This window comes from Azospirillum largimobile, assembly GCF_977007025.2.
Genome location: NZ_CDRMUA020000001.1, coordinates 2,594,059 through 2,649,575 on the forward strand (window position 1 = coordinate 2,594,059; position 55,517 = coordinate 2,649,575).

General features: G+C 65.4%; 50 protein-coding genes, 1 tRNA gene and 1 pseudogene. 19 read left to right on the forward strand and 33 right to left on the reverse strand.

Going from position 1 to position 55,517, the window contains the following annotated elements:
* The first annotated feature begins 180 nt into the window (after window positions 1-180).
* Window positions 181-988, forward strand: a pseudogene (locus ACWPKK_RS12260) (IS5 family transposase).
* 134 nt (window positions 989-1,122) lie between these two features.
* Here ACWPKK_RS12260 and ACWPKK_RS12265 read toward each other — a convergent pair.
* The 6 genes from ACWPKK_RS12265 to ACWPKK_RS12290 are packed head-to-tail and all read right to left on the reverse strand — an operon-like array spanning window position 1,123 to window position 11,575.
* Window positions 1,123-4,242: a type III restriction-modification system endonuclease gene (locus tag ACWPKK_RS12265; RefSeq protein ID WP_452004245.1), complete on the reverse strand. Its 3,120-nt coding sequence runs from the start codon at window positions 4,240-4,242 to the stop codon at window positions 1,123-1,125.
* Between the two features lie 8 nt (window positions 4,243-4,250).
* Window positions 4,251-6,134, reverse strand: a complete 1,884-nt coding sequence (locus ACWPKK_RS12270) for a site-specific DNA-methyltransferase (protein ID WP_452004248.1) — start codon at window positions 6,132-6,134, stop codon at window positions 4,251-4,253.
* 39 nt (window positions 6,135-6,173) lie between these two features.
* Window positions 6,174-6,716: a hypothetical protein gene (locus ACWPKK_RS12275; RefSeq protein WP_452004250.1), complete on the reverse strand. Its 543-nt coding sequence runs from the start codon at window positions 6,714-6,716 to the stop codon at window positions 6,174-6,176.
* 11 nt (window positions 6,717-6,727) lie between these two features.
* Window positions 6,728-7,459 (reverse strand): DUF4391 domain-containing protein, encoded by a 732-nt coding sequence (locus tag ACWPKK_RS12280; RefSeq protein ID WP_452004252.1) that lies wholly within the window; start codon window positions 7,457-7,459, stop codon window positions 6,728-6,730.
* Entirely contained in the window at window positions 7,456-10,728 is a 3,273-nt protein-coding gene (locus ACWPKK_RS12285) for a helicase-related protein (protein WP_452004255.1), read from the reverse strand. The genes ACWPKK_RS12280 and ACWPKK_RS12285 overlap by 4 nt, the downstream gene beginning before the upstream one ends.
* A complete protein-coding gene (locus tag ACWPKK_RS12290) occupies window positions 10,712-11,575 on the reverse strand; it encodes a WYL domain-containing protein (RefSeq protein ID WP_452004257.1) in 864 nt (287 codons plus the stop codon). The genes ACWPKK_RS12285 and ACWPKK_RS12290 overlap by 17 nt, the downstream gene beginning before the upstream one ends.
* Before the next feature lie 581 nt (window positions 11,576-12,156).
* Here ACWPKK_RS12290 and ACWPKK_RS12295 point away from each other — a divergent pair.
* From ACWPKK_RS12295 to ACWPKK_RS12305, 3 genes are all read left to right on the forward strand, one after another.
* Window positions 12,157-12,441, forward strand: coding sequence for a hypothetical protein (locus ACWPKK_RS12295; RefSeq protein ID WP_452004260.1), 285 nt, complete (start codon window positions 12,157-12,159; stop codon window positions 12,439-12,441).
* The gene (locus ACWPKK_RS12300; protein ID WP_452004262.1) at window positions 12,438-13,001 is read left to right on the forward strand and encodes a hypothetical protein; all 564 of its coding nucleotides are present in this window, start codon (window positions 12,438-12,440) and stop codon (window positions 12,999-13,001) included. The genes ACWPKK_RS12295 and ACWPKK_RS12300 overlap by 4 nt, the downstream gene beginning before the upstream one ends.
* A gap of 83 nt (window positions 13,002-13,084) precedes the next feature.
* Entirely contained in the window at window positions 13,085-13,759 is a 675-nt protein-coding gene (locus tag ACWPKK_RS12305) for a sensor histidine kinase (protein WP_452004264.1), read from the forward strand.
* Between the two features lie 84 nt (window positions 13,760-13,843).
* Here ACWPKK_RS12305 and ACWPKK_RS12310 read toward each other — a convergent pair whose 3' ends face one another.
* The 5 genes from ACWPKK_RS12310 to ACWPKK_RS12330 all read right to left on the reverse strand — a co-directional run bounded on the left by ACWPKK_RS12310 (window position 13,844) and on the right by ACWPKK_RS12330 (window position 18,383).
* Window positions 13,844-15,583, reverse strand: a complete 1,740-nt coding sequence (locus tag ACWPKK_RS12310) for a DUF927 domain-containing protein (RefSeq protein ID WP_452004267.1) — start codon at window positions 15,581-15,583, stop codon at window positions 13,844-13,846.
* Between the two features lie 200 nt (window positions 15,584-15,783).
* Entirely contained in the window at window positions 15,784-16,698 is a 915-nt protein-coding gene (locus ACWPKK_RS12315) for a hypothetical protein (RefSeq protein WP_452004269.1), read from the reverse strand.
* A 3-nt stretch (window positions 16,699-16,701) separates the two neighbouring features.
* Window positions 16,702-16,998, reverse strand: coding sequence for a hypothetical protein (locus ACWPKK_RS12320; protein ID WP_452004271.1), 297 nt, complete (start codon window positions 16,996-16,998; stop codon window positions 16,702-16,704).
* A 105-nt stretch (window positions 16,999-17,103) separates the two neighbouring features.
* Window positions 17,104-17,877, reverse strand: coding sequence for a hypothetical protein (locus ACWPKK_RS12325; RefSeq protein ID WP_452004273.1), 774 nt, complete (start codon window positions 17,875-17,877; stop codon window positions 17,104-17,106).
* A 41-nt stretch (window positions 17,878-17,918) separates the two neighbouring features.
* On the reverse strand, window positions 17,919-18,383 hold the full coding sequence (locus ACWPKK_RS12330) for an amidohydrolase family protein (RefSeq protein WP_452004276.1): 465 nt from the start codon (window positions 18,381-18,383) through the stop codon (window positions 17,919-17,921).
* 131 nt (window positions 18,384-18,514) lie between these two features.
* On the opposite strand from ACWPKK_RS12330, the gene hisS reads away from it, so the two are divergent.
* The 3 genes from hisS to ACWPKK_RS12345 all read left to right on the forward strand — a co-directional run bounded on the left by hisS (window position 18,515) and on the right by ACWPKK_RS12345 (window position 20,846).
* A complete protein-coding gene (gene hisS, locus ACWPKK_RS12335; protein ID WP_452004278.1) occupies window positions 18,515-19,873 on the forward strand; it encodes a histidine--tRNA ligase in 1,359 nt (452 codons plus the stop codon).
* Between the two features lie 117 nt (window positions 19,874-19,990).
* On the forward strand, window positions 19,991-20,422 hold the full coding sequence (locus ACWPKK_RS12340) for a winged helix-turn-helix domain-containing protein (RefSeq protein WP_452004281.1): 432 nt from the start codon (window positions 19,991-19,993) through the stop codon (window positions 20,420-20,422).
* Window positions 20,322-20,846, forward strand: a complete 525-nt coding sequence (locus tag ACWPKK_RS12345; protein ID WP_452004779.1) for an IS630 family transposase — start codon at window positions 20,322-20,324, stop codon at window positions 20,844-20,846. Before ACWPKK_RS12340 ends, ACWPKK_RS12345 begins: the two co-directional genes overlap by 101 nt.
* Window positions 20,847-21,055: 209 nt before the next feature.
* Here the strand turns inward: ACWPKK_RS12345 and ACWPKK_RS12350 are convergent, their stop codons facing one another.
* The 5 genes from ACWPKK_RS12350 to ACWPKK_RS12370 form a co-directional block, all read right to left on the reverse strand.
* On the reverse strand, window positions 21,056-22,054 hold the full coding sequence (locus tag ACWPKK_RS12350; RefSeq protein ID WP_452004283.1) for a site-specific integrase: 999 nt from the start codon (window positions 22,052-22,054) through the stop codon (window positions 21,056-21,058).
* 103 nt (window positions 22,055-22,157) lie between these two features.
* Window positions 22,158-22,231, reverse strand: a tRNA-Gly gene (locus ACWPKK_RS12355).
* A 47-nt stretch (window positions 22,232-22,278) separates the two neighbouring features.
* A complete protein-coding gene (locus ACWPKK_RS12360; RefSeq protein WP_452004286.1) occupies window positions 22,279-23,181 on the reverse strand; it encodes a lysophospholipid acyltransferase family protein in 903 nt (300 codons plus the stop codon).
* A 7-nt stretch (window positions 23,182-23,188) separates the two neighbouring features.
* Window positions 23,189-24,091, reverse strand: a complete 903-nt coding sequence (locus ACWPKK_RS12365; protein ID WP_452004288.1) for a GNAT family N-acetyltransferase — start codon at window positions 24,089-24,091, stop codon at window positions 23,189-23,191.
* Between the two features lie 401 nt (window positions 24,092-24,492).
* A complete protein-coding gene (locus ACWPKK_RS12370; RefSeq protein WP_014249126.1) occupies window positions 24,493-24,906 on the reverse strand; it encodes a MucR family transcriptional regulator in 414 nt (137 codons plus the stop codon).
* Window positions 24,907-24,995: 89 nt separating this feature from the next.
* Between ACWPKK_RS12370 and ACWPKK_RS12375 the strand changes: the two genes are divergently transcribed.
* The gene (locus ACWPKK_RS12375; RefSeq protein WP_324869225.1) at window positions 24,996-25,250 is read left to right on the forward strand and encodes a sulfurtransferase TusA family protein; all 255 of its coding nucleotides are present in this window, start codon (window positions 24,996-24,998) and stop codon (window positions 25,248-25,250) included.
* 3 nt (window positions 25,251-25,253) lie between these two features.
* Here ACWPKK_RS12375 and ACWPKK_RS12380 read toward each other — a convergent pair whose 3' ends face one another.
* Both ACWPKK_RS12380 and tsaB read right to left on the reverse strand, forming a co-directional pair.
* Window positions 25,254-25,724 (reverse strand): GNAT family N-acetyltransferase, encoded by a 471-nt coding sequence (locus tag ACWPKK_RS12380; protein ID WP_452004293.1) that lies wholly within the window; start codon window positions 25,722-25,724, stop codon window positions 25,254-25,256.
* Window positions 25,721-26,497 carry a tRNA (adenosine(37)-N6)-threonylcarbamoyltransferase complex dimerization subunit type 1 TsaB gene (gene tsaB, locus ACWPKK_RS12385; RefSeq protein ID WP_452004295.1) on the reverse strand — a complete coding sequence of 259 codons (777 nt, stop codon included), beginning with the start codon at window positions 26,495-26,497 and terminating at the stop codon, window positions 25,721-25,723. The genes ACWPKK_RS12380 and tsaB overlap by 4 nt, the downstream gene beginning before the upstream one ends.
* A gap of 220 nt (window positions 26,498-26,717) precedes the next feature.
* On the opposite strand from tsaB, the gene ddpX reads away from it, so the two are divergent.
* The 3 genes from ddpX to ACWPKK_RS12400 all read left to right on the forward strand — a co-directional run bounded on the left by ddpX (window position 26,718) and on the right by ACWPKK_RS12400 (window position 29,196).
* The gene (ddpX, locus tag ACWPKK_RS12390) at window positions 26,718-27,266 is read left to right on the forward strand and encodes a D-alanyl-D-alanine dipeptidase (protein WP_452004298.1); all 549 of its coding nucleotides are present in this window, start codon (window positions 26,718-26,720) and stop codon (window positions 27,264-27,266) included.
* Between the two features lie 195 nt (window positions 27,267-27,461).
* Window positions 27,462-28,514 (forward strand): polysaccharide deacetylase family protein, encoded by a 1,053-nt coding sequence (locus ACWPKK_RS12395; RefSeq protein WP_452004300.1) that lies wholly within the window; start codon window positions 27,462-27,464, stop codon window positions 28,512-28,514.
* Between the two features lie 136 nt (window positions 28,515-28,650).
* Window positions 28,651-29,196, forward strand: a complete 546-nt coding sequence (locus ACWPKK_RS12400; RefSeq protein ID WP_452004302.1) for a hypothetical protein — start codon at window positions 28,651-28,653, stop codon at window positions 29,194-29,196.
* Between the two features lie 54 nt (window positions 29,197-29,250).
* On the opposite strand, the gene ACWPKK_RS12405 is transcribed toward ACWPKK_RS12400, so the two are convergent.
* Complete coding sequence (locus ACWPKK_RS12405; RefSeq protein WP_324869219.1) at window positions 29,251-29,454, reverse strand: hypothetical protein; 204 nt, start codon at window positions 29,452-29,454, stop codon at window positions 29,251-29,253.
* A gap of 622 nt (window positions 29,455-30,076) precedes the next feature.
* On the opposite strand from ACWPKK_RS12405, the gene dnaK reads away from it, so the two are divergent.
* The 3 genes from dnaK to ACWPKK_RS12420 all read left to right on the forward strand — a co-directional run bounded on the left by dnaK (window position 30,077) and on the right by ACWPKK_RS12420 (window position 34,712).
* The gene (gene dnaK, locus ACWPKK_RS12410) at window positions 30,077-31,993 is read left to right on the forward strand and encodes a molecular chaperone DnaK (RefSeq protein WP_149223776.1); all 1,917 of its coding nucleotides are present in this window, start codon (window positions 30,077-30,079) and stop codon (window positions 31,991-31,993) included.
* Window positions 31,994-32,154: 161 nt separating this feature from the next.
* Entirely contained in the window at window positions 32,155-33,306 is a 1,152-nt protein-coding gene (gene dnaJ, locus ACWPKK_RS12415) for a molecular chaperone DnaJ (RefSeq protein ID WP_324867626.1), read from the forward strand.
* A 215-nt stretch (window positions 33,307-33,521) separates the two neighbouring features.
* Window positions 33,522-34,712: a diguanylate cyclase gene (locus ACWPKK_RS12420; RefSeq protein ID WP_452004307.1), complete on the forward strand. Its 1,191-nt coding sequence runs from the start codon at window positions 33,522-33,524 to the stop codon at window positions 34,710-34,712.
* Here ACWPKK_RS12420 and thpR read toward each other — a convergent pair.
* From thpR to ACWPKK_RS12440, 4 genes are all read right to left on the reverse strand, one after another.
* Window positions 34,709-35,251, reverse strand: a complete 543-nt coding sequence (gene thpR, locus ACWPKK_RS12425; protein WP_452004310.1) for an RNA 2',3'-cyclic phosphodiesterase — start codon at window positions 35,249-35,251, stop codon at window positions 34,709-34,711. The genes ACWPKK_RS12420 and thpR overlap by 4 nt on opposite strands.
* 175 nt (window positions 35,252-35,426) lie before the next feature.
* Complete coding sequence (locus tag ACWPKK_RS12430; protein ID WP_452004312.1) at window positions 35,427-36,470, reverse strand: NADP(H)-dependent aldo-keto reductase; 1,044 nt, start codon at window positions 36,468-36,470, stop codon at window positions 35,427-35,429.
* 28 nt (window positions 36,471-36,498) lie between these two features.
* Window positions 36,499-37,650 (reverse strand): FIST signal transduction protein, encoded by a 1,152-nt coding sequence (locus ACWPKK_RS12435; protein WP_452004315.1) that lies wholly within the window; start codon window positions 37,648-37,650, stop codon window positions 36,499-36,501.
* A gap of 6 nt (window positions 37,651-37,656) precedes the next feature.
* Window positions 37,657-38,277, reverse strand: a complete 621-nt coding sequence (locus tag ACWPKK_RS12440) for an arylesterase (RefSeq protein ID WP_452004317.1) — start codon at window positions 38,275-38,277, stop codon at window positions 37,657-37,659.
* 112 nt (window positions 38,278-38,389) lie between these two features.
* On the opposite strand from ACWPKK_RS12440, the gene ACWPKK_RS12445 reads away from it, so the two are divergent.
* From ACWPKK_RS12445 to ACWPKK_RS12455, 3 genes are all read left to right on the forward strand, one after another.
* Window positions 38,390-39,157, forward strand: a complete 768-nt coding sequence (locus ACWPKK_RS12445; protein ID WP_452004319.1) for an ABC transporter ATP-binding protein — start codon at window positions 38,390-38,392, stop codon at window positions 39,155-39,157.
* A 199-nt stretch (window positions 39,158-39,356) separates the two neighbouring features.
* Complete coding sequence (locus ACWPKK_RS12450) at window positions 39,357-41,882, forward strand: ABC transporter permease (RefSeq protein ID WP_452004321.1); 2,526 nt, start codon at window positions 39,357-39,359, stop codon at window positions 41,880-41,882.
* Between the two features lie 145 nt (window positions 41,883-42,027).
* Complete coding sequence (locus tag ACWPKK_RS12455; protein WP_222531732.1) at window positions 42,028-42,753, forward strand: Bax inhibitor-1/YccA family protein; 726 nt, start codon at window positions 42,028-42,030, stop codon at window positions 42,751-42,753.
* A 92-nt stretch (window positions 42,754-42,845) separates the two neighbouring features.
* On the opposite strand, the gene ACWPKK_RS12460 is transcribed toward ACWPKK_RS12455, so the two are convergent.
* From ACWPKK_RS12460 to ACWPKK_RS12490, 7 genes are all read right to left on the reverse strand, one after another.
* Entirely contained in the window at window positions 42,846-43,574 is a 729-nt protein-coding gene (locus ACWPKK_RS12460) for an SAM hydrolase/SAM-dependent halogenase family protein (RefSeq protein ID WP_452004324.1), read from the reverse strand.
* Between the two features lie 147 nt (window positions 43,575-43,721).
* Window positions 43,722-44,426 (reverse strand): phosphate regulon transcriptional regulator PhoB, encoded by a 705-nt coding sequence (gene phoB, locus ACWPKK_RS12465; RefSeq protein ID WP_324867647.1) that lies wholly within the window; start codon window positions 44,424-44,426, stop codon window positions 43,722-43,724.
* 106 nt (window positions 44,427-44,532) lie between these two features.
* Window positions 44,533-45,279 (reverse strand): phosphate ABC transporter ATP-binding protein PstB, encoded by a 747-nt coding sequence (gene pstB / locus ACWPKK_RS12470; RefSeq protein ID WP_324867719.1) that lies wholly within the window; start codon window positions 45,277-45,279, stop codon window positions 44,533-44,535.
* A gap of 139 nt (window positions 45,280-45,418) precedes the next feature.
* Window positions 45,419-46,735 carry a phosphate ABC transporter permease PstA gene (gene pstA / locus ACWPKK_RS12475; protein ID WP_452004326.1) on the reverse strand — a complete coding sequence of 439 codons (1,317 nt, stop codon included), beginning with the start codon at window positions 46,733-46,735 and terminating at the stop codon, window positions 45,419-45,421.
* Window positions 46,728-48,110 (reverse strand): phosphate ABC transporter permease subunit PstC, encoded by a 1,383-nt coding sequence (gene pstC / locus ACWPKK_RS12480; protein WP_452004329.1) that lies wholly within the window; start codon window positions 48,108-48,110, stop codon window positions 46,728-46,730. The genes pstA and pstC overlap by 8 nt, the downstream gene beginning before the upstream one ends.
* Window positions 48,111-48,138: 28 nt before the next feature.
* Window positions 48,139-49,194, reverse strand: a complete 1,056-nt coding sequence (locus ACWPKK_RS12485; protein ID WP_452004332.1) for a PstS family phosphate ABC transporter substrate-binding protein — start codon at window positions 49,192-49,194, stop codon at window positions 48,139-48,141.
* Window positions 49,195-49,314: 120 nt separating this feature from the next.
* Window positions 49,315-50,961 (reverse strand): ATP-binding protein, encoded by a 1,647-nt coding sequence (locus tag ACWPKK_RS12490; RefSeq protein WP_452004334.1) that lies wholly within the window; start codon window positions 50,959-50,961, stop codon window positions 49,315-49,317.
* A 159-nt stretch (window positions 50,962-51,120) separates the two neighbouring features.
* Here ACWPKK_RS12490 and ACWPKK_RS12495 point away from each other — a divergent pair, with 159 nt between their 5' ends.
* Entirely contained in the window at window positions 51,121-51,726 is a 606-nt protein-coding gene (locus ACWPKK_RS12495) for a helix-turn-helix domain-containing protein (RefSeq protein ID WP_452004337.1), read from the forward strand.
* Between the two features lie 11 nt (window positions 51,727-51,737).
* On the forward strand, window positions 51,738-52,307 hold the full coding sequence (locus ACWPKK_RS12500; RefSeq protein ID WP_452004339.1) for an N-acetyltransferase family protein: 570 nt from the start codon (window positions 51,738-51,740) through the stop codon (window positions 52,305-52,307).
* Window positions 52,308-52,322: 15 nt separating this feature from the next.
* Here ACWPKK_RS12500 and ACWPKK_RS12505 read toward each other — a convergent pair whose 3' ends face one another.
* From ACWPKK_RS12505 to ACWPKK_RS12515, 3 genes are all read right to left on the reverse strand, one after another.
* Window positions 52,323-52,778 carry a PIN domain-containing protein gene (locus tag ACWPKK_RS12505; protein WP_452004342.1) on the reverse strand — a complete coding sequence of 152 codons (456 nt, stop codon included), beginning with the start codon at window positions 52,776-52,778 and terminating at the stop codon, window positions 52,323-52,325.
* Entirely contained in the window at window positions 52,775-53,023 is a 249-nt protein-coding gene (locus ACWPKK_RS12510; RefSeq protein ID WP_452004344.1) for a type II toxin-antitoxin system Phd/YefM family antitoxin, read from the reverse strand. Before ACWPKK_RS12510 ends, ACWPKK_RS12505 begins: the two co-directional genes overlap by 4 nt.
* A gap of 102 nt (window positions 53,024-53,125) precedes the next feature.
* Window positions 53,126-55,390: an NADP-dependent malic enzyme gene (locus ACWPKK_RS12515; RefSeq protein ID WP_452004347.1), complete on the reverse strand. Its 2,265-nt coding sequence runs from the start codon at window positions 55,388-55,390 to the stop codon at window positions 53,126-53,128.
* Window positions 55,391-55,517: the final 127 nt, after the last annotated feature.

The window sequence follows — 55,517 nt, forward strand, 5'->3', positions numbered from 1 at the left end:
TCCGGGATCCTCTGAAATCCTCCCCCTTCCCACCCCGCACTGTCCCAAATCTGTCCCAAACCCATCGGGCTGTGGTGGGCCCCGGCTGCCGGTCACGCTGCGGGGTCGATCACCCCCTTCGGGCGGTGGTCTCCCTATCAGAGCACCTAACGAAACCCTGATTGGGCTGTTGAGAGGGGCATGGCAGCCCCTCTTGTCCCCGACGCCCTGTGGGCGATCATCGAACCGTTGATTCCTCCCGAACCGCTCAAGCTGAAGGGCGGGCGTCCCCGGCTGGATGACCGTGCCGCGCTGACCGGCATCCTGTTCGTGCTGCGCAGAGCGGCATCCCCTGGGAACTGCTGCCGATGGAGATGGGCTGCGGCTCCGGCATGACGTGCTGGCGCCGCCTTCATGAGTGGCATCAAGCCGGTGTCTGGGAACGGCTGCACCGCGTGCTGCTCGACCGGCTCGGCTATGCCAATGCCATCAACTGGGATCGGGCGGCGGTGGACAGCGCCAGCGTTCCGGCAAAAAGGGGGGCGAGGAGACCGGCCCGAACCCGACGGACCGCGGCAAACCGGGCTCCAAGCGCCACATCCTTGTGGACGCCAACGGCATCCCGCTCGCCTTGAGGATCTCGCCGGCCAACCGCCACGACAGCAAGCTGCTGGAGGCGCTGGTCGATGCTGTGCCGGCGATCCGCCAGTGTGCTGGGCGGCCGCGACGCCGACCGGCCAAGCTGCACGCCGACAAGGGCTATGATTTCGCCCACTGCCGACGGGCGCTGCGCCGGCGGGCGATCATTCCACGGATCGCCCGGCGCGGCGTTGAAAGCAGCGAGCGCCTGGGCCGGCATAGATGGGTGGTCGAGCGTACGCTCGCCTGGTTCGCCCGATTCCGGCGCATCACCGTCCGCTACGAGCGCCGCGCCGACATCTTCACCGCCTTCCACCATATCGCCGCTAGCCTCATCTGCTGGCGCTTCGTCCAGAGATGGTTCTGTTAGGCACTCTCAGCCCCATGATCCCTTGAACAGCGGTTCCAGGCCGGCGATTTTCGCCGGAAGGGATGGACCTTCTTCATGCCCGTCATGTGGGTGACAAGGGGCACTGGAGGCTTCCACGGGGTGGTGCTCGGTGCCTAAGCGGCGGCTGGCGCATGTCCGACAATGTCCATCAGCTTTGCATAGTCGGTAACGACGTCATACTTCACCTGATCGTCGGTAATGCGCTTGCCCAGTTCGTCGAAGAACCGGCGGGCGCACTCGATCTTGGTCTTCTCAATTTCGCGCAGCTTGAGGGTACTCATGGTCCCCTTGGTTTCCGCGACGAAATAGACGTGTTTGACAGTACCCGCTTTGAAGGCGATGGCCCAGTCTGGATTGTAGTCCCCAACGGGGGTGGGAATCAGGAAACCCCGCGGAAGCTTGGCATAGACGACGATCTCCTTGCTGGTATCCAGCTCTTCGACAAACCGCCTCTCCACATCGGAGTCGGTGATGGCATAGTCGTACACGTGGTTCTTCAGCTTGGCGGTGGCCCTCGAAAAATCCTGCCCCGTCTGATTGGCCGTGAAGATGCCGACGTCGTAACGCTCGGTCACCGTGTCGTAATTCAGGCGCTCGATGACCATCGTCGCCTTCTGCTCAGAGATGATCCGAGCGGTCTCCGCGATGAAATGCTCCGGATTCTGCTTGAACTGCGCAAAGACGGCGGGTGCCATGCCACTCAGAATGGCGGCCGTCGTGTTCCGGGTCAGGTGAACCTTATCCGCGACCTTTCCGACCAGGTCATAGGTGACCAGGGAATGTACGGACCCGCCCTGTTGCGTTGAGGTGGCCGTCATTGTGAAGCCGGCGCCGGATCTCAGCTGGGCATCCGTTAGCGCATCGGCCTGAACACCCTCCTGTACTGTGTACTGCAACGGCGTGACGCGAAGTTGAGAGTCGAGCGTACTGATGCACTTGCTCACGAGCTCTGCCGAGTCGAATTCGACGCGGTAGACCGCCTTATGGTTGAGCCGCGCCCAGAGCTCCTGGAACTCCTTCCTGTCAAAGTTGGCGTTCAGCGGGTTCGTCTTTGGCTTCCTGCCATCCTCGACCTTGGGTAGTTGCGTGTTGCTGAAGACGCTGTCGATCAGCTGGAAAATGCCATCAGCGAAGGGTTTTAGCTCATCCGGCAGATTCGCCAATTGCCCTGCCGCCTTGGCATCATGGTAGGCTGGGGATATCTGATCGGTTGTGTCCGTATAGTCGTGCTTCACCAGATATCGGTAGATCTGCTTTGCGATCGCGGCGGTAACCTCGACCAGACCAGATTCGGTGTTGATGACCTTCCCGGTGAAGTACGCCTCCGTGGCTCGCCGTGGACGGGCGGACAGGGTCTCTGCGATTTCCTGCTGTAGGCCGGCCACGAAGTCCCGATAACTCTCACTTGCGATGACCGTCAGCACGTTGATGTCGTGCACGATGGCGGGATGGTCCACGCGGTCTCCGTGCTGATCGACACACAGCCGCAGCCCACGCCCTACCTCCTGTCGGCGGGAGATGGTGTTGTCGCTGTGCTTCAGCATGCACATGACGAAGACGTTCGGGTTATCCCACCCCTCACGCAGCGCCGAGTGCGAGAAGATGAAGCGGGTTGGCTCGGCGAAGGACAGCAGGCGCTCCTTGTCCTTCAGGATCAGGTCGTAAGCATCGACATCATCGGAATCGACCGCCCTAGCGCCGACGTCCGGGTCCTTCAGGCGGCTGGTCTTCTTGTCGATCGAGAAATAACCGTTGTGGGTCTTGGTGGGATCAATTTTGGCCAGATGCTTCCGGTATGCCTCATTGTCGAGTTCAAGCTCAGACAGGTACTCGGCCTTTAGCAGATCGTACTCTTCCTCGAAGATCCGGGCATACTCGCCTTTTTCGTCGGCCCGATCGTAGTCGCGGTATTTCACCACCTCATCGATGAAGAACAGGGACAGCACCTTGATGCCCTGCGAGAAGAGCTGCTTCTCCTTATCCAGATGCGCCTTGATCGTTTCGCGGATCTGGATGCGGCGGATGTCGCGCTCGGACACCTCGCCATTGGCCTCGCCAGCCCTCAGAACCACGCCATTTGTCAACTCGACCGTGTCCTGTACCGCGTCGATCTCGTTGATCGTGAAGCCTCGGTACTGGTCCAGCTCGCCCGACACCACAAACAGGTCGTCACCGAATTCCAGCCGCCGCAGCTGTCGTTTGATCTCGCCAGATTTCAGCTTCACCTCCATCTCGATCCGCGCCACGGGGGCCTTCTTCGAGATGTCGATGCCTTCCAGGTAGAGGTAGGCGTTCGTACCGGCCAAGCCACGGGTGTGAATGCCGCGCACCGCGATCTTCTTGACCAGCTTTTGGTTGTAGGCGTCCAGCGCGTCCAGCCGGTGAACGCGGTTGTGCTGGGTGCGGTGCGTGGCCGAGTAGCGCAGGATGAAGAGCGGCTTGAACTTCGGCAGCGCCTCCATGGTCGCAGCGCCTTCCATCTTCTGCGGTTCGTCCAGGATCAGGATCGGCCGGTTCGAGGCGATCACGTCGATGGGCTTGCGCGACTGGAAGTCGTCCAGCTCCTCGTAGATGCGCCGGTTGTCGGCACCGCGCGCGTTGAACGCCTGGATGTTGATCACCATGACGTTGATCCCGGCGTCAGACGAAAAGCTCTCCAGCTCGTGCAGACGCTTGGAGTTATAGATGAAGAACCGCGCCTTCTTCCCGTAGCTTTCGGTGAAGTGGTCCGCCGTGATCTGCAGAGATTTGTAGACCCCTTCGCGGATGGCGATCGACGGGGCCATGATGATGAACTTCGACCAGCCATACCGCTTGTTCATCTCGAAGATGGTCTTGATGTAGCAGTAAGTCTTGCCCGTGCCGGTTTCCATTTCTACGTCGAGGTGAACGCGGGTTGCAGCCAGGGCGTCCCGCTTGTAGGTCGCGGCAACGGGCCCGCGCGCGCCTTGGCCGTTGAAGGTCGTGAAGTCCGTCAGCGACAGCGAGACGGGCAGGTTCTGCCGCCGCTGGACCTTCTGGATGTTCTCCAGGATCTGCGCGTCGGTCAGGGCCAGGTCGGCGTTTCTGAAGCCCTCATACTCCGCCTCGGGGCGCATTTGCTGACCCTTCATTAGGACGCCGGGGTCGATGCGGTAAGTCAGACCAAGGGTCATGGGCTGACCGGCGAAGCAGTCCAACACGTCATTGACAGCGTTGGTCTGATAGGGCTGGACCTTAAATTTGAGCTTCATGGCCAGCCTCAGATTGCCTTGACTTCAGTGGTTGGCGAGAGCTGGCGGAAGATCTGTTCGACATTGATCTTCACCGCGTCCGAGACGAAGCTGGTGTCGCGGAAGACGACACGCAAGGGCGCGTGGCGCGCCAGTTCCTTCACAAGATCCTCGGTCACGCCGCGGTCGAAGCAGGCGACAAGCGCGTTGCTGTCGACGAAAAACACGGTCTTACCCTGCACCGTCTCGCGGCGGATGGGCAGTGTCAGGTCGACGCCCCAATTGACTAGCACTTGGAACAGCAGGTCTTCCGCCGTGCGGCCCTCCTTCACGTTTTCCACCATGTCGAGCAAATCGGACTGCTTGAGCTCGTCGGGGCGGTAGTAAATGTCCTTCATGTTCGAAGTATCTATTTTCAGAACCCTAAAGCCAATATCCTTCTCCCATGTTTCATCACATGGCTCGGATAGCATCTTTGCGCCTACCCGGCGTATGCGCTCTTTACCAATCTCGGCAATGTTTTGAAATCCCGCTTTGTGTGCAGCGCTAAGCCTGTCTATTGGCTCTGGAAGCTGTACCATTATGAAGCGTCGATTACCGCCATCCTCCGAGTTTGCCTTCAAGACAGCATGTGCCGTGCTCGAAGAGCCAGAAAAGAAGTCGAGAACAATGTCACCTGTTTTTGCTTCAGTGGCGATGCCAATCATTCTTTCGATCAACTTCGTCGGCTTTGGGGTATCAAACACCGCAGATCCAAAAATCTCTTTGATTTCCTGTCCCCCCTCGTCGGTCGTCCCCGAACTCTTGTAATCCCAAACGTCAATAGGCACCAAGCCGTTGCTCTGCTCAGAAAGAAATAACTTCAGCCTAGGAAATTCTGCACTCCCATCTTTTCCCCACCACAATCGATTTTCAGCTATATGGAGTGCATTCTCCGCCCTACTGTATTTCCATGCATGCGTTGGATGCTCGACGATCTCGCCTGTGAATGGATTTTCTATGCCGTACACTAGATTTGGCCTCTTCTCCCGTGTCGCGGGATTCACATAAGACGCCGTCATCCACGGGCCGCGAGCGTCGTTGTCCGGGTTCTTGTAATTCGAATCGGCTTTTTCGGTGCGCTTTTCTTTTATGGATTCCAACGCTTCGGATCGCCGATATACAAGAATTGTGTCTTTCAACGAGTAGAAACGCTTTGCATTGTTGCTTCTCGTATACCTCTTCTCCCAAGCAATTTGAGCCACAAAGTTGTTTTCACCGAATATCTCATCACAAATTTTACGCAAATTAGCGACCTCGCCATCATCGATGCTTATAAAAATAAGCCCATGCTCGGATAGCAAATTACGAGCTATTTTCAGGCGCGCAAAAATCATGGACAGCCAGTCTGAGTGGAATCGCCCATTGCTTTCGGTGTTTGCTACTAAGCTAAATCCTGATTGGTCTTTTTGGTTTGATCTCAACAAAAACTCCGAATTGCTAACGGAGAAGTCGTCATTATAAATAAAATCGTTGCCAGTATTATAAGGCGGATCTATGTATATCATTTTAACTTTTCCCAAGTATGTTTCTTTTAAGAGTTTCAGCGCGTCTAAATTATCTCCTTCGATAAAAATGTTTCGCGTCTCGTCGAAATTCACGCTCTCTTCGCGACACGGGCGCAGGCTGCAAGAGATGCTGGCATTTGCGATAAGTAGGGCTTCGCGCTTACCCGGCCAGTTCAAGTGATAGCGCTCCCGAGGCCCTTCAATAATCCTGCCGCTCAACTCTTGACGGAGCTGGTCGAAGTCTACTAGGAGCTTCGTGTTGCCATTCTCATCAAATGCCTCAGTGACGCAGCCAGGAAAAATTGCGCGAACCTTCTCGATGTTTTCTTGCGTGAGGTCGGTAGTCTGCATCATCAGTTTTTTCATGTTGGCGGTCCCTGTAATCTGCTTTAACACAAAAACTGTTCATAAAATGCCAAGCAATTCCCATGTGTCTCCATTTTTGTTATTGTTATAGTTTTTAAACCGCGACTTGAAATCTGAAAAGCTCATAATTTCATCATCAGTGTCAACCCAGCGCCTTATCTCTGAAACAGGCTGGCCATATTGGTTTGTGCGGGCTGCACGGATCACATCGGTCGAATTCTCGTCTACGTTATTGACCTTCATTATTTTTACCTTAGTCCTAGCATCGTCATAGTTCACAAGCAGGAGGTCGACGTGGAAGCCGCCCCTTCTGAGGGCCTTCGCCAGCGCCCATAAGCTCAAGAACTTACGCTTGTTCTTAAACCAGTAGTAATTAGGGTGACTATTCTCCGGGGGAATGGAGTCAGCCTTTAAAAATTCAAAAATCACAAATTTCCACGATCCATCAGAGAGCTTCTCAACGAACAGGGACTCCACGTCGAAGTTTCTTCCTGGAGACCCGTCCAGCAATTCTTTCAATAACCTTGCGGCAGAATCATCCGCTCCCGCAAGAGTTTTGGACTTGTTCTCAAGAGCACTCATCGTTACATCCTTCACTTGGCTAGGTTTGCTTTCAATTCGTTGAGTTGACGTTCGGCGTCACGCAGCTCGGCGTTGATCGCCACGCGCCTGTTAAATTGCTTCTCGCGCGCCAGCCGTGCCTTGATCCGCTCGACTTCGCGCGCCTGAGCCTTGATTGCCTCCGCTTGTGCGATACGCTCTTCCAGCGACACGGGCACGTCCGGTACGGCAGAGGAGACGGCGACCTCCGGTGCTTCACCTGCATCGGGGACCTGCTGAGCCGTCTGCGCCGCCACTAAAGGCTCAAGCAACCTCTCATACAGCGAGCCCATGTTCAGCGCGACCGGAAGCGGCGCGCGCGGCGCTCCCTCTGGCAGCCAGTCACCCTCGAAGTAGTCGCCCACGACCCAGCGGGCGCTGTCGGCCTCGCTTGGCCGCTTGTAGGCCGCTGCCAGCTTGACGCGGCCACCATGGACGACCTCGAAGATCAGCGGAAAGGGAATGGCCTTGTCGATGGCGTGCAGCACGTCGTGGTCCAGCATCGCGGTACGCGCGGTGAGGCGGAACACCTGGATTTCCGCCACCTGTTTGGCGGTCGCCAGATTGACCGTCTCAGGTGCCAGCTTGTGCGACCAGACGATCTGATCGACCTCGCGCACGAAGAGGTCCTTCAGCGCCGCATTCGCCCCGGCGTGTTCGTAGATCTTGTTCTTGGGTATCACGCGCCCAAACGCGGCAGCGCGGGGCCAGTCGTAGAGGGTCATGCACCGCCCCCTTCGATGACCAGGAAGGCGATCAGCTCGAAGTCGTCCAGCCCTCTGATGGTGTGGGTCAGCGCCGTAGTCCGCCCGCCGCTGAAGAGGCTGTCGATGTCCTTCTCGTCTTTCACCTCGATCATGGAGCGGATCGCGCTGGAAAGGAGGTCGGAATAGCGGCCCATATCGCGCCCGTCTGCGGTGCGCTCGTTGAAGATGCGGCAGACGTCGTGGATTGGCTCAATGCGTCCTTTGCAGCTGGTGCGGATCAGGTCGAGCAGGCGCTTGACCTCAGTGTGGTCAGCCACGATCTGCCCGTCGTCGCCGATATAGACCAGGTAAAACGGGTGGAGCCGGTTCTGCTGGTTGATGTTCACACCGTCGTGAATATTCTTCAGCACGAAGATAACGCCGGGTTGGAACCCTAATCCAGGCTGCGCTGGAACGACCGCGTGCATACCGAGGGGCACGCTGTCGAGCTCGCCGTGCTCCTTGACGTAGTTGAGCAGGTCCATGCGGAAGTCGTTCAAGCCCAGGTCGGTGATGGAGATGCCGGCCTTCACATCCTCCAGCTCGATCACCTCGTCCTGAAGCCGCTTGAGCTGTTCCTTGCGGTAGGCGATGTCGCTCGACTTGGCGGTGAGCACGTTGTCGTCGCCCGTGGCGGTGATGTCGGTGATCACCATCCGGTTTTCGACGCGTTCTTTGAGGTTGATGTACTCGTCGAGCGTGATGTCGGGCCAGTAGTTGACCAGCTGGATCTGGCTGTTGGGCGAGCCGATGCGGTCGATCCGCCCGAACCGCTGGATGATGCGGACCGGGTTCCAGTGGATGTCGTAGTTGATCAGGAAGTCGCAGTCCTGGAGGTTCTGGCCCTCCGAGATGCAGTCCGTTCCGATCAGGATGTTCAGCTCGCCCGGCTCATGCGGCAGGACAACAGCCTTCTCCTTCGACCGCGGAGAAAACAGCGTCAGCACCCCCTGGAAATCATAGGGTTTCGCCAGGGTGGTCTTCGGCGCGCCCGAACCGGTGACCTTGCCCACGTTCAGCCCAAGCCCGCGGGCGAACGGCGCAAGGTGGTCGTAGAGGTAGTTGGCCGTGTCGGCGAACGCCGTGAACACCAGCACCTTCCGATTCCCCGGATTGAGCGGGGTCTCCAGTTTCTGCCGGATCACGGACAGCAGGTGCTGGAGCTTGGCGTCGTCCTCCGGCGCGACTTTGTCCATCGACCCGATGAGATCGTTGATCAGCGCAAGGTCCGCTGATAGGTCGTGCTTCCATGAGGGCAGGTCCATGTCCGCAAGGCTGATCAGCACCTTATTGCCGACGGTGAACTCGTCGAGCCCCGATAGGTCCTCATCCTCCGGATCAAACGCGCTCATCTCCGCCAAATGATCGGTCACGCTGTCTGCGCGGCCAGTCTTCTCAAACTCGGCAATCGCACCCAGCGTGCGGGACATATTGCCGGCCAACGACCGCAGCGTCAGCCGGAAGGCCGCTACCGAGCTCTCAAGGCGCTTGAGAAGGTTCGTCGTCATGAGCGCCTGGAGGCTGCGCTCGCGATCGGCCTGGCGCAGCTTCCCACGGTTGCCTTCAACCCGCGTGTCGTAGATTTCTTCGTACTTCCGGAGCCGACTTGGCAGGATGTAGCTGATCGGCGCATACACCGCGAGCTTCAGGATCGCCAGCTGGGCGAAGATGTCGTTGAGGCTCATCACGTCCGGCCGCGTGGTGATCGGACAATGAAAAGAGTGCGGTTTCAGGCGTTGCGGGAACTTCCCAATATCCCTAGTATCGTAGAAGGTCTCGATGTGCTTGCGCGACCGCGCGATCGTCACAGCGTCCAGCAGCTCGAAGAAATCGAAGTCTAGATTCTTCAGGAGAACCTGCGCCGTCCGCTCGTCCGGCGGCAATGCCGTCCAGGCATTGAACGCCCTCTGGGCACGGCGGAACACCTCCTCGACACTGGTGTCACCCTTGAGCTTCCGGCTCAGCGCTTCAGACTGTCCCTCGTAGGCCAGTGCCAGCTGATTGCGCAAATCGGAGAAGCGGTTGTTCACCGGCGTGGCGGAGAGCATTAGAACCTTGGTCTTCACGCCAGCGCGAAGGACCTTGTTCATCAGCTTCTGATACCGGGTCTCCCGGTCCTTGAAGACCTCGTTGTTCCGGAAGTTATGGGACTCGTCAATGACAACCAGATCGTAGTTGCCCCAATTCACCCGGTTCAGGGGAATGCCGAACGACTCCCCCGACGTTCGGGACAGATCGGTGTGGCACAGGACGTCGTAGTTGAACCGATCTTTGGCCAGGATATTGGTTGTCAGATTGGTGTTGTAGTTCCGCCAATTGTCGGCCAGCTTCTTCGGGCACAGCACCAAGACCGAGCGGTTCCGCAGCTCGTAGTATTTGATAACGGCGAGCGCCGTAAAGGTCTTCCCGAGGCCAACACTGTCGGCGAGGATGCAGCCGTTGTAGGTTTCCAGCTTGTTGATAATGCCGGTGGCCGCATCCTTCTGGTAATTGAACAGCTTGTTCCAGATCACGCTGTCCCGATAGCCGGTCAGGTCATTCGGAAGAACGTCTTCATCGATGTCCTCCAGGAAGTCCCGGAAGATGTTGTAGAGCATCATGAAGTAGATGCGCTCCGGCGAGTTCTCCTGGTAAACCGACTCGATGTGGTCACAGATGGCAGCAGTCACGTCCTGGACCTTCTCCGGATCCGTCCAGATCTGGCTGAACAGCTGAAGGTACATCTGCGCATGGTTGGGATCGTCGAAGCGCGTCACGAAGTTTGAGACAGCGTCTCCCTTTTGATAGCCGAGATCGACTGCCGTGAAGCCGGCGATCGGCATGTAGGCCATCCCGCCGTCCGCTCTATCGACGTGGATGAACTGCTGCATCGGCGCCTTGGTCGAGTTGGACCGGAACCTGGCCTTCTTCCGGATCCAATCGGCACATTCACGAGCCACGGCCCGCTGCGTAAGCTTGTTGCGGAGTTGGATTTCGAACTCCGTTCCATAGAGCCCACTTTCCCGTCTGGCTTTGGGAATGAAGAACTCGCGCCGCTCCTTGCGGAGGCGATCAGTCGCGTCCGCTGGGACGAATGTCGGCGCTGTGAAGATGAACTGTAGGCTTTCGACCTTGGACAGCTCTGCCTTCAGCGCCTCGAACGCATAGATCGAGAAGCAGGATGCGGCAATGCGCAGCCGGGCCCCAGGGGTGATCGTACCCCTGAGGTCATCGCCAAAGAGCTGAGAGGTGTTATCGATGAGCTTCATCGACGACCTCGCGATTGAGCAACACGATCTGCTGGTCCTGGGGCCGGCGCGCGGCGGGGGCAGTGTCCAGGCCCAATCGTTTCAGGGCGTAGTAGAGCAGCGCCTTCCGGACCGGAATCCGCCCCTTACCGTTCTGCATCCCGTAGTCGAGCGCGATGACCTTCTGTTGCGTGTCCGAAAGGTCAGGGTGCGGCCCAATCTCCAGGATCACCTCTTCGTTCCATTCAGCATCCGCATATGGTGCAATCTCACCCGACCGGGTCGCACCGGTCTCGATAATCCTGGAAAGTAGGAAATCCTTGTAGCAGCTGTTCTCATGGCAGAAGCTGCGGGCGTGCCAACGGAAGCCGTCGAAGGCGAGGGCATGGGGGGCGATCCAGCGCCAGCGCGGCTCTGGTCGGGAGAGGGACTGGTACTTGACCTCGATCGCCTCCGACCGCCGGATCGCTGCCACCACTGACCGCAGTATCTTGGCGTGGACGCCCCGCACCGGCGTGGGCGTGGCATCATAAGGCGGGAGCTGGCCGATCCAGGCGGCGGCTTGGTCCAGGATGCCGTCGGCGACGGAGCGAAGTTGGGAGAGATAGCGGCTGGCGTCCGGCTTCAAGAACAGGGGGGCGAACCGCGCGCCCCTGACGTAGGTCCGGGCACTCTTGTCGTAAACCATGTTGTCCGGCGCCATGCCGAGGTAGCGGTTCAGGTCGGTGGACGCTTGGTTGATGGAAACGCCGAAGGCGTCCATGAGGTCGCCGCGGTTGACGTGCCCCTCCCAGAACAGGCGGAACTCGATGAACTCGAGACGCCGCTCAACACCCCACCGCAGTTCCGACGCCGTGTCTCGCTCCACGCCGCGCTCTCCCGCTCCCATCCCACGCAAACTGGACACACCCAGTTTCTGGATTGATGCTAGGCTAGCCGAAACCCGGCGGCGCTATCAATCGGTTTTGGCACTGCGTGAGCGCTACAACCTAATTATAGCTGTTTATCTTGCACTAAAAACATGCTATAGTGGTTGTGGGCTTGCGCCATATGGAAGCCATGCCATAGCGCGCAGCGCGCGGCTTCGAGAGCCCAACCCCTCTTGCTGGCACTTTCCCAAGAGCCTCTTCTTGCGGAGTAGGCTCGGCAGCACGGAGTCGTGCCGTCGCCCGTTCGCATCCCTCCCGACGCTGACGCTTTAGTGCTCTGACCTGTAGCCAACGCCATCCGCGTGACGCCAGGATTCACGTTGGCCGCGACTTCACCGCGCATCACGCATCCAAAGATAGGCCACGCGACCGCCCCAGCAACCAGGGGCGGCGTGGTCACGCCCATGCTCCACCACAACAGCCAAGGTTTCAATTGCCCATGAATCCACCAAACTCAACCAGCAATGTGAGTTCAACGGTCCCGACTCCACCAGGAACGACGGTCTGGCTTGTCGCCGGCGTGCTCAACGTCACAGACACCGCATTGCCTGCGGCCCTTCACACCCTGGCCGACCATGCTAACCTGTGCCATCCCGGCCTCGGCGTACCCAACCTGTCGGGCCTGATCCTTCACGGGCCGCTTCGCATCGCCTGGCATGTCAGCGTGCCCACACCCAAGGACCTCTGCTGGCTGGACGCACCACCGGCGGCCCCCTGCCGCCTGCTGCGCTTGACCGTCACCGCCGCCGACGCAGCCCCCGACTCCGGTGCGACAGCCGCTCCCGACAGCGGGGCCAAGCCATGAGCGGCGAGGCCCCGGGCGCCTTCCAGCAGGGGGCGCTGGACGCGCTGTGTGCCTTTTACTGCGTCGTCAACGCCGTGCGCCTCGCCGCCTCCGGCGGCCGCATCCTAAGCCCGCACGCCAGCCGCTCGCTGTTCCGCGCCATGGCCAAGGGCGCCCAGAGGCGCCGCGTGCTGCTGGACATGTTGACCGACGGGGTCTCCCCGGAGGAGCTCCACGACCTGTTAGGCGACGCCGCGCGCTGGCTTCCCCGCGCTGGTCTCACCCTCAAATGGCACCGGCCCTTCGCCGACGTCGAAGCCCTGCCTCTGGACGACTGGCTGGGTGCCGTCACCGGCTACCTAGACCAGCCCGGCCACGCCGCCATCACCTGCATTGGCGGCGAGCTGGCCCACTGGACGGTGATCCGGCGCGTCGGCCAAGGCAGCCTGATCCTGGCCGACAGCGGGGCACGCCGGCAGCTGATGCTGAGCGCGTGCGAGGCCGGGCTTGAGCGCGACGCCGCGCGGTATCACCTCGCACCCTGCACGCTCTTCCTGCTCGCCCTCAGCCCAGCCACCTGACACCTGGCGGAAAGCCAAGCGCCGCCGCCCTCGCTGCTCACTGCGCCAACCTCCCCCGCAAACAACTCAGGGAGCGTTCATCCATGGACACCCAGACCCGATCGCACACGCCCGTCCTGACCCCCACCGCCGCCCCCTTCGCCTACCTGCTGCATGACCTGCAGCAGCCGCTCCAGGCGGCCCGGCTCTTCACCGACCTGCTGACGCGCGCCGAGGACGGCGACCGCGCACGCCTCATCGATGCCTTGCACGCCGCCCTCGCCGCCATGGACGCCATGGTGGGGGGCGCGGTCACGGCGGCGGCCGATCAGGACGTGTATTTGGGCCCGACCCCGCTGGGCCCGGTGCTGGCGCAGGTGGGCAAGCAGTGCGCGTCGATCGCGGCGGCGCACGGGGTGGCGCTGCGGGTGCTGACGACCAAGGCCGTCGTCATCAGCGAGCGGGGGCGGCTGGAGCGCGTGCTGCGTAACCTGGTCGTCAACGCGCTCAGCCACGCCGGTGGTGGATCCGTGCTGGTGGGCGTGCACCGCTGCCGGGGCCTGATCCGCGTAGAGGTGTGCGATCAGGGGCGGGGCATGGAGGCCGCCCGGCTGCACCAGCTGTTCCAAGGCGGTCGGTGCTTCGGTCCCACCGCCGGAACCGGGCTGGGCTTGGCGTCGGTCCGCTGGCTGGCAGCCCAGTTGGATCATCCCGTCGCTGTCAGCTCCGCGCCCGGACGCGGCACCCGCTTCGACATCGTACTGAAGGCGGCTACTTGAGTCGGAACCGCTTGCGGGACAGGATGCTCCTTGGCGGGGAGGAGCCCCGGCTTTCTCCATGTGACGCGCCGGGGCTATCATGCCTTACTCCCGCTCCACGGCCCCCGCACGAATGCAATAGTAGGTCGGGCGTCCCCTGATTCCCAGAAGTTCAACCTGCCGCGTCGGCAGCCCCCGGCTTGTCGTTACCAACAGCTTCTGTTCCCGCATCCACTTGCCCAAGCGGACGCGCAGGCGTTTGTCCCCTACCCAGTGCTCCATCGTCTCGGGAGGGACCAAGAACAGACGCCCGTGATCCTCGTCCATCTTGACGTAATAGGAACCTACCGATGGCGGATGGTCGCCAGGGGTGCTGGCTTTTCGTGCGAGCAATTGCGCGCAAACGTTTTTCCACACCTCGACCATGGCCGCTTGTGCCTGTACCTCACCGTCCTTCGGGACAGCACGCGCCGCTTGGTAGGTGTCCACCAAAGCCTCCAGCGCCTCCTCACGCTGCCAGGGGACGATCTTTGCGGCGATCGCCAAGCAGGCTGCGGCATAGGCCAGCGCGAAGCGGCTGGCGTAGCGCCGCTCCCAGCTGTCCGTCGACACCCCGGCCGCACTCATGAACTCATCGCTGCGCAAGGCGATCCGTTTCAGCACCCGTTCCCGGTCCGCGTGGAGACGCTGCGTCAGGGCCTCCATGAATGCGCGGGCCGCATGGCCATGATGCGTCTGGGCTGCCGCTTCCACGCGCAGCGCTAAGGCTGCGGAACTGGTGCCGCGCGGTACCCGGTGAAACACGCCGGTCTCCTCGTCCATGATGGCCGGGATGTCGATGATGCGCACCTCTTCACCCTCAAGCCGCGCGATCCCCGCCACCGCTGCCATCTCCGTAAACGACTTCTCCCCGCTGCTGAGCCCCATCAGGCGCCAAGACCAGTCGGGCGTCTTGGACGCCGTGGCAAAATGGCGCGAGCGGCGGCGTCCATTTCCACCTACGAGCTTGAATGCAATGTCGTGAGCTGCCTCGACGCCAGCCCGGGGATTGCTGCCGAACAGCAGCCCAGCCTCGTCCAGGACCAAGAGTCGGTCGCAATGAAGGGCGGCGATCTCTTCCAGGGCATTTGGCGTGAGGTTCCAGGAAATCAGTTCCGTTTTCACAGCACGCTGAAACATCGACAGGGCCGCCAGTTGGCAAATCGTCTTGCCTTTGGAGGATAGACCGAAGAGATGGATCAGTGCGGTTTCGACGGTGGTCAGGGCCAGCAGCATGGACGCCAAACCGAAACACAGCGCTGCCAAAAGGCGATGGCTGAACAGCGCCACGGCCGCGATGTCCTTCTGCCATACCTCGAAGTCGCCTTTGATGCCGGCGACGACCGTCCCGCCAGATGAGCCATGGGCCGGCTGATGAGCGATCACCACACCGCTGGCGGTCTTGCCCACCACAGTGCCGTCTGCCATGATGTACGCCCCGTCATACCAGCCGGACCGGCTCAACAGGACAAGCCGGGCCGCTGGGATTACTGTCTGCAGATAGCGCAACAAAAGGGCGCGCTGCTCCCGCTCGATGGGAACTTGGAAGCCGGCATCCAGCAGCTTTTCGATGATCTGTCGGCTGTTGGTGAAGGAATGGCGAGGCAGATCAAGTATGCGAGTGCCCCCGTCGAGGTCGGCGAACTGCAGGCGAACAAGGTAGCGCTGATCGCCCTCCTCCTGCGCAAGGGCGGTCACCTCGATGTAGTCTGACACCCGCTGCCAACCGCCGTCACCTACGCGATACCGCAGACCCCGCTTCAAATTGGTGCTGAACTCGGGCTGTTTGGTCGTCACGTTGCTCATAGATGTGCTCCTGGCAGAACGAGAGCCCTGGGGCGGCAGGACGCGCAGCGTTCACTTCACTGCTCACTGCTCACTGCTCACCGCGCTGCACGCGTATGGCGCGTTGGGCCCATGGGTTTTTGGGAAGGCGGCCCGAGTGGAAGGTGACGAGGGGACACACAATGCAGTGTTGCCCCTCGTCACCTTCCAAATCGGCCCTGTCAGAAGGGATTGCGGCGACGGGGAGTGATTTCGCCGTGTTTGGGTGACGAATCACGCTGACAGGAAGGCTGCTCGGCTTCGGGGACCAAACGGTCTGCACGACGGCGGACGTTCCGCAGGAACAGGCGACCGGTGAAGCCAATGGAATGCAGAAAAAGCCTTAACTCCCGCTGCTGTGCCTCCCGGAGCGGATAGTGACTGGTATTGTCGCGGCCATCGTCGTCGACATACCCGCTTCGATGCTCGAAGGTGGCCTTGTAGCTATATGTCAGCGGCGATAGGGGATGCTTGACCAACGACTTGACCATGACCGGCTTTGGCGCCGTCTCGGTACTCGGAAACAGGTCGCTGAGTATGCCCTTGACCATCTTGCGATCGGCTGCTTGCGGCAAAAGCACGTACAGGTGCGGCTGCCAAAAGGGATCCCAGCGACCGTCTTTATGTCGGTTAAAGGAAAAATCCCACCCGCCCAGCATGATCTGATCCGCCAGGGGAGAACGGCTCAGCTGTTTGCTGATGCGCGCGGACACGCGCTGGATGTCGAAGGTGTGCAGGGAGTCGGCATCGAAGCGGATTGGCGGCACCAACGTCGCCGTGACCCCCATACCCGGACGCCAACGCAGCTGTTGCAGCAACGCTATGCCGGCGCCGCCCCACCACCGTCGCATGCGGCGCAGACAGACCGGACAGGCCGCGCTGCTGCACGGCGCGATCGGGGGATTACAGGTGCTGAGGTGGCCACGCAGAATGGCTGTCGGCCGGTTGCTCCCGCGCAGGATGTCGGAAACAAGCTTCTCCTGGCACTTGTAGACGGCCACCGTGGACTCGAAACCCTCAAGCGAATACTGCGGATCATGCTCCTCGCTGGGCAGTTCGTAGCGCCAGGGATTGAACGGACGGGATGAACGGGTCATGGATCAACCCTCTCCGGTCGACTGGCGGCGATTGGCAAGCTCATAGGCGACCACGTCGGAGAGGCGGTAGCGGACGCAGCGGCCGATGCGCACGAAAGGGCAGCCGATACCTTTGACGCGGTCGGCCTGCAGCTTTTTGGCCGAGGCGAGCTTCCAGCGGTCCTTCAGGTTATCTTCGGTCAGCAGCTCGTCTTGGAAACGGGGGGGCTGCAAAGAGCTCTGGTGGATGCCCTCGGACAAATCGTCGAGCGCCGGACGGGCCGCGCCGCCCTTGAGGTTATGCTTGGTAGAACAACGCATCGGTTTTCACTCCGGTTTCCCTGGCATTCCCACTGATTGCCTCGGGGTGGAGTGAAGGTCGCAGCAGTGTCCCAGCGGGACATTGGGATTAACAATTGCTCCGCATTATCCGAAGGTTTTGCCAGCTCTCTGCTCGATCTCAACAAGGCGGCGCGCAATGGTGTCCACCTTGGGCCGGGCGTTCACCAGCAAATTGGGGTAGGTATTCGCTACCCACTTTTCCAGTTCCTCCGCAAGGGCCCTTCGGCTTTTGATCGGCTCGCCACGCCACACCCGCAACAGAGCTTCCGTAAACAGCGCATCCCAATGTTCAAACTGCTTGCGCCCAGGCTTCTCCGGCGCACTTTCCCCAGCGAGACCTTCGGCGCTGACGAAGCGTTGCCAAGCGTCCCGGCTGAACTTCACCTCGACCTTCCAGCTCGCAGCATTCGCCAGCAGCCCTCGCCATCTGCTGAACTTTTTGATCAAAGCTTCCCAGTCCGCATCCAACATGGGATCTTTAATCAAATCTTCGTCGTTAAGATGTCTGTGATAGCGGCCATCAATAAGCGTAAGGTCCCGGCGGGCTACGGCAGAGGCAACGTTCGATATGGCCTTCAACTCGTCTTGTACCGCAAATGTTGGTTTGATTTCGATCTGTTCGACCTCATCCTCCTTGCCGCGGGCGGGAAAGGCTGGAAGCAAGTCGGAATCATCCATCTCTGACCAAACTTCTTTGGGCACCAGCACTTGGCGCGGCAGGAACGAGGGAAAGTCGATATGAGCTTCTAGACTGCCGTCCTGCAAACACTTCAGGAACGTATCCGCTCCCCCCAAACGGCGCTCCTTGAATTCACGCGCAATCTCCGTCGTGCGGTAGCAATCGCCGACCAACACCATTCCAATCCCCCCTTCTCCAAATTTGCCCTGATGATCTGATGTTAGACGGCCTCGCGGTCGAAATTGTCCACGCCTGGGTCGGTCACCTCGCCGTGGATCAGCAGCGGCAGGCCGATCTCGGCCACGCGCTCCAGAACACCCTCCACCCGCGTCAGGTCGGTGACGCCGTGCGCGCTGTTGGTGGTGGCGTTGGCCGGGTAGAGCTTCTCCGCGGCGAACACGCCCTCCGCCGCCCCGCGCGCGATGTCCCCGGCGTCGGTGGTGTCGGTCAGGTAAGCGGTCATCAGCGGCGTGAAGGCGAACCCGTCCGGCAGCGCGGCCAGGATGCGGTCGCGGTAGGCGCGGGCGTCGGCGGTGGTGACCACCGGCGGCTTCAGGTTCGGCATGACGGTGGCGCGGCCGAACTGGCGCGCCGTGAAGGGCAGCACCGCCTTCAGCATGGCGCCGTCGCGCAGGTGCACGTGCCAGTCGTCGGGGCGGCGCAGGATCAGGCGGTCGGTGGGCATGGCGAACTCCGCAGGCCGGGGACGGGCGTGTTGTAGACGCTCCCCCCGCCTCTCTTCAACGGTTTGAGGGGATGACGCCCGCCGGGAAAGCCGCTAAAAACGGCGACCTCCCGACACCGGAACCGGACACCATGAGCCTGATCACCCCCCGCACCCCGCCCGGCGTGATGGAACTGCTGCCGCGCCAGCAGGTCGCCTTCCAGCGCATGCTGGACACCATCCGCCGCGGCTACGAGCGCTTCGGCTTCGTGCCCGTCGAGACCCCGGTGTTCGAGACGGTGGACACGCTGCTCACCAAGTCCGGCGGCGAGACCGAGAAGCAGGTCTATTTCGTGCAGTCCACCGGCGCCATCGCGCAGGGCCACAAGCCCGAGATGGCGCTGCGCTTCGACCTGACGGTGCCGCTGGCCCGCTATGTGGCGGAGCACGAGCGCGACCTCGCCTTCCCGTTCCGCCGCTACCAGATCCAGCGCGTGTACCGCGGCGAGCGCGCCCAGCGCGGCCGGTTCCGCGAGTTCTACCAGTGCGACATCGACGTGATCGGCAAGGACAGCCTGTCGCTGCACTACGACGCCGAGATGCCGGCGGTGATCTACCACGTGTTCCGCGAGCTGGACTTCGGCGGCTTCACCATCAACGTCAACAACCGCAAGATCCTGCTCGGCCTGCTCGACGGGCTGGGCCTGTCGGACGCCGAGACCCGCGTGCTGGTGCTGCGCGAGTTCGACAAGCTCGATAAGATCGGCCGCGACAAGGTGCGCGCCAACCTGACCGGCGAGGCGCTGAACGTGCCGGGCGGGGTCGCCGACAAGCTCCTCTCCCTGATCGCCGAGGACAAGTCGAACGACGAGACGCTGGCCGCCCTGCGCGCGCTCGGCATTGAGAACGAGACCTTCCTGAAGGGCGTCGACGAGCTGACCACCGTCATCGAGGGGCTGAAGGCCTTCCAGGTGCCGGAGGGCTATGTGCGCATCAACCTCGCCATCGCCCGCGGCCTCGACTACTACACCGGCACGGTCTACGAGACCTTCCTGAACGACCACAAGGGCATCGGCTCGGTCTGCTCGGGCGGGCGCTACGACAATCTGGCGAGCCACTACACCAAGTCCACCCTGCCCGGCGTCGGCATCTCCATCGGCGCCACGCGCCTGTTCTACCAGTTGATGGACGCCGGCCTGATCAAGGAGTCCGGCGCCACGGCCGAGGTGCTGGTCACCCAGATGGACGCAGCGCTCGGCCCGGACTACTTCCGCATGGCCGCCGAGCTGCGCGCCGCCGGGCTCAACACCGAGATCCAGCTGGAAGGCGGCAAGATCGCCAAGCAGATGAAGTACGCCGACAAGGCCGGCATCCCCGTGGTTGTCCTCATGGGCTCCGATGAGAAGGCCCGCGGCACGGCAACCGTGAAGCACCTCGTCAAGGGCGAGCAGGTCGAGGTGCCGCTGAACGAGCTGGCCGAGCGGGTGAAGGCGCTGCTCGGGCGCGGATGAAACGGAATGAAACGCTGTGATACCGGCTCACGGCTGAACTGACTCTCGGACCGTACGGGCTTTCCTAATTATGGCGAGCATGATTCACTGAAGCTCCACCAGGAGTGGGGGGTGACCATGTCGGCAAGCCTCAAGATCGCGGAAGGGATGACGGCGGCGGCCCTGCGGCACTGGGCACGGCGGTGCGGCAACGGCCGAGCGGCGGCGCGGGCTTATGCCATCGCCAACGCTCTGGGTGGGCTGGAGCGTGCGGAGGCGGCGCGCTTGGCGGGCATGGAGCGGCAGGCGTTGTGGGACGCGGTGCGGCGCTACAACACGCAAGGGGGCGCGGGGCTGTTCGAGCGGCCGAAGGGGCACCGGGTGGAGTGGCTGAGCGAGGCGGAGCAGGCGGCCTTGAACACCACGGCGCTGGCAGTGTGGATTGCCACCAAATTCGGCAAAACCTTCCATCCGCACAGGGGCGGGCGGATTTTGGGGCGGTTGGGTCTGTCCCGCCAGAAGGCCCGGCCGGTTCACCCGAAAACCGAGAGCAAAGCGCAGGAGCGCTAAAAAAGGGGGGCTTCGCAGCGCCCCGACGCAGGCCGCCGAGGCCCACCCCGGCCAGCGCCTGCGCGTGTTTTTCCAGGATGAGGCGCGGTTCGGGCAGAAGGGGCGGCTGTGCCATCGCTGGTGGCTGAAGGGCCAGCGTCCGCCCGGCCTGTGCGACCAGAGGTTCGACTGGACTAACCTCTATGCCGCCGTCGAACCCAAGACGGGGGACAGCTTCGCCCTGGTCCTGCCGACGGTGTCCACCGTCGCTATGACCCGCTTCCTCGGCGATTTCGCCGCCACCTTGGCTCCGGACGAGTACGCCGTCATGGTCCTCGACGGCGCCGGTTGGCACGCCAGCAAGAGCTTGGTCATTCCGACCAACCTCACCCTCGCGCCCTTGCCGCCCTATTCGCCCGAGTGCAACCCGGTCGAGCGGATCTAGCTCTTCTTACGCGAGAAGCTGATATCGCTGCGGGTCTTTCCCGATCAGAACGCCATCATCGACGCTTGTTGCGACGCCTGGAACGCGCTCGTCGCCGAAACCGGACGCATCAAATCCCTCTGCTTCCCGCCTTGGCTTCAGAAGGTCATTTCATAAGAGAGTCGGTATTATTGGTTCGGGCAGCCAATACGCCGCCCCCTTGCCTGACTTCACCCTAAACGGTCGGCCAGATCGCCGGCGCGCAAATGCGCATAGCGCTTCAGCATCTCCATGGTCCTATGCCCCGTGATGGACGCGATCTCCACGTCGCGCAGGGTGGTGCGCTCGAACAGCCGGCTGGTGGCCTCATGCCGTAGGTCGTGGAAATGCAGATCCTCCAGGCCGGCGGCTGTGGCCGCCTTGGTGAAGGCGTGCGTCACGGCACGGCCGACCGCGATGGGGAACAGCCGCTCCCCGCCATCCCCGCGCGCCGCCGCCAGCTCGCCCAGCACCGCCAGCGCCGACGTGGATAGCGGCACCGTGCGCGTGGTGCCGTTCTTGGTCTCCCTCAGCGTGATGGTGCGGCGGGTCAGGTCGACGTCGCTCCAGGTGAGCCCCACCAGCTCGCCCTGACGCATGGCGGTGGCCAGCGCCAAGCGCACAATGGGCAGCAGCCATCCGCTCTTGGATACAGCACACGCGTCCAGCAGGCGCTTCTCCTCGCCTGGCATGAGCCGGCGCTCGCGCCCGCCCGGCAAGGCCGGCTTCTGTACCCGGGCCACCGGATTGGCCAAGCTCTCCAGCCCCCAGTCGGTGGCAGCCACATTGTAGAGGTTGGAGAGCAGGTTGAGGTGGTGGACGACGGTCTGCGGCCCCGCCTCCTTCAGCTTCGCGTCCCGCCAAGCGGCGATGTCGGCGCTGCGGATGGCGGCCAAGGGACGGCGGGCTAAGCTTGAGCGCTGCCACGCGCGCGCCAGGCCAGTCGCCTGCTTGACCCCCTTCTTCAGCGGCACGCGCTCCAGAAGGTAGCGCTCCAGCGCCTCCTGCAGCGTGGTGCGCGCCGCCTCTTTCTGGCCCGTTTGAAAGCGCCCCGCGTCGATCTCCGCCTCGACCTGCCGCGCCCACGCTTCCGCGCGCGCCTTGGTCTCGAACGTCTCGCTGAGAGAATGGCCCTTGCGCCGGACCTTAGCCTGCCACTGGCGCTCGCCGCGCTTGGTCAGGGTCGCCATACCACCCCACTGATTCCCCTGCTGTCCCACAGGGCAGTGTCCCAAATTCGTCCCAAACGTGCAAGACGGACGGCGGGGATGGCGGCTAAGGCATTGAAGATATTGGAGCGGGTGAAGGGAATCGAACCCTCGTCGTAAGCTTGGGAAGCTTCTGCTCTACCATTGAGCTACACCCGCGCGCCCGCTGTTTATAGGCGAGCGGCGCGGCGGATACAAGAGCGGAATCAAGCACTCCCGTGCGCAGGATCGCTGATCGCCGGAGCGGAGGCTGGAGTGGGAGAGGCCGCTGGCTGGGGAGCGGCATCCTTGGCCCGGACCGGCGCGTCGGGACGGCCGGAGATGGCGCGGGCGACGCCGTCGGCGACCACGCGCTGGCAATGGTCCGCCAGAGCCTTGCGGCTGGAAAAGCCGTCGATGGTCACCGGCGGGTGGAATTCCACCTCGATCGTCATGCCCCCGAGGCGGAAGGCCTGCCACAGGTGCGGCACCAGATCCATGTCGCCGTACCACGCATAAAAGGGGCGGAAGGCGATGCCCATCGGGATGCCGTCAAGCCGGGTTGCGGCGACGCTGACCGGCTGGACAGTCAGCGGACGGCCGTCGATGCGGCGGGCGGCGACGGCGAACAGCGCGGTCTTGAAGGGAAGGGTGCGGTTGCCGTCGCTGGAGGTGCCTTCCGGAAACAGGATCAGACTGTCGCCGGCATCCAGGCGGCCGCCGATGTCGTCGCGCTGCTTGTCGACCGAGGTGCGCGCCTTGCGCTCTACGAAGACCGTGCGCTGAAGGCGGGCGAGCAGGCCGAAGAAGGGCCAGGTCCCGACCTCCGTCTTGGCGACAAAGGAACCGGGGATCAGCGACCCCAGCACCGAGATGTCCAAGTAGGAGGAATGGTTGGACACGAACAGAACCGGCCCGCCGGCCACCTGTTCGCCGCGCACCACCACGTCCAGCCCCATCAGCCGGGTACAGACGCGGTGGTAGAAGCGCGGCAGGGTGCGGCACAGCCGCCATCCCCGCGCCACGGCCAAAGCCTGGAGCGGAATCAGCAGCAGGGTCCACAGCAGGTACAGGCTCAGGCGCAGGGCCCCGCGGCCGGACGATCCCAGGGCGCGCGCGGTACGGGTCATGATCGCCTCAGCTGCCCTGGCTGTCGCGGCTGCGACGTTCGTAATGCTTGAAATACTTGTCGGTGATCAGGTCGGTCTTCACCACGATGCAGACATCGGTGGTGTTGAACTGATGGTCGATGACCGCACCGTCGCCGATGAACCCGCCCAGGCGCAGATAGCCCTTGATCAGCGGCGGCAGGATGTTCAGCGCCCGTCGGGGATCGATGCGGTCCTTCGGCATGCGGTCCAGCGAAACATGGCGTTCCGGCAGGGCCGTCGCCCGCAGCTCCGGCGGGGCGAGGTGATGGTGGTACAGGTAGGACAGCGGCTCCGCCAAGGCATCGGGGTCGGTACCGGGCAGGCTGGCGCAGCCGAACATCAGGGCGATGTCATGCTGGAAGACATAGGCGGCGATGCCCTGCCACAGCAGCTGCATGCTGCCGCGGCTCCGGTAGCCGGCGTCGACGCAGGACCGACCCAGTTCCAGCACCTCGCCGGGATAGCTGGCGAGCCGGCCGATGTCGTACTCGTCGCTGGAATAGAACCGCCCGACCTTCTCGGCGGCGGGCCGGCGGATCAGGCGATAGGTGCCGACCACCATGTCCGGACCGTTGCCGCGCGCATGGTCGATGACCAGCAGATGGTCGGCCACATCGTCGTAATCGTCGAAGTCGCGGCCCTGGGCCTGCATGGCGGGGGAGGGGATCGCCGCCATCTCCTCGTAGAAGACACGGTAGCGCAGGGCCTGCGCCCAATCGATCTCCTCCGCTGACCGGGCCAGCCGCACCTCCAGCGTGCCCAGGCGGATGCCGTCCATGAGCCTGCCGGAAACCGCCGCATCGGAACCGGCGGCGTCCTGTGCGGAGGCTTCGCCCAGCTCCGGGCTGGTCCGGGTCATGTCCGGCTGGTCCAAGCTTGCATCAGCCATGTCGACGGTCCGCTGCGATGGTTCGGGACGATGCGCCGCGCCGGCTGTCTCCGCAGGGGCCCAGGCGGCCACGTCGGGACGAACAGCGTCGCACGCAACGCAAGGGATAACACGATCAGGCGGTTCCCGGTCAACCGACATCGTATGGCGCCGCCGGCCGGCCGTAACCGGCATCCGCGGTCCTGCAGGCAAGGGCGTCGGGCCTATGGTTTGGGGGCGATCGCCTGGCCACCACGGTTTTCAGGTGAGGTTTTCAGGTCACCGCAAGTGGGACGACCGCGAAAGGGCGGGAGCGGCGGCCCAGGACGCAAGGCGCACCGGAAGAGTATGGACCGGAGGAGGGTGGGCCAGAGCGGGGGCGTCGTGATCGGCGTCCGCCCGCCCTGCGGAAACTCCGATCCTCAGGCGCCGCGGCGGGCGCGGGTGCCGAGGCCGATCTGCTTGGCCAGCGAGCTGCGCTGGCGCGCGTAGTTCGGCGCAACCATCGGGTAGTCGGCCGGCAGGCCCCAGCGGTCGCGGTATTCTTCTGGGGTCATATTGTACGCCGTCTTCAGATGGCGCTTCAGCATCTTCAGCTTTTTGCCGTCTTCCAGGCACACAATATAGTCCGGCGTGACCGACTTCTTGATCGGCACTGCGGGCTGCGGCCGCTCCTCCGCCACCACCGGTTCGGTGCCGACGTTGGCCAGCGACTTGTAGACCTGTTCGATCAGGGTCGGAAGATCGGTCAGTGCGACTGTATTGTTGGAGACATGCGCCGCCACGATCTCCGTGGTCAGAGACAACAGCGCGTTGGAAGGGGACCCGTTGCTCATGTAAGCTTGCTCCGCGGCATTCGTACCTCACCATATAAAGAGGTTTTCTGCGGCGTGCAATATCCATCCTTTGGAACAAAGAGGAATCGGTGACCGAAAAAAGCTCCACAGACTTGTTTCTCGACATCACCTCGCAGGTTTGTCCGTTAACCTTCGTCAAGACCAAGTTGATGGTGGAGCGGATGGACGCGGGGCAGACTCTCGAAGTCCGGCTGAATGCGGGCGAACCCTTGGAAAACGTTCCACGATCCTTGTTGGAGTTGGGTCACAGCATTCTGTCTGTCCACCCCGAACGATTGGATGAACCGGAGGGAGTCCACCGCCTGATCGTGCAGAAAAATTAACCCCTATGCCCCGTCGAGATTGCGGCGCAGGACAAGCGCCGCGACCCGGCCGTCAGGTCGTTTGTAGTATCCGGGACGGCGTCCGACGGAAAAGAAGCCGCAAGCCTTGTATAGAGTCCATGCCGCCTGGTTGTCTTCGGCGACCTCGAGAAACAGCGCAGTCGCTCCCAGGTCACGGGACCCGGCGACCGCCGCCTCGACCAGCAGGCGGCCGACGCCGCCCCGCCGGGCCTGCGGCAGCACGCCGATGGCCAGGATCTCCGCATCCTCCGCCGCGACCCGGGCCATGGCGAAACCGACCGGCTGGTCCTGCACGTCCAGCGCGATGACGGCGAAACCGGCAGGCGGAGCGGTCAGGGTGGCGACCGACGCCTCATCCCAGGGATCCTCGGGGAAGCAGGCCTGCTGCAGGGCGGCGACCACCCCGGACTCCAGCGGGCCGGCAGGGTGAAGGCGGACGGCGGGCGCGGTCACGACCCGTTTCCAGACCCGGCCCCAGGGCCGTCCCCAAGGCCGGCCTTGGCACCGGCCGCCTTCTGCACGGTGGCCGCCTTCGGCAGGGTGACGTCGGGCGGCCGAAGATAGAAGGGTTCGGCCGGCAGGCCGGTCGGACGGGCGGCCCCCAGCGCCGCCACCACCGCGGCATCCGGCAACCCGTCGCCCGCCGCCACCTCCAGCCCGGACCGACCGGCCAGCAGCGGGACCAGCGCCGCCGCCGCGTCGCCGGCCAGCAGCAACGGTCCGGATGGGCACAGCGCGTCGAGCCAGCCGGGGATCGCCGCCGGGTCCGGCATCGCCGGCTCCCCCACCGGCGCCAGCGCGGCATCATAGAGCTGCAGGAAAGGCTCCGCCCGCCGGCTGTCGACGGCGACCAGCAGGGGTCGCCCGGCGCGCTCGGCCTCCGGCACACCATGGGCGATGGCGTCGAAGCTGGTGATGCCCACCACCGGAAGATCCCGTGCGACGGCGATCCCGCGGGCGGCGGCCAGCGCGATGCGCAGCCCGGTGAAGGCCCCCGGCCCGACGGTGACGGCGATGCGGTCGAGGTCGTCGAATGCGGCGCCGGCCTCTGCCAGCACCTCCTGCGCCAGCGGCACCAGCACCTCGGCCTGCCCGCGCGCCATCGGGGCGCTGCGCCGCACGGTCACGCGTGGCGCACCGGTCGGGGCACCCGCCAAGCCGGCCGTCCCCTCCCACAGTGCGGCCGAACAGCCGGACGTCGCCGTATCCAGACCCAGAACCTTCATCGCCCCACCTTCCTTAACCGCCGCCGTATCGGGTTTGCCGCCACGCCGGTCCGTCTTCATACGAGCCTGCCTTCACCATGGATTGCCGGCCGGGCACAATCCCGCACGAGCCTGCATGGCCCGCCGGCCTGGGCATGGCAGACCCGCGACCATGGCAGGCGGCGCCGGCGCCATGCTAGAGGTCGTGCCTCTTCCCAATACGCCGACGATTGCCCTTTCCATGCTGACCGAAATCGCGCCCCCGGCCTTCGACATCGACCTGGAGCTTCTCTACGCCACCGCCGACAACCTGTCGGGCGCGCCGATCTACCGGTCGGCGGTGTGCATGCTGCACCCCGACGCGGCCCGCCGGCTGACCGACGCCATCCGGCTGGCGCGCGGCATCGGCTGCCGGTTGCGGGTGTACGATGCCTTCCGCCCGGCAGAGGCGCAATGGCGGCTTTGGCACGCCTTTTCCGATCCGACCTACATCGCCGACCCCCGGCTGGGCTCCAACCACACCCGCGGCGTGGCGATCGACCTGACGCTTGCCGATGCCGCCGGCGTGCCGCTGGACATGGGCACCGGGTTCGACGCGATGACGGAGCGGTCGCACCATGGCCGCAGCGACCTGAGCGCGGAGCAGCAGCGCAACCGTGCCATGCTGCTGGGCGTGATGGTCGCCGCGGGCTGGGAGCACTACCCCTCCGAATGGTGGCATTACCAGCTGCCGGATGCGGAGCGCTATCCCTTGCTGACCGACGCCGCCGCCGGCGGGCGGCTGATGTAGGCTGCGGGCGCCATCCCGGCGCCCCGGTATCAGGGCGTGTGCTGCGGATCACGCGTTCCATTGTTGCACGCGCGCACCGCATCGCTGCCCTCAGCGGGAAAGTGGCGGTCGACGCTTGTTCGCATGGCGGAGACTATGGCACACCCTTTGCGTCGGGGCGGAGGTCGTCCCGGCCAGCCTATTCCGCAGGGCGCCATGCCGTTCCGTCGTGCCGTCAAGGTTCTCGCTGCCGCCGCGCTGTCCGTCTGGACTGCGCTCGTGCCAGCGTCGCGGCCGGCCATGGCCGACTCCGCTTCCCCGCATGGCGCCAGCGCGGTCGTCTTCGCCTATGACCGCTTCGGCGAGGACCAGAACCCCTCGATCAGCATCCGCATCGACCAGTTCGAAGCCCATCTGGACGAGCTGACGGACGGCGACTACCGCGTGCTGCCGCTGCCGAAGATCCTGGACGCCCTGCGCACCGGGAAGCCGTTGCCCGACCGCACGGTCGCCATCACCATCGACGAAGCCAGCCGCTCCGCCTTCACCGAGGCTTGGCCGCGGCTGAAGGCGGCCAATCTGCCCTTCACGCTGTTCGTCGCGACCGACGCGGTCGACCGCGGCTCTCCCACCCACATGACCTGGGGCGAAATCCGGCAGCTGGCGGCGGCCGGCGTCACCATCGGCGCGCTCGGCACCTCGACACAGTCGATGCTGGCGCGCAGCCCGGACCAGTTGGCCGCCGACCTGCGCCGGATGTCCGACCGCTTCCAGGCGGAGCTGGGACGGCGCCCGACGATCTTCTCCTACCCGCAAGGGGAATATTCGCTGGCGGTGCGGCAGCTGGTGATGGACCAGGGCTTCGCCGCCGCCTTCGGCCAGCAGTCGGGCGTGCTGCACGCCCAGGCCGATCCCTGGGGCCTGCCGCGCTTCGTCATGAACGAGACCTATGGCAGCGCCGACCGGTTCGAGTTGGCGGCCAACGCCCTGCCGCTGCCGGTGTCGGACCTGACGCCCGACGACCCTCTGGTCACCGTCAATCCGCCCCCGCTGGGCTTCACCATCGCCGACGGGGTGGGGGACAGTTCAAAGCTGGCCTGCTTCGCCACCGGCCAGGGCCGCACCGCGCTGGAACGCATCGCGGAAGACCGGGTGGAGGTCCGGATCAAGGATCCATTCCCACCGGGCCGCGCCCGCGTCAACTGTACCCTGCCGACCGCCGACGGCCGCTGGCGCTGGCTGGGCGTGCAGTTCCTGATCCCGGAATGACCGGCTGAAGCGTTCCCCCGGGGATTTCATCAAAGCCCAAGGGCTCCGATAGGGCATTGGCGGCACGGCCTGTGGCGCCTATGGTGCCGGCCCTGGCGCGCCGTTGCGGCGTGCGCGGCAAACCCGGGAGGGAGCGATGGCGCAAGGCCACCAGAAGCAGAACGGACAAGCGACGAATGGACCGGGATCCGACATCGGCTGGGCCGATACGGTGCGGTTCCGCCTTCCGCCGGGCTGGGCGGTCGATGTGGAGGAGCATGAGGGCCAGCCCGTCGGCAGCTTCCGTCCGCCGCCCCCGGCCGCCGGCGTGCTGCGGCTGGTGACCGACCGGGTGACGCCGCGGCCGGAATCCGGCGGCGTGGCCGGCACCCTGCAGGAGATGGCCCTGCGCTTCGTCAGGCCGCAGGATCCACGGGCCGGTGACCGGACGGTGGAAAGCCGTGCCGACGGCGCGGTGATCGCCCAGGCAATGATGCGGACGGAAGAAGACGGCCGGGCCGAGACCCATTACCTGTGGCTGGTCGGCGCCGAACGCGCGCAAGCGGCAGGGACCGTGGGGGGAGCGGTGGCCGCGGTCGCGATGTTCAGCTTCGCGCTGCCCGCCCTGATGGATGGCGACGACTCCTGCGCCGAAATGCTGGGCCGGATCGACGACGCCATCCGCAATGCGGAAATACTGTAGATCCTGACGGCTGCCGTGCCCGAAACGCCGATATGCCGAACGACGGCATGCCGGTCAGCAGTGGCCGGCGCCGGTGGCCATCAGCGCCTTCAGGCGGACTGACTTCGGATCGTGGGCAACCGCCGCCTCTTCCGCGGCCATGGCGGCGAGACTGATGAAGCGCGCGAGGTCGTCCAGATCGCAACGCGTCGCGTCGCTCATCAGGCTGTCCAGGCAGGACTTGATGGCCAGGGCCACATCGCGTCGTTCGTCCATCATCGCGCTTCCCTTTCACACCTGTGTGACCAGCTTTGCATGGAACCGCATGCAGTGGTGGCAGCGGCGCAAACGTCGCCGGTCCGACCCTTTGCGGTCATACCCTATAGCGCAAAGGAGATAGCATATTCCTTTTGTGGTTTCACTAATAGATTTGTCGTTCCATGAATAAGCACAGCAACCGCGAATTGATTGGAAGCAGCTTTGCACGCCGCTGCTTGTTAATGAAAGGTTAACTTCAGAAGATGGTTCATAGTCGAACCATTATTCACTTGTAACACTTGTGACGAGTTGAATCGGACGGGGTGAATATCGGGATATTCATCTTCGCGGATTTAAATGCATCTGTATTCTACTGCCGCGGGACGCGGATCGGCAACGCCTGCGGGAAGGACGGGACTGCAGCGTTTTTTCCCCGCTTTTGCAGGCCGAAAGGCGCGCCACCCTGTTGCAGCCCGAAACGGCTCCGCCTATATCTCCGCCAGCACGGGCCGGACCCCATGGATCGGAACTCCATGGGCCGGACCCTCAAGCGCTCCACCGACGTTTCACCGACCCAATGGGGATCGCGGCGGTGCCGGACCAGACGGGCCGCCACGCATCTGCCGAACGAAAGAGGCTGAACATGAGCAAAGTGATTGGTATCGACCTCGGCACCACGAACTCGTGCGTCGCCGTGATGGAAGGCGGCAGCGCCAAGGTGATCGAGAACGCCGAGGGCGCGCGGACCACGCCGTCCATGGTCGCCTTCAGCCAGGGCGGCGAGCGGCTGATCGGCCAGCCCGCCAAGCGCCAGGCGGTCACCAATCCGGAAAACACCCTCTTCGCGATCAAGCGTCTGATCGGCCGCCGTTTCGACGATCCGCTGACGAAGAAGGACCAGGGTCTGGTTCCCTACCGCATCATCTCCGGCGACAACGGCGACGCCTGGGTCGAGGCGCACGGCAAGAAGTACAGCCCCAGCCAGATCAGCGCCTTCATCCTCACCAAGATGAAGGAAACCGCCGAGAACTATCTGGGCGAGAAGGTCACGCAGGCGGTCATCACCGTCCCGGCCTACTTCAACGACAGCCAGCGCCAGGCCACCAAGGACGCCGGCAAGATCGCCGGCCTGGACGTGCTGCGCATCATCAACGAGCCGACGGCCGCCGCGCTCGCCTACGGCATGGAGAAGAAGGGCACCGGCACCGTCGCGGTCTATGACCTGGGCGGCGGCACCTTCGACATCTCCGTGCTGGAGATCGGCGACGGCGTCTTCGAGGTGAAGTCGACCAACGGCGACACCTTCCTGGGCGGCGAGGACTTCGACAGCCGGGTCATCGAGTATCTGGCCGACGAGTTCAACAAGGAGCAGGGCATCGACCTGCGCAAGGACAAGCTCGCGCTGCAGCGCCTGAAGGAAGCTGCGGAAAAGGCGAAGATCGAGCTGTCGTCCACCACGCAGACCGAAGTCAACCTGCCCTTCATCACCGCCGACCAGACCGGTCCGAAGCACCTGAACATCAAGCTGACCCGCGCCAAGCTGGAAGCCCTGGTGGACGACCTGGTGCAGCGCACGATCGAGCCCTGCAAGGCGGCCCTGAAGGACGCCGGCCTGAAGGCCAGCGAAATCGACGAGGTGATCCTGGTCGGCGGCATGACCCGCATGCCCAAGGTCATCGACGCGGTGAAGCAGTTCTTCGGCCGTGAGCCGCACCGCGGCGTGAACCCGGACGAGGTGGTCGCCATCGGCGCCGCCATCCAGGGCGGCGTGCTGAAGGGCGAGGTCAAGGACGTCCTGCTGCTCGACGTCACCCCGCTGTCGCTGGGCATCGAGACGCTGGGCGGCGTCTTCACCCGTCTGATCGACCGCAACACCACGGTCCCGACGAAGAAGAGCCAGACCTTCTCGACCGCCGAGGACAACCAGAACGCCGTCACCATCCGCGTCTTCCAGGGCGAGCGCGAGATGGCGCAGGACAACAAGATGCTGGGCCAGTTCGATCTGGTCGGCATCCCGCCGGCCCCGCGCGGCGTTCCGCAGATCGAGGTGACCTTCGACATCGACGCCAACGGCATCGTCAGCGTCACGGCGAAGGACAAGGCGACCGGCAAGGAGCAGCAGATCCGCATCCAGGCCTCGGGCGGCCTGTCGGACGCCGACATCCAGAAGATGGTGAAGGACGCGGAGGCCCATTCGGCCGACGACAAGAAGCGCCGTGAGCTGGTCGACGCCCGCAACCATGCCGACGCCCTGATCCACACCACCGAGCGGACCATCAAGGAGAACGGCGACAAGATCCCGGCCTCCGACAAGACCGCCGCGGAAGCTGCCGTCGCCGAGCTGAAGTCGGTGCTGGACAGCGAGGATCTGGACGGCATCAAGGCGAAGACCGACGCGCTGGCCCAGGTTTCGATGAAGCTGGGCGAGGCGATGTACAAGGCCGGCCAGGGCGAGGCCCCGGCTGCGGGCGGCGAGGCGCCGGGCGCCCAGCCGAACGAGCCGGGCGTCGTCGACGCCGACTTCGAAGAGGTCCAGGACGACAAGAAGAAGTCGGCCTAAGGCTTATCTCTTAGGGCAGCAGCTTCTTTTTGATACGGACCTGACGCGAGCATCGATGGCCCGCCGCCTTTTCCCGGCGGCGGGCCTTCGGTATGCTGGGGTCAGGCTCCGGCACTACTCGGACAGTTTGGACCAGAACGACTCAAAGGCGGTCGGCCCCCATGGCGAAACAGGATTATTACGAGCTGCTCGGTGTGGCGAAGAACGCCAGCGCGGATGAGCTGAAAAAGGCTTATCGCAAGATGGCGATGCAGTACCACCCGGACCGCAACCAGGGTGACAAGGACGCCGAGCAGAAGTTCAAGGAAATCAGCGAAGCGTATGACGTCCTGAAGGACGATCAGAAGCGCGCGGCCTACGACCGGTTCGGCCACGCCGCCTTCGAGAATGGCCGTGGTCCGGGCGCGGGTGCCGGGGCCGGCGGCTTCAACTTCGACTTCGGCGGTGGCGGCGGCTTCGCCGACATCTTCGACGAGATGTTCGGGGAGTTCATGGGCGGGCGCCGCGGCGGCGGCGGTGCGTCCGGCCGCGGCCAGGATCTGCGCTACAACCTTGAGATCGGGCTGGAGGAGGCCTTCAAGGGCACCCAGACCACCATCCGCGTGCCCACCACCGTGCAGTGCGACGGCTGCAACGGCTCCGGTGCGGCGGCGGGGACCCAGCCGATCACCTGCCCGACCTGCCAGGGCCACGGCAAGGTGCGGGCGCAGCAGGGCTTCTTCACCATCGAGCGGACCTGCCCCGGCTGCCATGGCGCCGGCAAGGTCATCAAGGACGCCTGCAAGACCTGCGGCGGCTCCGGCCGTCTGCGCAAGGAAAAGACCCTGCAGGTCAACATCCCCGCCGGCGTCGAGGACGGCACCCGCATCCGTCTGGCGGGGGAGGGGGAGGCGGGCCTGCGCGGGGCGCCGGCCGGCGACCTCTACATCTTCCTGGCGATCGGGCCGCACCCGATCTTCCAGCGCGACGGCGCCAACATCCACTGCCGGGTGCCGATCCCGATGACCACGGCGGCGCTCGGCGGTTCGGTGGAGGTTCCGACCATCGACGGCACCCGCACCAAGGTGACGGTGCCGCCGGGCACCCAGTCCGGCCACCAGTTCCGCATCAAGGGCAAGGGCATGTCGGTGCTGCGCAGCGCCCAGCGCGGCGACATGTACATCCAGGCGGTGGTGGAGACCCCGGTGAACCTGACCAAGCGCCAGCAGGAACTGCTGCGCGAGTTCGAGGGCGCCGCCAAGGAAGGGTCGAATCCGCAGTCGGAGGGCTTCTTCGCCAAGGTGAAGGAGCTTTGGGAAGACCTGAAGGACTGAGCGGCCGGCAACTGCGGATCCGTTGGACGGGCGGCGTGTCGGTGACGCGCCGCCCGTTACTTTTTGTCGCATGGCCGGAGCTTTCCGTGCTTTCGGAAGGCTGAAACGCCATTTCCACGCGAAAGCCGTTGAAGGGATGGTCATGCGCGTGTAATCACCCATCATGGCTAATTCTTCGGCGACATGCCCGGCTCATGCCGGGGGCAGGCGGCTGCATGCGGGTTGACAGGCTCCTCGCTGCCCTGTTCGACGCGTTCGTCCGGGGCGACGAACTGCCCACGCTGATCCATCCGGCCAACCACACGCCCATCCTGCAGCGGCGGCGCGCCGCGATGATCCAGTCGCGCGTGCGGATGGTGGCGCTGATCTTCGGCATCCTGACCCCGCTGTGGATCGCCATCGACGTCACCGTCTTCGAATGGTCGCTGGCCATCTGGCTGATCGTGCTTCGCCTGAGCGCCAGCGCCGCCTTCCTGGCGCTCGCCTTCGACCGCCGGTCGTGCGAGGACATGACCTGCGCCTGGTGGCGGCTGACGGCGCTGCTGGCGATCCCGACGCTGTTCTTCGCCATCTCGCACCCGCTGCTCTGCAACCAGGGTGTCGACGATCTGCGCATCGCCGTCAGCGCCGGCTACGGTTACCTGCCCTTCGTGATGGTGGCGGGTCTCAGCGTATTTCCGCTGACCGCGCTGGAAGGCGCCCTGTTCGCCGCTCCGATGCTGGGCGCCCATCTGGCCGCCGGCTTCTACGGGTCGCTGGTGATGCCGTTCCCGTCCTACATCAGCGCGCTGTGGTTGCTGGCGCTGATCGCGGTGGTGGCGACGCTGGCGGCGATCAGCCAGCTGCATTTCATGGTCGCCCTGCTGGAGCAGGCGGCTCACGACGCGCTGACCGGCGCCTTTTCCCGCCGCATCGGCGAGGAGTTGCTGAAACTCCAGGTCGCCCATGCCGAGCGGGCGTCGCAGCCCTTGACGGCGATCTTCGTCGACCTGGACGATTTCAAGGCGGTCAACGACCGCTTCGGGCACGAAGAGGGCGACCGGGTCCTGCGCCATGCCGCCAACACCATCCGCAGCCTGCTGCGCCAGTCCGACGCGCTGGTTCGCTGGGGCGGGGAGGAATTCCTGATCATCATGCCCGACACCCCGATAGACGGCGCGATGATCGCGGTGGAGCGGATGCGCCGCGCCGGTTTCGGCAAGCGGCCGGACGGCAGCCTGCAGACCGCCAGCATCGGCATCGCCGAGCAGGCCACCGACCACCCCGCCGATTGGGAAGCCCTGGTGGAGTTGGCCGACCAGCGCATGTACCGCGCCAAGCAGGACGGCAAGAACCGGGTGATCGGACCGGGTGACGGCATCGTTCCGAACACCGACTCCCAGCCCTGGGATGAAATCCTCGCCTAAACGGCGTCGAGCGGATACTCCCGCAAGGCCTCGTACACCGCACCGCCGTTGCCGAGGTGGCTGCGGTAGAGCGTGACATGCTCCACCGGCATCGGGCCGGCGCGGAACAGGCCGCGGTCTGACAGGAAGCGGCCGATGCGGTCGGCAGGTGCGTCCTTCAGCCGGGCCAGCGTGACGTGGGGGGAGAATTTCCGCTCTTCCGCCGGCAGGCCGCAGCGGACGAGCGCGGATTCGATCTTGGCCTGCAGATGGGCCAGCGCCTCGCTGCGCTCCACCCCCGCCCACAGAATTCGTGCCCGGCGCGCGCTGCCGTACACGCCGACCCCGTCGAGGGTAAGCGGAAAGGCCGGCGCCCGGACGTCCGCCAGCGCGGCGTCGATGTCCATCGCCTGATCCTCCGGCACCTCGCCGATGAAGCGCAGGGTCAGGTGCAGGTTTTCCGGCTCGGTCCAGCGCGCGCCGGGCACCCCGCCGGCCAGTCCCGCCAGCCGCTGGCGAACCTCCTCCGTCAGGTCGAGGGCGACGAACAGGCGGAGCATGGGGCACCTCCGGGGTTGCTGCAACGGCGGCGGATTGCCCCCTCCCTAACCCTCCCCCGCTTCGCGGGAGAGGGGACTACCGCCGCTTTAGGAGTTACGTCACACTGACAAGCGTCCTACCCCCTCTCCCGCAAAGCGGGGGAGGGATGGGGAGGGGGCAACCGCAGCCGGCGCTTTACGGACACGGATCCGGCATGCGGTTGTGCACGGCGTCGATCTCCGCCAGCACCTCCGGCGACAGGGTCACGTCGATGGAGTCGATGTTGGAGATCAGCGTCTCCATCGTCGTCGCCCCGATCAGGGACGAGGTGACGAAGGGTTGCTGCACCGTGAAGGCGATGGCCATCTGGTTGGGTGCCAGGCCGTGGCGGCGCGCGATGTCCAGATAGGCCTCCGTCGCCGCGTCGGCGTTGACCGTGGTGTAGCGCGACGGCCGGTGGTCGAGCGCGCGGCGGCTGCCCGGCGGAATGGCGCCGTTCAGGTACTTGCCGGTCAGCGTGCCGGCGGCCAGCGGCGAATAGGCCAGCAGCCCGACATCCTCGCGCAGGGCCATCTCCGACAGCCCGTTCTCGAAGGTCCGGTTCAGCAGGTTGTAGGCGTTCTGGATCGAGGCGACGCGCGGCAAGCCCGCCACCTCGGCGGCGCGCAGGTAGCGCATCACGCCCCATGGGCTCTCGTTCGACAGACCGACATGGCGGATTTTGCCCGCTTGGATCAGTTCCGCCAGAGCCGCCAGCGTCTCCTCGATCGGCACGCCGTCATGCTGCGGCTTGTGCTGGTAAGTGCGGACACCGAAGCGGTTGGTGACGCGGTCGGGCCAGTGAATCTGGTAGAGGTCGATGTAATCGGTCTTCAGCCGCGACAGGCTGGCCTCGACTGCCGCGAAGAGGTTGGCACGGTCCAGCCGCGACTTGCCATCGCGCACCCAGCCGAAGCCGCCGGCCGGCGCGCCGATGATCTTGCTGGCGAGGATCACCTTGTCGCGCTTGCCGCGCGACTGGAACCAGCTGCCGATCACCTCCTCCGTCTTGCCGTAGGTGTCGGCGGTGGGCGGGATCGCGTACATCTCCGCCGTGTCCCAGAAATTGATGCCGCGGTCGAGTGCCGCGTCCATTTGGGCATGGCCTTCGGCCTCGGTGTTCTGGCGGCCCCAGGTCATGGTGCCCAGGCCGATGGCGCTGACCGACAGGCCGGTTCGGCCGAGCGGACGATACTGCATCCGGAACGTTCCTTATTCGAAATGATCTTTACAGAAAGAGCGTCAACACGCCGGTGTAGCCATAGAGCCGGTTGTGCGACACCTCGCCCGACGCGAAGAAACCCGTCAGCGGGATGTCGCCGAAGGTCTCGCGGATCATCGACAATTCGGCATCGGCGGTGCCGAACAGGCTGGGACCGCGGGCGATGCAGCTGACATACACCGCCCCCTTCGGCGTCGCCTTCACCCGCTTCTTGAGGCTGTCCAGCATCCGGCGCATGTCGGCGGCTGCGGTTTCCGGATCGCGGCGGGTGAACATCACCGGCTGGCCGGTCGTCACCCGTTCGGCGATGGAGATCCAGCCGGCGCGCGGATCGATGGCGATCAGGTCGCGGACCAGATAGTCCTGCGTGTCGGAACCGGCGATGGGCAGTCCGGCGCAGATCAGCCCGGACACCTGCCGCAGGTCGGCGGCAAGCTCCGGCCCGATGTCCTCCTTGAAGACGTCCAGCGCCGGGCGGCCGTCGATCTCCAGGATCACGTTGTCGTCGCTGGCGGTGACGGTGCGGGTCGGCCCGATGGGGCGGCAGCCCTGGGTCAGGGCGGTGGCAACCGGCAGATTGGGTGCGAACAGCACCCCGGACACGCCGCCGTCGGTGACCGGATCGGCGTCCTCGGCCCCGGCGGCGATCTGCGGGAACTCCCCGCGCGAGGCGGTCAGCCCGCCGACCAGGAAGACGCCGGCCTCCTCCGACAGGCGGGACACCAGCCCGGCCATGTCGGCATGGTGCGGATCGACATGGACCAGCGCCAGCGCCGCGCCATGCTTGTCCAGCCAGCCGCCGGCACTGCCGCGCAGCGGCTCCAGCCCGTCGGTCAGGGTGGGGAACAGGCGGAAGCTGTCCTCCGGCAGGCGGGCGGCCATGATCGCCAGCCCCGGCTCGTCGAACAGGGCGTCACCGTTCGCCATCACGCCGATGCCGGCGGTGCCCACCCAATGGCGGATGCCGGTAACGCCGCGCAGCAGGGTGACGATGCTGGTCGCATGTTCCGCCAGCCCGTCGGTCAGGTAGAGGAAGCCCAGGTTGCAGCCGGCGACCGGCCCCAGCTTGTCCAGGCAGGCCTTGACCGTCGGTCCCCACTCCGCCCCGGCGGCGCAGGCGGCGTGAAAGCGGGTGTCGCTGTCCAGGGTAACGGTCATGATGGGTCAGCCTCCGGGTTTTTCGGTAGTCTTCTGGATTTGCGGCAGACTGTCGAGCAGGGCGGTGACGGAAGGCAGGATGCGCTCTACGATCGTCGCCACACCCTGGGCATTGGGATGCAGCCCGTCCTGCTGGATCAGCGACCGTTCCAGCGCCACCCCGTCAAGGAAGAAGGGGTAGAGCGGCAGGTCATAGCTCTTCGCAAGGTCGGGATAGATGGCGTTGAACTTGTCGGTATAGGGCTTTCCCAGGCTGGGGGAGGCATACATGCCGGCCAGCAGCGTCGGAATCTTGCGATCCTTCAGCGACTTCAGGATGGCGTCGAGGTTGGCCTTCGCCTGAGTGGGATCGAGCCCGCGCAGCATGTCGTTGGCGCCCAGCTCGACGATGGCGGCGTCCGGCTTGTCGGCCAGCGCCCAGTCCAGCCGTGCCCTGCCGCCGGCGGTGGTGTCGCCCGACACGCCGGCATTGATGACGGTGACGCTGTACCCCTTCGCGGCCAGCGCCTTTTCCAGCTGACGGGTGAAGCCCTGCGGTTCCGGCAAGCCGTATCCGGCGGTCAGGCTGTCGCCCAGTGCCAGCAGCTTTACGGGCTGCGCGGCGTCTGCGCGAATCGGAACGGTCATCGATACCCCTGACGCAAAAACGAAGGCGAGCGCGGCTCCGATGGCGCCCATGTTGAAAGCCCGGCGGGTCGTGCCATATGGCGATGGTCCGTTCCGCTTGTGCGAGAGTCGCATGTCCAAAGTCCAATCCTCTGCAACGTCGTCCAATTCCATCGCCCAACCCCTCCATGATTCCATCGTGGAACTCGACGACGTCCACTTGAGATTGGACAGCGGTGCCGGGCCCGTCAACATCCTGCGGGGCGTGAATCTTCAGGTGGCGGCCGGGGAGCGGGTCGGCGTCGTCGGCCCCAGCGGTTCCGGCAAGTCGACCATGATGATGGTGATGGCCGGCCTGGAACGCCCCAGCGGCGGCACCGTCCGCGTCGCCGGACAGGAGCTGAACCGGCTGGACGAAGACGGGCTGGCGCGCTTCCGCCGCCAGCATGTGGGGATCGTCTTCCAGGCTTTCCATCTGGTGCCGACGATGACGGCGCTGGAGAATGTCGCCATCCCGCTGGAATTCGCCGGTGTCGCCGACGCCTTCGACCGCGCCCGCATCGGGCTGGAGCAGGTGGGCCTGGGCCACCGCATCCATCATTACCCCGGCCAGCTTTCGGGCGGCGAGCAGCAGCGCACGGCGCTCGCCCGCGCCTTCGTGACCGAGCCGTCGCTGCTTCTGGCCGACGAGCCGACCGGCAACCTCGACATCGACACCGGCGCCACCATCGTGAAGCTGCTGTTCGATCTGGCCGAGCGGCGCGGCACGACGCTGGTGCTGATCACCCACGACCCGAGCCTCGCCGCCCGCTGCGACCGGACGGTCCGGCTGGCCGACGGCCGCATCGCCGACGACGGGCAGGCGGCACGGCGCGCAAGGCTGCAGGCGGCGGGGGAGTGAGCGGGATGACTGAACTAATCGGGTCCGTTTCCCCCTCTCCCCCCTGGGGAGAGGGTCGGGGTGAGGGGGAGGCAGGGCGTGGCGTAGCTTGGCACGCGACACCCTCGTCACAGACACACTCCTCGCCATGCGTCCCCCTCACCCTAACCCTCTCCCCGGGGGGGAGAGGGGACCAGCGCGGGTATGAGGGGAACCACCGATGACCAACCTCAGCCTCGCGCTCCGCCTTGCCCGGCGGGAGTTGCGCACCGGCCTGAAGGGCTTCTGGGTCTTCCTCGCCTGTCTGGCGCTGGGCGTCGCGGCCATCGCCGCGGTGCAGTCGGTGTCGAGCGGGCTGCTCGACGGGCTGGCCAATGACGGACGCTCCATTCTCGGCGGCGACGTCGCGTTGCGGCAACTCTACAGCCCGCCGGCCGACGAGCAGATGGCGGTGCTGACCGCCGGCGGCCGGGTGTCGACCTCCGCCGAGATGCGGGCGATGGCCCGTGCCGACGACGAGGTCCGCGCATCGCTGGTCGAGTTGAAGGCGGTCGACGATGTCTACCCGCTCTACGGCACGGTCACACTGGTGGGCGGCGGCGACCTGCGCGACGCGCTGGCGCAGAAGGACGGCCGCTGGGGTGCGGTGATCGAGGCCAGCCTCGTCGACCGGCTGGGTGTGAAGACCGGCGACACCATCCATGTCGGGGAAGGCGCCTATCGCGTCGCCGCCGTGCTGGACCGCGAGCCGGACCGCGCCTCCTCCAACGCCTTTTCACTGGGGCCGCGCCTGATGGTGGCGCTGCCGTCGCTGCAGGGCACCGGGTTGCTGCAACCCGGCAGTCTCACCTGGTGGAGCGCCAAGGTGGCGCTGCCGCCCGAGACCGACCTGAAGGCGTGGCAGGAGAGCCTGCGCGCCCGCTTCCCCGACGCGCCCTGGCGGATGCGCGACTACACCAACGCCTCGCCGCAGATCGAGCGCTTCATCGACCGCATGACGCTGTTCCTGACGCTGGTCGGTCTGACCGCACTGCTGGTCGGCGGCGTCGGGGTGGGCAATGCGGTGCGCAGCCATCTGGACTCACGCGCCCGCACCATCGCCATGATGAAGTGCATCGGCGCGCCGGGCGCGCTGGTGTTCGAGCTCTATCTGGCGCAAATCCTGGCGCTCGCGCTGCTGGGCATCGTCATCGGGCTGGCGCTGGGCGCCGTGGCGCCGCTGGCGCTGGGCCGGCTTCTCGACGGCGTGCTGCCGGTGTCCGCCCATATCGGCGTCTATCCCGGCGCATTGGCACTCGCCGCCCTCTATGGCGTGCTGACGGCGCTGACCTTCTCGCTCTGGCCGCTCGGCCGGGCGCGGGAGGTGCCGGCCGGCGCCCTGTTCCGCGACGTGATCGCCCCGGCCGCCGGCCGGCCGCGCATGCCCTACACGCTGGCGATGATCGCGTCGGCGGTGGCGCTGGCAGGATTGGCGGTGCTGACCGCCCATAACAAGCTCTTCGCCCTGTGGTTCGTCGGCGGCTCCATCGCCACCTTTATCGCCTTCCGCGCCGCGGCGGCGCTGGTGACCTGGGGAGCCGCCCGCGTCGGCCGAGTGCGGAAGCCGGGATTGCGGCTGGCGCTGGCCAACCTGCACCGGCCGGGAAACCCGACGGCGGCGGTGGTGCTGTCGCTCGGGCTCGGCCTGACGGTGCTGGTCGCCATCGCGCTGATCCAGGGCAACTTCTCCCGCCGGGTGTCGGAGACGATCCCGCAGGACGCTCCCAGCTTCTTCTTCGTCGACATCCAGCGCGACCAGTTCGATCCCTTGCGCGACCTCGTCACCGGCATCCCCGGCACCAGCGCCTTCGAAGCGGTGCCGAGCCTGCGCGGCCGGGTCGAGCGGGTGAACGGACAGGACGCCGAAAAGGCGCTGGTCAACCCGGAGCAGGCCTGGATCCTAGCCGGCGACCGCGGCATCACCTATTCGGCGACGCTGCCGAAGCACTCCACCGTCACCGCCGGCAGCTGGTGGCCGACCGACTATGCCGGCCCGCCGCTGATCTCCATCCACCAGAGCGTCGCCGAGGCCTTCGGCATCGGCCCCGGCGCCACGCTGTCGATCAACATCCTGGGCCGCAGCATCGAGGCCACGGTCGCCAACGTCCGTGCCGCCGACTTCAGCAGCATGGCGATCAATTTCACCATGGTCTTCGCCCCCGGCACGCTGGAAGGCGCACCGCAGACCTGGGTCGCCACGGTCCGCGCCACGCCGGATGCCGAAACGCAGGTGCAGCGCGCCGTACTGCAGCGCTTCCCCAACATCACCATGGTGCGGATCAAGGACGCGCTCGATACGGTGTCGGAGATGCTGGGCCATATCGGCACCGCGGTGCGCATCGTCGCCGGTATCACGCTCGCCGCCGGCACGCTGGTGCTGGCCGGGGCGGTGGCCGCCGGCCATCGCCGCCGGGTCTACGACGCGGTGGTGCTGAAGGTGCTGGGGGCGACGCGCGGCGACGTGCTGCGCGCCTTCCTGCTGGAATACGGGTTGCTGGGCCTGCTGACCGCGGTCATCGCCGGCGGCATCGGCACGCTGACCGCCTGGGCGGTGCTGCGCTTCCTGATGCATTGGGAGTGGAGCTTCCTGCCGTCGGCGGTGGTCACCACGGCCTTGCTCAGCACGGCGATCACTCTCGCCTTCGGGTTCTATGGTACTTGGCGGGCACTGGGCCAGCCGTCCGCGCCATTGCTTCGCAACGAGTGATTCCCGCGGCAGAAAGCGGTAGCAAAAACGAAACGTGAAAGCTTTTTCATCTTGGAGAACCGCTGCCGATTCCTATTGAACCGATTTGCGGACTCGCCAATATGTCAGGACGACGGGATCACCCTATTCCACCGAGGAAACCAACATGGCAGACCCGACCTATAACCGCTTCGCGACCGCAGGCCGCGCGACAGATCGGGGATACTTCGACGAAGGCCTGCGCCAGCACATGCTGCGCGTGTACAACTACATGGGCGCCGGCCTGATCCTGACGGGCCTGGTCGCCGCACTGGTGTCGTCCAGCCCGGCCATGATGGCGGCCATCTTCGGCACGCCGCTGAAATGGGTGGTGATGCTGGCCCCGCTGGCGTTCGTCATGGTGCTGTCCTTCGGCATCCAGCGCCTGTCCTTCGCATCGGCACAGATGATCTTCTGGGCCTACTGCGGCGCGATGGGCCTGTCGATGTCGGCCATCTTCCTGGTCTTCACCGGGGCGTCGATCGCGCTGACCTTCTTCGTCACCGCCGCGACCTTCCTGGCGATGAGCCTGTACGGCTACACCACGAAGGCCGACCTGTCTAAGATGGGCTCGTTCCTGATGATGGGCGTCATCGGCCTGGTCATCGCCGGCTTGGCGAACATCTTCTTCCAGTCGCCGGCCCTGCACTTCGCGATCTCCGCCATCGGCGTGCTGATCTTCACCGGCCTGACCGCCTACGACACCCAGGCGATCAAGGAAAGCTACGCCGAGGGCTACGATCACGAGAGCACCGGCAAGCTGGCCCTGATGGGCGCCCTGACGCTGTACCTGGACTTCATCAACCTGTTCCAGTTCCTGCTGCAGTTCCTGGGTCAGCGCAACAACGACTGAGCCTGAAGACGCCTGATCGGACAAGCATCGGATCAAGCAGCAACCGCCCGGAAGCACCAGCTTCCGGGCGGTTTTCTTTTGTCCGGGATTGTTCAGGCTTCTACGGTCACCGCATCGCCGACCTTGAGACCAAGCGCATGGTCAGCCCGTCCGCGGTTCACGGCGATCTCGGCGAGCCCGTTGGAGTTCTCGTACCACAGCGGCTCCCCCGGTCCGACGGCACCGAAGGTGCGGGCACGGGTGATGCGGGTGCCAGCCGCACTCAACACGGCGTCTGCAGGCAGGGCGGATGCCCGCATGCCGGTCATGGCGTTGCCGTAGACATCGACATAGACGATGCGCGCCAGCTCATCCGGCCAGTCGGGACGGTCGATAGCGGTGAGGGGGAGGGGGCTGCGATCCACCGGCCGGCCGGTGGCAAGGCTGGCAGCCACGGGGGCGAACAGGTCGCGGCCATGGAAGCTGGCGGACAGCCGGTCCGGAATCCAGTCGATGGTCCAGGCGTTTAGCGACGTTGCGCGGCGGGCGATCAGGGCAAAGAGACCGTTGTCCGGCCCGACGAACCAGCGCCCGTCCGCCTCCACCATCACCGGCCGCCGGTCGGTGCCGACACCGGGATCGACGACACAGAGAAAGACGCTGCCGGCGGGGAAGGCCGGGGCGTAGGCCGCGAGCAGATAGGCGGAAAGCTGCGGGTCGAATGCGGGGGCATCGGCGAACAGATCGATGACGGGGACGGCGGGCGCCTGTTGCGCCAGCACCGCCTTCATCTGGCCGGTGTAGGGGCCGGAGAGGCCGAAGTCGGTGAAGAGCAGGATCATGGGGGCAATCTCACCATTGCCGCTGCGTTAGGCCCCCACCCTAACCCTCCCCCGCTGGGCGGGGGAGGGGACAAGTGCTGATACGGGAGAGTGGCGGCAGTCCCTCCCCCGCCTGCGGGGGAGGTTAGGTGGGGGTCTAACTTCCCCTCACATCGACTTCGTATCCAGCGCGTACCCCGCCGAGCGCACGGTGCGGATCAGGTCCAGTTCGTCCTCTTCGTTCATCGCCTTGCGCAGGCGGCGGATGTGTACGTCGACCGTACGCGGCTCGACGTACACGTCGTGGCCCCACACCAGATCGAGCAGCTGTTCGCGCGAGAAGACGCGGCCGGGATGCTGCATGAAATGGCGCAGCAGGCGGAATTCCGTCGGGCCGAGGTGTACGTCGCGCCCATTGCGGCGTACGCGGTGGGCGGCGAGATCCATCGTCACGTCGGCGAAGGTCAGAATCTCGTCGGTCATGCCGGGCGAGGCGCGGCGCAGGACCGCGCGCATGCGCGCCACCAGCTCGGTCGGGGAGAAGGGCTTGGTGATGTAGTCGTCGGCGCCGGAATTCAGGCCGCGCACCCGGTCGCCTTCCTCGCCGCGGGCGGTCAGCATGATGATCGGGATGTCGCGGGTCTTGGCGTTGCGGCGCAGCTGGCGGCAGACCTCCAGCCCGCTCATCAGCGGCAGCATCCAGTCGAGCAGCACGATGTGCGGCGTCTGTTCGCCGGCGGCAAGCAGGGCCTCCTCGCCGTCACTGGCGGTGGCGACGCGGAAGCCTTCCTTTTCCAGGTTGTACTTCAACAGCGTCAGGATGTCGGCCTCGTCCTCGACGACCAGGACGAGCGGCTTCAGGGCCGCGTTCATGGAGGCTCCGTTCACAGCGCGCGTCTCGACGTTAACCGGCATGGGACAGCCTTTTCAACAAAGGAGGGAAGGGGCGCAGGCGTGGGGCATAGGGGGAGGGGAGGGCTCAGCCGTAGCGGCCGGTGATGTAGCCCTGGGTGCGCTCGTCGCGCGGGTTGGTGAAGATTTCCTCGGTGTCGTCGCACTCCACCATCTCGCCCAGATGGAAGAAGGCGGTGCGCTGCGACACGCGGGCGGCCTGCTGCATGTTGTGGGTGACGATGACGATGGTGTAGTTGGCCCGCAGCTCGTCGATCAGCTCCTCGATATGGGCGGTCGCGATGGGGTCGAGCGCCGAGCAGGGCTCGTCCATCAGGATCACCTCGGGGCTGACGGCGATGGCGCGGGCGATGCACAGCCGCTGTTGCTGGCCACCGGACAGGCTGGTGCCGGGCTCGCGCAGGCGGTCCTTCACCTCGCCCCACAGGCCGGCGCGCTTCAGCGAGGTCTGCACCACCTCGTCCAGCTCGTCGCGGCCGGAAGCCAGGCCGTGGATGCGCGGGCCATAGGCGATGTTGTCGTAGATCGACTTCGGGAACGGGTTCGGCTTCTGGAACACCATGCCGACGCGGGCGCGCAGCTGCACCGCATCCACGGCCTTGCCGTAGACATCCTCGCCGTCCAGGGCGATCCGTCCCTCGACCCGGCAGCCCTCGACGGTGTCGTTCATCCGGTTCAGGCAGCGCAGGAAGGTCGACTTGCCGCAGCCGGACGGGCCGATCAGCGCCAGCACCCGGTTCTCGTGGATGTCGAGATCGATGCCCTTCAACGCCTGCTTGGCGCCGTAGAACACCTTCACCGCGCGGGTGGTCATCTTGGCCGGCAGGTCCGCGCCGGAACGCTGCCCAGGGTGTTGGCCGGAACGCTGGTCGCCGCGGGGCCGCAGCTTCAGCGGGCCCGGAATACCGCTCTGGATGCTGCTCGGGATGCCGCTTGTAATGCTCATGGGGCGCTCACCACCGTCTCTCGAAAATCTTGCGCAGGACCACGGCCGTCCCGTTCAGCAGGATCAGGACGCCGAGCAGGATCAGGATCGCCGCAGAGGTGCGTTCGGTGAAGGCACGCTCGGGGCTGTCGGCCCACATGTAGATCTGAACGGGCAGCACCGTGGCGCTGTCGGTCAGCTCGTGGGGCACGTCGACGATGAAGGCGACCATGCCGATCATCAGCAGCGGCGCCGTCTCGCCCAGCGCGCGGGCCATGCCGATGATGGTGCCGGTCAGGATGCCGGGCATCGCCAACGGCAGCACATGGTGCAGCACCGTCTGCAGGGGCGAGGCGCCGATGCCCAGCGCCGCCTCGCGGATCGACGGTGGCACCGCCTTCAGCCCGACTCGGGCCGAGATGATGATGACCGGCAGCGTCATCAGCGCCATCACCAGCCCGCCGACCAGCGGGGCGGAGCGCGGCATGCCGAAGAAGCCGAGGAACACGGCGAGGCCCAGCAGGCCGAAGATGATCGACGGCACCGCGGCGAGGTTGTTGATGTTCACCTCGATCAGGTCGGTCCAGCGGTTCTTCGGCGCGAATTCCTCCAGATAGACCGCAGCGGATATCCCGACCGGCACCGACAGCGCCATGGTCACCAGCAGCGTCAGCAGCGAACCGACGATGGCGCCGCCGATGCCCGCCTGTTCCGGTTCCCGGCTGTCGCCGGCGGTGAACAGGGTGGTGTTGAAGCCCTGCGCCAGCGCACCGGAGGCCAGAAGCGCGTCGGCCGCGGCGATCTTGGCGTCGCTGAGCCCGCGCTCGCTCTCCGGCAGGTCGCGGCGGTAGCGGCCCTTCACCAGCTGGTCGATCTCGTCGTCGGCGCGGACCCAGACGGTCAGCGTCGTCCCGACCAGCGCCGGGTCCTTCGCGACCATCGCCTCCAGCTCGTAGGGCGCGCCAGACGACAGCAGGTCGTTCAGCACGCGTTTGCCGGCGCGGTCGGTAACCTGCGGGAACTGGGCATGGAGCGCCCGACGCAGCATTGGGGCATAGTTGCGCTCGGCGACCTCCGCCGGGTCCAGCGTCACCTCCAGCCGGATCCGCGCTTCCCAGAAGGCGGTGCTGCCCTTGGCGACGATCGAGCCCAGCAGAACCACCAGCATCAGCGCCGCCAGCGCCACCGCCGCGGCCCCGGCCAGCCGGAAGCGGCGTTCCGCGGCATGGCGGGCGCGTAGGCGGCGGGCGAAGGCCTCGCTCCTGATCCGCGACTTCACCGGAGTGCCGGAGGAGGCAGGGGAGGGCGTCACGGCCGCCGCGTCCTGCTCGACGAGGTCAGTCATATTTTTCCCGATAGATTCGGACCACCCGCAGGGCGACCATGTTGAGGCAGAGCGTGACGAGGAACAGCACGAGGCCGAGGCCGAAGGCCGACAGCGTCTTCGGGCTGTCGAACTCCTGGTCGCCGACCAGCAGCGTGGCGATCTGGGTGGTGACGGTGGTCACCGCCTGCAGCGGGTTGGCGGTCATGTTGGCCGTCAGGCCGGACGCCATGGTGACGATCATCGTCTCGCCGACGGCGCGGCTGACCGCCAGCATCACCGCGGCGACGATGCCCGGCAGCGCCGCCGGCAGGACCACCTGCTTGATGGTCTCCGACTTGGTGGCGCCGAGACCGTAGGAGCCGTCGCGCAAGCTCTGCGGCACCGCGTTGATGACGTCGTCCGACAGCGAACTGACGAAGGGGATGATCATCACCCCCATGACGATGCCGGCTGCCAGCGCCGATTCCGAACTGACGTCCAGCCCCAGCGCCTCGCCCACCGACCGCACAAAGGGCGCCATGGTCAGTGCGGCGAAGAAGCCGTAGACCACGGTCGGGATGCCGGCCAGGATCTCCAGCGCCGGCTTCAGCCAGGTGCGCACGCCGCGACCGGCATATTCGGACATGTAGATCGCCGCCATCAGCCCGACCGGCACCGCGACCAGCATGGCGATGACGGTGATCAGCAAGGTGCCGGCGAACAGCGGGATCGCCCCGAAGGAGCCGCTGGATCCCACCTGATCGGCCCGCATCGCCATCTGCGGGCTCCAATGGGTGCCGAACAGGAAATCGAACGGCGAGACGACGGTGAAGAAGCGCAGCGCCTCGAACAGCAGCGACAGGACGATGCCGACCGTGGTCAGGATGGCGACCATCGAGCAGACGATCAGCGCCACCCGCACCACCCGCTCCACCACCGGGCGGGCGCGCAGGTCCGGCCCGATGCGGTGCCGGCCCCAGGCGAGGCCGGCGACCGCCAGGCTGGCGCCGACGGCCAGCAGGCTCCAGTCGGCAAGCTCGCGCAAGGCCGCATAGCGGCGGGCCGCATCCTGAACCAGGGGGTCGGGCTCGCGCCCGGTGGCGATGCCGCGGGCGAGGTTGAGGATGTCCGCCTTCAGCAGGGCGACCGACTGGCCGTCGCCGGTGGTCAGCCGCTCCGGCAGGGAGGACAGGACCAGCTGCATGGCAAGCCAGCCTTCCGACGCGGTCCAGGCCACGAACAGCAGCAGCGCCGGCAGCCCGGCCCACAGCGCCACATAGACGCCGTGGTAGGAGGGAACCGAATGCAGTTCCGCCACCCGCCCGCCGACGGACGCCGCCGCGCGCGACCGGCCGGTCATGAAGCCGATCACGGTGAGCAGGGCCAGGATCAGGGCGAGAAGGGTCAGCTGCATGCGGAATGCCCGGCGGGAGAATGGGTGGTCAGAACTGCAGCGGCGTCAGGCCGACCGCCTGGGTGCGGGCGGCGTCGCGCAGCGCCTTCGGCTCCGGGATCAGGCCCTTGTCGACCAGATAGCCGTCGTCGCCCATCGCGCGTTCGGAGGTGTATTCGCCGATGAACTCGCGGATGCCCGGGATGACGCCGGCATGGGCGGTCTTGACGTAGATGTAGAGTGGACGCGCCAGCTCGTACTTGCCGCCCGCCACCGTCTCCGCCGTCAGTTCCACCCCGTCCATCTTCGCCGCACGCAGCGTGTCGCGGTTCTGGTCGAGATAGCTGTAGCCGAAGACGCCGAAGGCGTTGGGGTTGGCGGTCAGCTTCTGGACGATCAGGTTGTCGTTCTCGCCGGCCTCGACATAGGCGCCGTCCTCGCGGATGGTCATGCAGGCCCGTTCGCGCGCCTTCTCGTCGGGAACCGCCTTGGCGACCTCGGCCACCTTCTTGCAGCCCTCAAGCATCGCCAACTCGTTGAAGGTGTCGCGGGTACCGGAGGTGGGGGGCGGGCCCAGCACCTCGATCGCGGCCTTGGGCAGCGACGGGTCGATGTCCGACCACAGCTTGTACGGGTTGGCGACCAGGGCGCCATTCACCGGCACTTCCTTGGCAAGCGCCTTCCACAGCACGACAGTCGACAGCGACACCGGCGCCGCCTTCTTGGACGAGGCGAGCGCGATGCCGTCATAGCCGATCTTCAGCTCGGTGATCGTGGTGACGCCGTTGGCGGCGCACTGGTCGACCTCCGACTTCTTGATGCGGCGCGACGCGTTGGCGATGTCGGGATGGGCCGGGCCGACGCCGGCGCAGAACAGCTTCAGCCCGCCGCCGGTGCCGGTGGACTCGATCACCGGCGTCTTGAACTTGCCGGTTTTGCCGAAGGCTTCGGCCACCGCGGTGGTGAAGGGGAACACGGTGGAGGAACCGACCGCGCGGATCTGGTCGCGCGACTGCGCCGAAGCGGGGGTGGCGGCGAGGCTGAGGGCGAAGCCCAATCCCAGGCCCAGGGCGGTCGCGGCGAAGACATGGGTCCGGGTGGTCATGGGTGCCCCTCCTTGAGGAAACGGAGACTGGTCCATCGGAATGGCGCGGACCATAGACCCGGAGGGCGACCAATTGATTGCGTTTTTATGACACTTTCATGACACGGTCACAGACGCGCTTCACCCCTCTCGCACACTGCCAATTCCCCTCTCCCCCCCGGGGAGAGGGTTAGGGTGAGGGGGTCGCGCGGCGGGAGCTTTGGAGAATACACGCAGTGCTTCCCCCTCACCCCGACCCTCTCCCCAGGGGGGAGAGGGAGAAGCAGCCTCCCCCGCCGCAGGCAGATAGACGGTGAAGGCGCTGCCCACCCCTACCTCGCTTTCGATGGTCAGGCGGCCGCGGTGGCGGTTCAGGATGTGCTTGACGATGGCAAGCCCCAGCCCGGTGCCGCCCATGGCGCGGGAGCGGGCGGCATCGACGCGGTAGAAGCGTTCCGTCAGGCGGGGCAGGTGGGTGCGGGCGATGCCGTCGCCATGGTCACGCACCGACACCGCGACCATGGATGTGCCGCTGCGCACCACGCGCTTGTCCTTCGCCGTGGCACCGGTGGGAGCAGGCAACCCCGCAAAGCCCACCGCCGCGCCGTCGGCCAGCGCCACGGTGACGGTCACGTCGGTGTCCTCGCTCGTGTACTTGATCGCGTTGCTGACCAGATTCTGGAAGACCTGGGTCAACTGGTCCTCGTCGCCGACGACATAAGGAAGGGTTTCCGGCACTTCCAGCCGCAGGCGGATGCGGCGCTGTGCGGCCTTCAGCTCCAGCGCGGCGATGACGTTCTCCAGTTCCTCCACCACATCGACCCGGCCGTTCGGCGGCATATGCTCGTCCAACTCGATGCGGGAGAGCGAGAGCAGGTCGTTGACCAGCCGGGTCATGCGGCTGGCCTGGTCGTGCATGATCGACAGGAAGCGGTCCTGCGCCTCCGGATCGTCGCGGGCCGGACCGCGCAGCGTCTCGATGAAGCCCAGCAGCGAGGACAGCGGCGTGCGCAGTTCGTGGCTGGCGTTGGCGATGAAGTCGGCACGCATCTGCTCCGACCGGCGGGCGGCGGTGACGTCGTGCAGGGTCAGGATCGCCATGCGCACGACGGTGGGCGGACGCGGCGCCGGATCCTCCTCGATCTCTCCGTCCAGCAGGGAGGGGTCGGGTTCCGGCACCAGCCGCTGGAAGGGCTTCACCTGCGCCTCGAAGCTGCGTTCCACCGGTACCGGCAGCGTGAATTCGATGATGCGCGACGCACCGCCGCGCAGGACAGAATCCACTGCCTCCAGCACCGCCGGCGTCCGCAGGGAGGAGGCAAGGTCGCGGTCCACCACCTTGTCGCCGAACAGCTCCCGCGCGGTCTGGTTGGCGCGCACCACCTGCCGCTCCGCATCCATCAGCAGCAGCGGGGCGGGCAGGGCGTCGATCACCGCTTCATCCGCATCCAGCTGCATCCGCACGCTTTCCGCCCGACGCAGGCCGACCCGGTGCAGCCGGCCGATGGTCGCGGTCAACGCCTTCAGGGCGGGCGGCGTGCCGGCCGGGGTCATCGGCTCGTCGGCGTCCGCCAGCCGGGCGGCATAGTCGGTCATCGCATCGGCATCGCGCCGGTAGGTGCGCAGGACCAGCACCGCGCCTGCCAGCGCCAGCGCCGCCGCGACCAGCGCCAGCCCGCCATGCAGAGCCCCGACATGGACCACCCAGGCCAGCACGCCCAGCAGGGGCACCAGCATCAACAGGATCGCGGTCAGCAGCGGGGTGGGCGGCGACGCCTTCAGGCGCATGGGAACGGCACCGGATCAGGGGGTGGATGGGCAGGCAGCGTGACGATCAGCCCTTCTACACCATCGTCGCGCATGCCGCGCGGCGGTCATAAAAGATTCATGGCCGGAACTGTGCGGTCCTTCGTTGACTCCAATATCATGGAACTTCATTCTATCATCATGGATAACGCTAAAACCGACATCGACAGCCGCCTTGCCGCGCGCCTGCGTGCCTTGCGGGCGGACCGTGGACTGACTCTTGACGGATTGGCCGAACGGTCGGGCGTTAGCCGTTCCATGATCTCGCTGGTCGAACGGGGGGAAAGCAGCCCGACTGCTTCAGTCCTCGACCGGCTCGCCGCCGGGCTGGGCGTGACGCTGGCAGCCCTGTTCGCGGAAGCGGAGCGGGAAGATGCCAACCCAGTCGCCCGTCTCGCCGATCAGGTCGCTTGGATGGACCCCGCCACCGGCTACCGCCGCCGCAACCTGTCGCCGCCGGGCTTCCCGTCGCCCATCGAACTGGTGGAGGTGGAGCTGCCGCCGGGCACCCGCGTTTCCTATGACAGCGGGAACCGTGCCGCGACGGTGGAGCAGCAGGTCTACCTTCTGGACGGCACCATTGACCTGACGGTGGGGGAGGTGACGCACCACCTGTCCACCGGCGACTGCCTCGCCATGCGGCTCGACCGGCCAACCGGCTTCCACAATCCGACGGACCGGGCCGCCCGCTACATCGTGGCGCTGACCACCGACGGGCGGCCGGCCTTAAACGCCGTTAAACGCTGAAGGAGCATGCCATGGACAGCGCTTGCGCGGACGCCGGACGAGTGAGTGAGGAAAGCCGGGCCGCCGCCGTGACGGTGCGCGTGCTGTCGGGTCCGCAAGCCCATGCCGCAGTGCCGGGGCTGACCGACGTGCTTCTGGACTGCGTGGCGGGCGGCGCCTCCGTCAGCTTCATGGCGCCGCTCGACCGCGCCACTGCCGAGGGCTTCTGGCGCAACGTGGCGGCGGGTGTGGAGCAGGGAGAGCGCATCCTGCTGGTGGCTGAGGACGGGGAGGGCGTGCTGGGCACCGTCCAGCTGGTGGTCGGCCAGCCGCCAAACCAGCCCCACCGCGCCGACCTGTCCAAGATGCTGGTCCATCGCCGGGCCCGGCGGCTCGGCGTCGGCGCCGCCCTGATGCAGGCCGCCGAGGATGCCGCCCGCACCGCCGGCAAGACCCTGCTGGTGCTGGACACCGCCTCGCCCGATGCCGAACGCCTGTACACCCGCGCCGGCTGGGTGAAGGTCGGCGTCATCCCCAACTACGCCCTGTGGCCGGAAGGCGGCTTCTGCGACACGACGTACTTCTACAAGGCGCTGGGGTGATTACGGGCGGTGTCTTCAGGACCTAAGGAACTCTTCGAGAGCCGAAGCGTTGGCCGGAACGAACGGGTTCAAGAACCGGACTCCTTCGAGTGCCCGGCCGTCCTGCAAATCCTCGCTCAGGAGGACATGGCAACCGGCGCGCTTGGCCACCGACCAGATCATGCCGTCCCAGAACTGAACTCCATGCTCACGATGCACACGCATGGCGTCGGTGACATCCGCGAAAACGGCTTCATGCACGGGAAAAACGCTGCTCCACACATCGACGTAACGTGAGGCCTGCTCTGGCGGAGCATGGTACTTTCTGACCACGACTGAATAGAACTCCGTCAGTGTCTGAAGCGGCAGCAACCCGCACCCGCTCGCACCAAGCCGGTCCAGAAGATCGACAGCCATCTGGTGCTTTATCGGGTCGCCGACACTGTCGACGGCATAGAGCAGGATGTTGGTGTCGATGCCAGCCAACATCATCGGGAATGCACGTCGTCGCGGTCGACTCCACCCCTGAAATCGAGCGGCAGCCCTTGCGCAAGCAGGTCCATCATACGTCGATGCGCCGTGCGGCGGTCATTATCCACGGACGCATCGGCCGGGGACAGGATGGCGACCGGCTTGCCATCCTTGGTGATGGTAATGCGAGCACCATCCTCGACCTCACGCAGCATTTTCGGGAAGTTGCGGCTCGCTTCCGCTGCGCTGACAAGACCGTCCGGCATGGGCAGCCCTCAATACGTGGTGTCCTGTACCAAGTATAGGACGCCCGGTCCGGAAAGGCCATGTTCCCTCCTCCGCATGGACGGAGGAGGGACGGGATTATCTCACCACGGCAGCGAGTCATGCGCCGCCAGGGCTGCGGCGGTGACGATGTCGTTGACCGAGGCGCCCATGCTGACGATCTGCGCCGGCTTGTCCAGGCCGATCAGCAGCGGGCCGATCATCTGGCCGCCGGCCATCTTGTTCAGCAGCTTGGCCGAAATGTTGGCGGAATGCAGGCCGGGCATGATCAGCACGTTGGCCGGACCGGACAGCCGCGAGAACGGGTAGACCCGCTTCATCAGCTGATAGTCCAGCGCCACGTCAGCCGACATCTCGCCGTCATACTCGAAATCCACCCGGCGGCTGTCGAGGATCGACAGGGCCTCACGCAACGGATCGGTGTTCGGGTGCGGCGTCTGGCCGAAGTTGGAGAAGGACAGCAGCGCGATCCGCGGCTCGTGCCCCATCTGCCGGGCCTTGGCCGCGGCCCCGATCGCGATGTCCGCCAGCGTCTTGCCGTCGGGACGGACATGGACGGTGGTGTCGGCGATGAAGACGGTGCGGTTGCGGGTGATGAACAGGTGCAGGCCGAACACCGGCTCGCTCGCCTTCGGGTCAATGACCCGGCGGAGTTCCTCGTACGCGACGCCGAAGCTGCGGGTCAGGCCGGTCACCATGGCGTGGGCATCGCCCTGAGCCACCATGCAGGCGGCGAAGACGTTGCGGTCCTGGTTCACCATCCGCTGGCAGTCGCGCAGCAGGGCGCCCTTGCGCTGCAGGCGGCGGTAGAGATGGTCGGCATAGCGGCGGTTGGCGTCCGACAGGCGGGCGTTGTGGATCTCGAACTGGACGTTGGGCTGGCCCATCGCCACCAGCTGTTCCCTGATCACCTCTTCGCGGCCGATCAGCACCGGCGTGCCGTAGCCATGGGCGCGGAAGGCCATGGCGGCGCGGATCGTCCGCTCCTCCTCGCCTTCGGCGAAGACGACGCGGCGCGGGTTGGTCCGCACCTTCTCCAGGATCAGTTCCAGGCTGTCAGCCGTCGGATCGAGGCGGGTGCGCAAGGAATGCTTGTAGCTGGTGAGGTCGAGGATCGGCTTGCGCGCCACGCCGCTTTCCATCGCCGCCTGGGCGACGGCGGCCGGCACGGTGACGATCAGGCGCGGGTCGAAGGGCACCGGGATGATGTAGTCCGGCCCATAGCGCAGCCGGCGCCCGGAATAGGCGGCGTCGACCTCGTCCGGCACGTCCTCGCGCGCCAGTGCCGCCAGCGCCTTGGCCGCGGCGACCTTCATCGCCTCGTTGATGGTGGTGGCGCGGACGTCAAGCGCGCCGCGGAACAGGTAGGGGAAGCCCAGGACGTTGTTGACCTGGTTCGGGTAATCGGAGCGGCCGGTCGCCACGATGGCGTCGTTGCGCACCGCCTTGACCTCCTCAGGCGTGATCTCCGGATCGGGGTTGGCGAGCGCGAAGATGATCGGCTTGGCCGCCATCGACTTCACCATCTCCGGTGTCATCGCGCCCTTGGCCGACAGGCCGACGAACACGTCGGAACCCGCCACCGCCTCTTCCAGCGTGCGCTTGTCGGTGTCGACGGCGAAGGACGATTTCCACTGGTTCATGCCGCTGGTGCGGCCGCGATAGACCACGCCCTTGGTGTCGCACAGGATGATGTTTTCACGTGAAACACCCATCGTGCAGAACAGCTCGGCGCAGGCGATGCCCGCCGCGCCAGCACCGTTCACCACCATCTTCACGTCTTCGATCTTGCGGCCGGTGATGTCGCAGGCGTTGATCAGGCCGGCGGCGGCGATGATCGCGGTGCCGTGCTGGTCGTCATGGAAGACCGGGATGTCCAGCAGTTCGCGCAGCCGCTCCTCGATGATGAAGCAGTCGGGCGCCTTGATGTCTTCCAGGTTGATGCCGCCGAAGCTGGGGCCGAGGAAGCGCACGCAGTTGACGAACTCGTCCACGTCGCGGGTGTCGACCTCCAGGTCGATGCCGTCGACGTCGGCGAAGCGCTTGAACAGCACGGCCTTGCCTTCCATCACCGGCTTGCCGGCGAGCGCGCCCAGGTCGCCCAGCCCCAGCACCGCCGTGCCGTTGGAGATGATGGCGACGATGTTGCCCTTGGCCGTGTAATCATAGGCGAGGGACGGATCCTCGGCGATGCGCAGGCAGGGGACCGCCACGCCGGGCGAATAGGCCAGCGCCAGATCGCGCTGGGTGGTCAGCGGCTTGGTGGGGGTGATTTCCAGCTTGCCGGGCCGGCCGCTGGAATGCAGCAGCAGGGCCTCTTCGTCGGTGACGCGCTTGGTGTCGGACATGGATGTCGTGTTCCTCAACGGAGTGTGCAGCCCGTCGGTCGTCGTTGATGCCTTTTTGTGCGGTGCGCTGCCGACGGTGGGGCAGCGATGGTATACGCCGAACGCGCAACTCGCCAAGCCTCGATCG

Excerpts from the sequence above, each read along its gene's own strand:
- ACWPKK_RS12265 (WP_452004245.1), bottom strand. The coding sequence starts at position 4,242 with ATGAAGCTCAAATTTAAGGTCCAGCCCTATCAGACCAACGCTGTCAAT.
- ACWPKK_RS12270 (WP_452004248.1), bottom strand. The coding sequence starts at position 6,134 with ATGAAAAAACTGATGATGCAGACTACCGACCTCACGCAAGAAAACATC.
- ACWPKK_RS12275 (WP_452004250.1), bottom strand. The coding sequence starts at position 6,716 with ATGAGTGCTCTTGAGAACAAGTCCAAAACTCTTGCGGGAGCGGATGAT.
- ACWPKK_RS12280 (WP_452004252.1), bottom strand. The coding sequence starts at position 7,459 with ATGACCCTCTACGACTGGCCCCGCGCTGCCGCGTTTGGGCGCGTGATA.
- ACWPKK_RS12285 (WP_452004255.1), bottom strand. The coding sequence starts at position 10,728 with ATGAAGCTCATCGATAACACCTCTCAGCTCTTTGGCGATGACCTCAGG.
- ACWPKK_RS12300 (WP_452004262.1), top strand. The coding sequence starts at position 12,438 with ATGAGCGGCGAGGCCCCGGGCGCCTTCCAGCAGGGGGCGCTGGACGCG.
- ACWPKK_RS12305 (WP_452004264.1), top strand. The coding sequence starts at position 13,085 with ATGGACACCCAGACCCGATCGCACACGCCCGTCCTGACCCCCACCGCC.
- ACWPKK_RS12310 (WP_452004267.1), bottom strand. The coding sequence starts at position 15,583 with ATGAGCAACGTGACGACCAAACAGCCCGAGTTCAGCACCAATTTGAAG.
- ACWPKK_RS12315 (WP_452004269.1), bottom strand. The coding sequence starts at position 16,698 with ATGACCCGTTCATCCCGTCCGTTCAATCCCTGGCGCTACGAACTGCCC.
- ACWPKK_RS12320 (WP_452004271.1), bottom strand. The coding sequence starts at position 16,998 with ATGCGTTGTTCTACCAAGCATAACCTCAAGGGCGGCGCGGCCCGTCCG.
- ACWPKK_RS12325 (WP_452004273.1), bottom strand. The coding sequence starts at position 17,877 with ATGGTGTTGGTCGGCGATTGCTACCGCACGACGGAGATTGCGCGTGAA.
- ACWPKK_RS12330 (WP_452004276.1), bottom strand. The coding sequence starts at position 18,383 with ATGCCCACCGACCGCCTGATCCTGCGCCGCCCCGACGACTGGCACGTG.
- hisS (WP_452004278.1), top strand. The coding sequence starts at position 18,515 with ATGAGCCTGATCACCCCCCGCACCCCGCCCGGCGTGATGGAACTGCTG.
- ACWPKK_RS12340 (WP_452004281.1), top strand. The coding sequence starts at position 19,991 with ATGTCGGCAAGCCTCAAGATCGCGGAAGGGATGACGGCGGCGGCCCTG.
- ACWPKK_RS12350 (WP_452004283.1), bottom strand. The coding sequence starts at position 22,054 with ATGGCGACCCTGACCAAGCGCGGCGAGCGCCAGTGGCAGGCTAAGGTC.
- ACWPKK_RS12360 (WP_452004286.1), bottom strand. The coding sequence starts at position 23,181 with ATGACCCGTACCGCGCGCGCCCTGGGATCGTCCGGCCGCGGGGCCCTG.
- ACWPKK_RS12365 (WP_452004288.1), bottom strand. The coding sequence starts at position 24,091 with ATGGCTGATGCAAGCTTGGACCAGCCGGACATGACCCGGACCAGCCCG.
- ACWPKK_RS12370 (WP_014249126.1), bottom strand. The coding sequence starts at position 24,906 with ATGAGCAACGGGTCCCCTTCCAACGCGCTGTTGTCTCTGACCACGGAG.
- tsaB (WP_452004295.1), bottom strand. The coding sequence starts at position 26,497 with ATGAAGGTTCTGGGTCTGGATACGGCGACGTCCGGCTGTTCGGCCGCA.
- ddpX (WP_452004298.1), top strand. The coding sequence starts at position 26,718 with ATGCTGACCGAAATCGCGCCCCCGGCCTTCGACATCGACCTGGAGCTT.
- ACWPKK_RS12395 (WP_452004300.1), top strand. The coding sequence starts at position 27,462 with ATGCCGTTCCGTCGTGCCGTCAAGGTTCTCGCTGCCGCCGCGCTGTCC.
- ACWPKK_RS12400 (WP_452004302.1), top strand. The coding sequence starts at position 28,651 with ATGGCGCAAGGCCACCAGAAGCAGAACGGACAAGCGACGAATGGACCG.
- ACWPKK_RS12405 (WP_324869219.1), bottom strand. The coding sequence starts at position 29,454 with ATGATGGACGAACGACGCGATGTGGCCCTGGCCATCAAGTCCTGCCTG.
- dnaK (WP_149223776.1), top strand. The coding sequence starts at position 30,077 with ATGAGCAAAGTGATTGGTATCGACCTCGGCACCACGAACTCGTGCGTC.
- dnaJ (WP_324867626.1), top strand. The coding sequence starts at position 32,155 with ATGGCGAAACAGGATTATTACGAGCTGCTCGGTGTGGCGAAGAACGCC.
- ACWPKK_RS12420 (WP_452004307.1), top strand. The coding sequence starts at position 33,522 with ATGCGGGTTGACAGGCTCCTCGCTGCCCTGTTCGACGCGTTCGTCCGG.
- thpR (WP_452004310.1), bottom strand. The coding sequence starts at position 35,251 with ATGCTCCGCCTGTTCGTCGCCCTCGACCTGACGGAGGAGGTTCGCCAG.
- ACWPKK_RS12430 (WP_452004312.1), bottom strand. The coding sequence starts at position 36,470 with ATGCAGTATCGTCCGCTCGGCCGAACCGGCCTGTCGGTCAGCGCCATC.
- ACWPKK_RS12435 (WP_452004315.1), bottom strand. The coding sequence starts at position 37,650 with ATGACCGTTACCCTGGACAGCGACACCCGCTTTCACGCCGCCTGCGCC.
- ACWPKK_RS12440 (WP_452004317.1), bottom strand. The coding sequence starts at position 38,277 with ATGACCGTTCCGATTCGCGCAGACGCCGCGCAGCCCGTAAAGCTGCTG.
- ACWPKK_RS12445 (WP_452004319.1), top strand. The coding sequence starts at position 38,390 with ATGTCCAAAGTCCAATCCTCTGCAACGTCGTCCAATTCCATCGCCCAA.
- ACWPKK_RS12450 (WP_452004321.1), top strand. The coding sequence starts at position 39,357 with ATGACCAACCTCAGCCTCGCGCTCCGCCTTGCCCGGCGGGAGTTGCGC.
- ACWPKK_RS12455 (WP_222531732.1), top strand. The coding sequence starts at position 42,028 with ATGGCAGACCCGACCTATAACCGCTTCGCGACCGCAGGCCGCGCGACA.
- ACWPKK_RS12460 (WP_452004324.1), bottom strand. The coding sequence starts at position 43,574 with ATGATCCTGCTCTTCACCGACTTCGGCCTCTCCGGCCCCTACACCGGC.
- phoB (WP_324867647.1), bottom strand. The coding sequence starts at position 44,426 with ATGAACGCGGCCCTGAAGCCGCTCGTCCTGGTCGTCGAGGACGAGGCC.
- pstB (WP_324867719.1), bottom strand. The coding sequence starts at position 45,279 with ATGACCACCCGCGCGGTGAAGGTGTTCTACGGCGCCAAGCAGGCGTTG.
- pstA (WP_452004326.1), bottom strand. The coding sequence starts at position 46,735 with ATGACTGACCTCGTCGAGCAGGACGCGGCGGCCGTGACGCCCTCCCCT.
- pstC (WP_452004329.1), bottom strand. The coding sequence starts at position 48,110 with ATGCAGCTGACCCTTCTCGCCCTGATCCTGGCCCTGCTCACCGTGATC.
- ACWPKK_RS12485 (WP_452004332.1), bottom strand. The coding sequence starts at position 49,194 with ATGACCACCCGGACCCATGTCTTCGCCGCGACCGCCCTGGGCCTGGGA.
- ACWPKK_RS12490 (WP_452004334.1), bottom strand. The coding sequence starts at position 50,961 with ATGCGCCTGAAGGCGTCGCCGCCCACCCCGCTGCTGACCGCGATCCTG.
- ACWPKK_RS12495 (WP_452004337.1), top strand. The coding sequence starts at position 51,121 with ATGGATAACGCTAAAACCGACATCGACAGCCGCCTTGCCGCGCGCCTG.
- ACWPKK_RS12500 (WP_452004339.1), top strand. The coding sequence starts at position 51,738 with ATGGACAGCGCTTGCGCGGACGCCGGACGAGTGAGTGAGGAAAGCCGG.
- ACWPKK_RS12505 (WP_452004342.1), bottom strand. The coding sequence starts at position 52,778 with ATGATGTTGGCTGGCATCGACACCAACATCCTGCTCTATGCCGTCGAC.
- ACWPKK_RS12510 (WP_452004344.1), bottom strand. The coding sequence starts at position 53,023 with ATGCCGGACGGTCTTGTCAGCGCAGCGGAAGCGAGCCGCAACTTCCCG.
- ACWPKK_RS12515 (WP_452004347.1), bottom strand. The coding sequence starts at position 55,390 with ATGTCCGACACCAAGCGCGTCACCGACGAAGAGGCCCTGCTGCTGCAT.